Source organism: Halomicrobium sp. HArcel3, assembly GCF_058933135.1.
The window spans coordinates 110,838-167,198 of sequence record NZ_JBZYDN010000009.1; the positions used below are offsets into that span (position 1 = coordinate 110,838).

The 56,361-nt window shown below is 67.7% G+C and carries 50 protein-coding genes (1 of these 50 cut by a window edge); 31 read left to right on the plus strand and 19 right to left on the minus strand.

Features of this window, described 5'->3' with window-relative positions; genetic code table 11:
- The 6 genes from AC5FRV_RS18420 to twy1 all read right to left on the minus strand — a co-directional run.
- Positions 1–276, minus strand: partial view of a branched-chain amino acid transaminase gene (locus AC5FRV_RS18420; RefSeq protein ID WP_493562549.1) — the start only. 663 nt of this gene lie to the left of the window's left edge; the window shows 276 of its 939 coding nt (coding positions 1–276); its start codon is at positions 274–276; the stop codon falls past the left edge of the window.
- A gap of 297 nt (positions 277–573) precedes the next feature.
- A complete protein-coding gene (locus tag AC5FRV_RS18425) occupies positions 574–2,025 on the minus strand; it encodes an aryl-sulfate sulfotransferase (RefSeq protein ID WP_493562550.1) in 1,452 nt (483 codons plus the stop codon).
- Between the two features lie 65 nt (positions 2,026–2,090).
- On the minus strand, positions 2,091–2,759 hold the full coding sequence (gene ribB / locus AC5FRV_RS18430; RefSeq protein ID WP_493562551.1) for a 3,4-dihydroxy-2-butanone-4-phosphate synthase: 669 nt from the start codon (positions 2,757–2,759) through the stop codon (positions 2,091–2,093).
- Positions 2,743–3,441 carry a DUF120 domain-containing protein gene (locus AC5FRV_RS18435; RefSeq protein WP_493562552.1) on the minus strand — a complete coding sequence of 233 codons (699 nt, stop codon included), beginning with the start codon at positions 3,439–3,441 and terminating at the stop codon, positions 2,743–2,745. The genes ribB and AC5FRV_RS18435 overlap by 17 nt, the downstream gene beginning before the upstream one ends.
- 629 nt (positions 3,442–4,070) lie before the next feature.
- Positions 4,071–5,294, minus strand: a complete 1,224-nt coding sequence (locus AC5FRV_RS18440) for a hypothetical protein (protein ID WP_493562553.1) — start codon at positions 5,292–5,294, stop codon at positions 4,071–4,073.
- 213 nt (positions 5,295–5,507) lie between these two features.
- Positions 5,508–6,488: a 4-demethylwyosine synthase TYW1 gene (gene twy1, locus AC5FRV_RS18445; RefSeq protein WP_493562554.1), complete on the minus strand. Its 981-nt coding sequence runs from the start codon at positions 6,486–6,488 to the stop codon at positions 5,508–5,510.
- Between the two features lie 243 nt (positions 6,489–6,731).
- Here twy1 and AC5FRV_RS18450 point away from each other — a divergent pair, with 243 nt between their 5' ends.
- The 4 genes from AC5FRV_RS18450 (at position 6,732) to AC5FRV_RS18465 (ending at position 13,958) form a co-directional block, all read left to right on the plus strand.
- The gene (locus AC5FRV_RS18450; RefSeq protein WP_493562555.1) at positions 6,732–7,643 is read left to right on the plus strand and encodes an NAD+ synthase; all 912 of its coding nucleotides are present in this window, start codon (positions 6,732–6,734) and stop codon (positions 7,641–7,643) included.
- Between the two features lie 57 nt (positions 7,644–7,700).
- Positions 7,701–9,743 carry a heme-binding protein gene (locus AC5FRV_RS18455; protein ID WP_493562556.1) on the plus strand — a complete coding sequence of 681 codons (2,043 nt, stop codon included), beginning with the start codon at positions 7,701–7,703 and terminating at the stop codon, positions 9,741–9,743.
- A gap of 282 nt (positions 9,744–10,025) precedes the next feature.
- A complete protein-coding gene (locus tag AC5FRV_RS18460; protein ID WP_493562557.1) occupies positions 10,026–12,842 on the plus strand; it encodes a G8 domain-containing protein in 2,817 nt (938 codons plus the stop codon).
- Between the two features lie 69 nt (positions 12,843–12,911).
- Positions 12,912–13,958: a CNNM domain-containing protein gene (locus tag AC5FRV_RS18465; protein ID WP_493562558.1), complete on the plus strand. Its 1,047-nt coding sequence runs from the start codon at positions 12,912–12,914 to the stop codon at positions 13,956–13,958.
- Between the two features lie 17 nt (positions 13,959–13,975).
- Here AC5FRV_RS18465 and sufU read toward each other — a convergent pair whose 3' ends face one another.
- Positions 13,976–14,398 carry a Fe-S cluster assembly sulfur transfer protein SufU gene (gene sufU, locus AC5FRV_RS18470; RefSeq protein WP_493562559.1) on the minus strand — a complete coding sequence of 141 codons (423 nt, stop codon included), beginning with the start codon at positions 14,396–14,398 and terminating at the stop codon, positions 13,976–13,978.
- 369 nt (positions 14,399–14,767) lie between these two features.
- On the opposite strand from sufU, the gene AC5FRV_RS18475 reads away from it, so the two are divergent.
- Positions 14,768–16,030, plus strand: a complete 1,263-nt coding sequence (locus tag AC5FRV_RS18475) for a hypothetical protein (protein WP_493562560.1) — start codon at positions 14,768–14,770, stop codon at positions 16,028–16,030.
- A 231-nt stretch (positions 16,031–16,261) separates the two neighbouring features.
- A complete protein-coding gene (locus AC5FRV_RS18480; RefSeq protein WP_493562561.1) occupies positions 16,262–17,533 on the plus strand; it encodes a hypothetical protein in 1,272 nt (423 codons plus the stop codon).
- 140 nt (positions 17,534–17,673) lie between these two features.
- Here AC5FRV_RS18480 and AC5FRV_RS18485 read toward each other — a convergent pair whose 3' ends face one another.
- On the minus strand, positions 17,674–18,915 hold the full coding sequence (locus AC5FRV_RS18485) for an aminotransferase class V-fold PLP-dependent enzyme (RefSeq protein ID WP_493562562.1): 1,242 nt from the start codon (positions 18,913–18,915) through the stop codon (positions 17,674–17,676).
- Positions 18,916–19,108: 193 nt separating this feature from the next.
- Between AC5FRV_RS18485 and AC5FRV_RS18490 the strand changes: the two genes are divergently transcribed.
- Entirely contained in the window at positions 19,109–19,627 is a 519-nt protein-coding gene (locus AC5FRV_RS18490) for a carbohydrate-binding protein (RefSeq protein ID WP_493562563.1), read from the plus strand.
- On the opposite strand, the gene AC5FRV_RS18495 is transcribed toward AC5FRV_RS18490, so the two are convergent.
- From AC5FRV_RS18495 to AC5FRV_RS18510, 4 genes are all read right to left on the minus strand, one after another.
- On the minus strand, positions 19,614–20,183 hold the full coding sequence (locus tag AC5FRV_RS18495; RefSeq protein WP_493562564.1) for a hypothetical protein: 570 nt from the start codon (positions 20,181–20,183) through the stop codon (positions 19,614–19,616). The two genes, AC5FRV_RS18490 and AC5FRV_RS18495, sit on opposite strands and share 14 nt — an antisense overlap.
- Positions 20,184–20,216: 33 nt before the next feature.
- Positions 20,217–20,507 (minus strand): DUF424 domain-containing protein, encoded by a 291-nt coding sequence (locus AC5FRV_RS18500; RefSeq protein ID WP_493562565.1) that lies wholly within the window; start codon positions 20,505–20,507, stop codon positions 20,217–20,219.
- 23 nt (positions 20,508–20,530) lie between these two features.
- Positions 20,531–21,310, minus strand: a complete 780-nt coding sequence (locus AC5FRV_RS18505; RefSeq protein WP_493562566.1) for a tetratricopeptide repeat protein — start codon at positions 21,308–21,310, stop codon at positions 20,531–20,533.
- Positions 21,311–21,460: 150 nt separating this feature from the next.
- Complete coding sequence (locus AC5FRV_RS18510) at positions 21,461–21,589, minus strand: hypothetical protein (RefSeq protein WP_493562567.1); 129 nt, start codon at positions 21,587–21,589, stop codon at positions 21,461–21,463.
- Positions 21,590–21,742: 153 nt separating this feature from the next.
- Between AC5FRV_RS18510 and thpR the strand changes: the two genes are divergently transcribed.
- Positions 21,743–22,300, plus strand: coding sequence for an RNA 2',3'-cyclic phosphodiesterase (gene thpR, locus AC5FRV_RS18515; protein ID WP_493562568.1), 558 nt, complete (start codon positions 21,743–21,745; stop codon positions 22,298–22,300).
- A gap of 11 nt (positions 22,301–22,311) precedes the next feature.
- Here thpR and AC5FRV_RS18520 read toward each other — a convergent pair whose 3' ends face one another.
- Positions 22,312–22,587: a DUF7999 family protein gene (locus AC5FRV_RS18520; protein ID WP_493562569.1), complete on the minus strand. Its 276-nt coding sequence runs from the start codon at positions 22,585–22,587 to the stop codon at positions 22,312–22,314.
- Positions 22,588–22,739: 152 nt separating this feature from the next.
- On the opposite strand from AC5FRV_RS18520, the gene AC5FRV_RS18525 reads away from it, so the two are divergent.
- Complete coding sequence (locus AC5FRV_RS18525; protein ID WP_493562570.1) at positions 22,740–23,543, plus strand: ZIP family metal transporter; 804 nt, start codon at positions 22,740–22,742, stop codon at positions 23,541–23,543.
- A 9-nt stretch (positions 23,544–23,552) separates the two neighbouring features.
- Here the strand turns inward: AC5FRV_RS18525 and AC5FRV_RS18530 are convergent, their stop codons facing one another.
- Positions 23,553–24,071, minus strand: coding sequence for a hypothetical protein (locus tag AC5FRV_RS18530; protein ID WP_493562571.1), 519 nt, complete (start codon positions 24,069–24,071; stop codon positions 23,553–23,555).
- A 174-nt stretch (positions 24,072–24,245) separates the two neighbouring features.
- Here AC5FRV_RS18530 and AC5FRV_RS18535 point away from each other — a divergent pair, with 174 nt between their 5' ends.
- The 8 genes from AC5FRV_RS18535 (at position 24,246) to AC5FRV_RS18570 (ending at position 30,963) form a co-directional block, all read left to right on the plus strand.
- Entirely contained in the window at positions 24,246–24,398 is a 153-nt protein-coding gene (locus AC5FRV_RS18535; protein ID WP_089813783.1) for a 50S ribosomal protein L39e, read from the plus strand.
- A complete protein-coding gene (locus AC5FRV_RS18540; RefSeq protein ID WP_493562572.1) occupies positions 24,398–24,676 on the plus strand; it encodes a 50S ribosomal protein L31e in 279 nt (92 codons plus the stop codon). Before AC5FRV_RS18535 ends, AC5FRV_RS18540 begins: the two co-directional genes overlap by 1 nt.
- A gap of 4 nt (positions 24,677–24,680) precedes the next feature.
- Positions 24,681–25,346 (plus strand): translation initiation factor IF-6, encoded by a 666-nt coding sequence (locus tag AC5FRV_RS18545; protein WP_493562573.1) that lies wholly within the window; start codon positions 24,681–24,683, stop codon positions 25,344–25,346.
- A 134-nt stretch (positions 25,347–25,480) separates the two neighbouring features.
- Positions 25,481–25,654 (plus strand): 50S ribosomal protein L18Ae, encoded by a 174-nt coding sequence (gene rpl18a, locus AC5FRV_RS18550; protein WP_493562574.1) that lies wholly within the window; start codon positions 25,481–25,483, stop codon positions 25,652–25,654.
- Positions 25,651–26,121, plus strand: coding sequence for a prefoldin subunit alpha (gene pfdA, locus AC5FRV_RS18555; protein ID WP_493562575.1), 471 nt, complete (start codon positions 25,651–25,653; stop codon positions 26,119–26,121). Before rpl18a ends, pfdA begins: the two co-directional genes overlap by 4 nt.
- A gap of 7 nt (positions 26,122–26,128) precedes the next feature.
- Entirely contained in the window at positions 26,129–27,304 is a 1,176-nt protein-coding gene (gene ftsY, locus AC5FRV_RS18560; RefSeq protein WP_493562576.1) for a signal recognition particle-docking protein FtsY, read from the plus strand.
- A gap of 310 nt (positions 27,305–27,614) precedes the next feature.
- Complete coding sequence (locus AC5FRV_RS18565; protein ID WP_493562577.1) at positions 27,615–29,393, plus strand: nitrite/sulfite reductase; 1,779 nt, start codon at positions 27,615–27,617, stop codon at positions 29,391–29,393.
- Positions 29,386–30,963 (plus strand): Coenzyme F420 hydrogenase/dehydrogenase, beta subunit C-terminal domain, encoded by a 1,578-nt coding sequence (locus AC5FRV_RS18570; RefSeq protein ID WP_493562578.1) that lies wholly within the window; start codon positions 29,386–29,388, stop codon positions 30,961–30,963. The genes AC5FRV_RS18565 and AC5FRV_RS18570 overlap by 8 nt, the downstream gene beginning before the upstream one ends.
- Before the next feature lie 46 nt (positions 30,964–31,009).
- On the opposite strand, the gene AC5FRV_RS18575 is transcribed toward AC5FRV_RS18570, so the two are convergent.
- Positions 31,010–31,576, minus strand: a complete 567-nt coding sequence (locus AC5FRV_RS18575) for a DUF8173 domain-containing protein (RefSeq protein WP_493562579.1) — start codon at positions 31,574–31,576, stop codon at positions 31,010–31,012.
- 449 nt (positions 31,577–32,025) lie between these two features.
- Positions 32,026–32,676, minus strand: coding sequence for a bifunctional 4-hydroxy-2-oxoglutarate aldolase/2-dehydro-3-deoxy-phosphogluconate aldolase (locus AC5FRV_RS18580; RefSeq protein ID WP_493562580.1), 651 nt, complete (start codon positions 32,674–32,676; stop codon positions 32,026–32,028).
- A gap of 183 nt (positions 32,677–32,859) precedes the next feature.
- Between AC5FRV_RS18580 and AC5FRV_RS18585 the strand changes: the two genes are divergently transcribed.
- Positions 32,860–34,731: a S9 family peptidase gene (locus tag AC5FRV_RS18585; protein WP_493562581.1), complete on the plus strand. Its 1,872-nt coding sequence runs from the start codon at positions 32,860–32,862 to the stop codon at positions 34,729–34,731.
- Between the two features lie 31 nt (positions 34,732–34,762).
- On the opposite strand, the gene AC5FRV_RS18590 is transcribed toward AC5FRV_RS18585, so the two are convergent.
- A complete protein-coding gene (locus tag AC5FRV_RS18590; protein ID WP_493562582.1) occupies positions 34,763–35,140 on the minus strand; it encodes a cupin domain-containing protein in 378 nt (125 codons plus the stop codon).
- Between the two features lie 62 nt (positions 35,141–35,202).
- Positions 35,203–36,126, minus strand: a complete 924-nt coding sequence (locus AC5FRV_RS18595) for a DUF8054 domain-containing protein (protein WP_493562583.1) — start codon at positions 36,124–36,126, stop codon at positions 35,203–35,205.
- Between the two features lie 186 nt (positions 36,127–36,312).
- Between AC5FRV_RS18595 and AC5FRV_RS18600 the strand changes: the two genes are divergently transcribed.
- The 6 genes from AC5FRV_RS18600 to AC5FRV_RS18625 all read left to right on the plus strand — a co-directional run bounded on the left by AC5FRV_RS18600 (position 36,313) and on the right by AC5FRV_RS18625 (position 48,417).
- A complete protein-coding gene (locus tag AC5FRV_RS18600; protein WP_493562584.1) occupies positions 36,313–37,722 on the plus strand; it encodes a signal recognition particle protein Srp54 in 1,410 nt (469 codons plus the stop codon).
- A gap of 103 nt (positions 37,723–37,825) precedes the next feature.
- Positions 37,826–38,617 carry a helix-turn-helix transcriptional regulator gene (locus tag AC5FRV_RS18605; RefSeq protein WP_493562585.1) on the plus strand — a complete coding sequence of 264 codons (792 nt, stop codon included), beginning with the start codon at positions 37,826–37,828 and terminating at the stop codon, positions 38,615–38,617.
- 260 nt (positions 38,618–38,877) lie between these two features.
- Positions 38,878–39,645 (plus strand): hypothetical protein, encoded by a 768-nt coding sequence (locus AC5FRV_RS18610; protein ID WP_493562586.1) that lies wholly within the window; start codon positions 38,878–38,880, stop codon positions 39,643–39,645.
- A 224-nt stretch (positions 39,646–39,869) separates the two neighbouring features.
- Positions 39,870–47,216 carry an Ig-like domain-containing protein gene (locus AC5FRV_RS18615; RefSeq protein WP_493562587.1) on the plus strand — a complete coding sequence of 2,449 codons (7,347 nt, stop codon included), beginning with the start codon at positions 39,870–39,872 and terminating at the stop codon, positions 47,214–47,216.
- A gap of 54 nt (positions 47,217–47,270) precedes the next feature.
- On the plus strand, positions 47,271–47,849 hold the full coding sequence (locus tag AC5FRV_RS18620; RefSeq protein ID WP_493562588.1) for a magnesium transporter: 579 nt from the start codon (positions 47,271–47,273) through the stop codon (positions 47,847–47,849).
- A 1-nt stretch (position 47,850) separates the two neighbouring features.
- Positions 47,851–48,417 carry a magnesium transporter gene (locus AC5FRV_RS18625; RefSeq protein ID WP_493562589.1) on the plus strand — a complete coding sequence of 189 codons (567 nt, stop codon included), beginning with the start codon at positions 47,851–47,853 and terminating at the stop codon, positions 48,415–48,417.
- Positions 48,418–48,459: 42 nt separating this feature from the next.
- On the opposite strand, the gene AC5FRV_RS18630 is transcribed toward AC5FRV_RS18625, so the two are convergent.
- A complete protein-coding gene (locus AC5FRV_RS18630; RefSeq protein WP_493562590.1) occupies positions 48,460–49,296 on the minus strand; it encodes a proline dehydrogenase family protein in 837 nt (278 codons plus the stop codon).
- A 99-nt stretch (positions 49,297–49,395) separates the two neighbouring features.
- Here AC5FRV_RS18630 and AC5FRV_RS18635 point away from each other — a divergent pair, with 99 nt between their 5' ends.
- From AC5FRV_RS18635 to recJ, 7 genes are all read left to right on the plus strand, one after another.
- Positions 49,396–50,232, plus strand: coding sequence for an alpha/beta fold hydrolase (locus tag AC5FRV_RS18635; protein WP_493562591.1), 837 nt, complete (start codon positions 49,396–49,398; stop codon positions 50,230–50,232).
- Positions 50,233–50,315: 83 nt separating this feature from the next.
- Positions 50,316–50,864 (plus strand): CDP-2,3-bis-(O-geranylgeranyl)-sn-glycerol synthase, encoded by a 549-nt coding sequence (locus AC5FRV_RS18640; RefSeq protein WP_493562592.1) that lies wholly within the window; start codon positions 50,316–50,318, stop codon positions 50,862–50,864.
- Between the two features lie 110 nt (positions 50,865–50,974).
- On the plus strand, positions 50,975–52,156 hold the full coding sequence (gene hemC, locus AC5FRV_RS18645; protein WP_493562593.1) for a hydroxymethylbilane synthase: 1,182 nt from the start codon (positions 50,975–50,977) through the stop codon (positions 52,154–52,156).
- A complete protein-coding gene (cobA, locus tag AC5FRV_RS18650) occupies positions 52,153–52,938 on the plus strand; it encodes a uroporphyrinogen-III C-methyltransferase (RefSeq protein ID WP_493562594.1) in 786 nt (261 codons plus the stop codon). Before hemC ends, cobA begins: the two co-directional genes overlap by 4 nt.
- Positions 52,931–53,677 (plus strand): uroporphyrinogen-III synthase, encoded by a 747-nt coding sequence (locus tag AC5FRV_RS18655; protein ID WP_493562595.1) that lies wholly within the window; start codon positions 52,931–52,933, stop codon positions 53,675–53,677. Before cobA ends, AC5FRV_RS18655 begins: the two co-directional genes overlap by 8 nt.
- A 200-nt stretch (positions 53,678–53,877) precedes the next feature.
- Complete coding sequence (locus AC5FRV_RS18660; protein ID WP_493562596.1) at positions 53,878–54,429, plus strand: hypothetical protein; 552 nt, start codon at positions 53,878–53,880, stop codon at positions 54,427–54,429.
- Between the two features lie 86 nt (positions 54,430–54,515).
- Entirely contained in the window at positions 54,516–55,994 is a 1,479-nt protein-coding gene (recJ, locus tag AC5FRV_RS18665; RefSeq protein ID WP_493562597.1) for a RecJ family nuclease, read from the plus strand.
- Positions 55,995–56,361: the final 367 nt, after the last annotated feature.

Below are 56,361 nucleotides of genomic sequence, written 5' to 3' on the forward strand. Positions count from 1 at the left end.
GATGAGTTCGAGCGTCGCCTCCGAGAGCTCCTCCTGTTCGAAGGGGATCTCGATGTCGTACACCTTCGCCGAGTCGTAGAGGCGCTGGAGGTGTTCCTCCCAGCGGAAGATGGCCGGGCCGTTGGCCGTGTCGTAACACCGGACGCCCTCGAAGACGCCCGTGCCGTAGTGGAGGCCGTGGGTGAGGACGTGCGTCGTCGCGTCCTCGAAGTCGACGAACTCCCCGTCCTGCCAGACGGTGTCGACGCCCTCGAACATCTCCGGGCGGTCGGTCACGCCGTCCACCCCCGGAACCCGTGGGTCGTCGTCCCGCGATGCTGTTCCCGGCGAGCCGTCCTGCCACCGTCGTCGGAATGCATATCCTGCCCATTGGACGGCACCGTTAAGAGTGTTGACGGTCCGCGCGTCGACGTGACACACCACCGAAATGCGTTTCCGGACCGTCGCTGGGCCGGCCTGCTCACGGTTCGCTTCGCTCACCGTTCGCAAAACGCTGGCCCCTTCCTTCGGTCGGCGCCAGCCTGCTCGCGTGTCGCTCACTCCGCTCGCTCCCGCTCGCCCATACCTCGGCGCTCACTCCGTTCGCGCCGAGCGGAGCGACGTCACCCGGCGGTAGACCCGCTGTCGGTTGTAGACCAGCTCGGCCAGCAGCCAGCCGACCGACAGGACGAGCGCGCCCACGAGCGCGACGAACCCCCAGGGCGCCATCCAGACGGGCTTGACCCACTGGGAGACCCCCTCCCAAGTCTCGGCGAACTCGTCGAAGGCGGCCTCGCCGGGCCAGCCCGCGGTCGTCTGCTGAATCCAGACGGGGAAGCTCGTCCCCTCGGTGCCGCTGCTACCGGTCCCGACCGTCGCGTTGTTCGGCTCGGCGTTCTGGAGCGGGAAACTCCCGTTGACGCCCTGGTCGCGCATCGTCGGGCCGTTCGATTCGGGACCGTACTTGACCCGCTCGGCGTCGTAGGGGCCCCACGGCGTGTTCACCTCCCAGACGATCTCACCGCTGGGAGTCACCTCGACGACCCGGTGGTTGAGCGAGTCGGTGATCAGCGTGTTGCCGTTCGGGAGGCGGTCGGCGTCGCGCGGCCAGCTCATGTTCTGGTCGCCCAGCTCCCAGACGAGGTTCCAGTGACACTCATCTGGCGGCGTGCCGGCGCCGAGTCCCGGGTCGGCGTCGCCGCAGTCGCGCTCGTACTCGACGATGCGGTCGTTGTCGCTGTCGGCGACGAGCATCGTCGGCGTCCCGTCATCCGACTCCAGGTAGTCCGGGTTGTGTTGCTCGTTGAGGATCGAGTGGTTGTCGTCCTCGCCGAGTCGCATCTCGATCTCCTTGGTCGAGCGGTTGACGACGATGGCCTGGTCGAAGTTCCGCGGCGAGACGAGGTAGCGTCCCTCCTCGATCTTGTCGACGTCGTTGACGTGGCTCCAGTCGGCGTTCATCCCGCCGTCCGTCGACTCGGGGTAGTGGTTCTTGAAGTACCACTCCCAGACGACCTCGTCGCTGGTGAGGTTGTAGACGAACAGCCGGTCGTTGCTGACCTCCCCGTTCCCGCCGCCGTTGCGCATGTTCGCGACGAGGAGTTCGTGCTCGTTCAACATCGCCACGTCGTGGGTGTCCTCGGCGTCGAACTCCTGTTCCCAGACGCGCTCGCCGGTCTCGGGGTTCAGTTCGTAGGCGAGCGTCGTGCCCGGGAGCGTGGACGTGACGAGCAGGTTGCCGTCGTCCAGCGGGTCGACGTCGTAGAACCAGGAGGTCCCCGTGTCGGTCCCGTTGGCCAGTTCAGTGATCCCGCCGGTCTCGTTGACGCGCAGCAGGCGTGCGGGCTTCTTCTCGCTCCCTTCGCCCTGGAAGTGGAATCCCTGGACGGCGACTGCAGTCGTGCCGTCTGCCGGGTCCTTGATCGTCCCGGCGCCGAGCTGGGGCGGTTCGTACGCCAGTGTCAGACCGGCACAGGCGACGAGGAGAACGGCGACGACGACCGCGGCGGTCCCACGGAGAACCGTGTGACGAGGATACGAATCCATAGTGGAGGGTAGTGAGGGAGGGTTCGGATCCGAAAAATAAAGGCTTTCCCGTCTCGGTCGGTCGGTTACGCGAACCGCTCGGCGATAGCGGCTCCCTCGACGTACACCAGGCCGTGACGGTCGGCGTAGGCCCGGGCGGCCGCCGGGGGGAGCTCGGCACCGCTCTCGTCGTCGAGCATCTCGCAGACGACGACGGCGGGGGGCAGGTCGGCCGCGGCAGCGAGCGCGATGCCGAGTTCGGTGTGACCCTGACGCTCGGCCAGCGACGACGCGGCCCGGAGCAGGTGGACGTGGCCGGGCGCGCGGAACGTGGCGGCGAACGCCTCGGCGTCGGGATCTTCGCTCGCGGCAGCCAGCTCGGTGATCGTCAGCGCCCGCTCGGCGTCGGTGATCCCCGTCTCGGTGTCGCGGTGGTTGACCGTCAGCGAGAACGACGAGCGGTCGTCGTAGGAGAGCTGGTGGTCGTCGGTCAGCGGGTGGTCGACGGCCGCCTGGACGAACGGCAGGTCGAAGGTATCGCTGACGGCGTCGGAGAGGGCGACGCAGACGAGTCCACCGGCGTCGTTGCGCAGCCGGGCGACGGCGTCGGCGGTGACGCTCCCGGCGGGGTACACCAGATCGGTCTCGCCCTCGCGGTCGGCGGCGTCGTGGACCAGCACCGGCTCGCCCCGCCGAAACGCCTCGACGGCGTCGTCGACCGATTCCGCACTACTCACGTCACTGCTCGTCGACATGGACAGTCACCTCGTCGCCGTCGGCCAGGTCGAGAACCTCGCGGAGTTTCTCCGGCGCGATGACCTCGAGCTGGTCCTCGCCGTGGTGGGTGCGCTCGGGGGCGATGACGTGGGCCGGTTCGTACTCGCCGTCGCCGCCGACGACGCTGGCGGGGTAGCAGTAGGCCGGGCCGTAGGTACGCTCCTCGTCCTCCCATCCCTCGATAGTGATGGGGTCGAACGCGCTCATTCGGGCGCGCTTGCGAACGCTCTCGTCGAGAAGGTCCACGTTGAGCGTCCCGGCGAAGGGTTCGTAGCCCAGTTTCTCGACGAACTGCTCCATGTATCCCGGGAGGGTGATGTAGTGGCGTCCCTCGCCCATCCCGGAGGTGACGATGCCGCCCAGGTCGACGCCGACGCCGCGGTCGAAGATGCGCTGATAGTCGGCGTACTCCCGCTGGAGGGCGGCCTCGCCGACCTCGGTGATCGCGATCCGCTGGCCGTCGCTGACGATGTCGCGCTCGATCAGATCCGCTTCCTCCAGGCGCTGTAGCCGGCGCGAGGCGGTCTGGTTCGAGGCCTCGAGCCGGTCGGCGATGTCCGCACACGACGCCTTCTCCTGGCCTTCGAGCGCGCCGTCGAGGGCCAGCAGCTTCAGCGTCGCGAGTTCGTCGTAGCCGACGGCCCGCGATGTGGTTGCCATTGTCCGAGAGTCGGTCCCGCTTCTGATAAGCATAACGGATGTGGCACGCGTAACGCCTTTGGAGCGGGTTCCCGGGAGCGGTCGTCCCGGTCGAGATCGATCTCACTGACGGGGGCGGCGTCGAGGCGTGGTGGACGAAGCGACCGGCAGGGGCGCGCTGCGCTTCGTCGCGAACGTCGACCGCCCCGACTGCGTCGCCGAGCGCCTCGACTCGCTGTGGGCGGCGATTGCCGCGTCGTCACCACCCGAACGCCGCCTCGCCGCCTGGACCAGAGTTTCGCTTCGTCGACTGGGTGAACGACTGGGTCGACGAGGAATACCTGCCCGACGAGCGGTTCAACCGCATCACGTTGGGGCGATCCAAACTGGACCGGACGGGCTCGCTCTCGGCGAAACTCGACAGGCGGCCGGCAGTCGTTCGGGACCTCGTGGCGGCGGGCGACCACAGGCCGAGACGTTCCTGGCCGACGTTCGGGCAGATCGGCGCGGATCACAGTCGTTCCGACCAGTTCACGATTCGTAGGCTGGACGGCGAGCCAGCTTTCGGTCGCTGCGAGGGCGCTAGCGTCGGGCGGGTTCGAGTTGCGTCACACCGACTGGCGGTCGCAAGCACGCCCGCCCGGGCCGAGTTACGTCTTGCCCCACTCCCACTGACTGCGCTCGACGGCCGCTTCGAGTCGGGCGATGTCTTCCGCGAGGTCGTCGGGATCGGCGTCAGGCACGTGGTCGGCGAGGGCCTGTGCACGCTCGAGTGCCGACTTCGCGCGTTCGAATTCGTCCCCGTCGCCGTCGTCTGCCACCTCCTCCAGCCGTTCGGCCTCGGTCTGGAGGGCTTCGTACAACTCGACAGTGACTGCCCGGGCGCGCTCGGCCACGTTGGCCTCGTCGAAGGCCTCGACCGAATCCGCGACCGAACTGGCGGCCTCGAATCGCTGGCGGGCTTCCTCGAATCGGTCTACGGCCGCGAGTGGGTCGGCGTCCCGGGCCGCTTCCCTGGCAGTCGCCGCGTCGGCGAGGAACGCCTCGGCCCGTTCTTCGAGATCCGCCTCGACGCCGTCCAGGGCGGCGTGGACGTCCTCGTCGTCCACCGACGACCGGGTCGCGGCCAGTGTCTCACACGCGTCCCGGAGGTGGCCACACGTCGCCTCGTCGTCGTCGGTCACCGCCGCCGCGTCGATGGCGTCTTCGACGTCCTGCACGCGGGAGTCGGTCTGCAACGCCTCGAACTCTGCAGCGACCCCATCGATAGCCGCGTTCATCACATCCTCCGGCGCCTCGTACTCCGATGCTGGTATTTCTCGGGCCCGTTCGAGTTCGGACCGCACGGTCTCCGCGGCGGCCGCCGTGTCGGCACCAGCGGTTCGCCGCCGTTCGAACGTCTCCATCGCGTCCCGGACCGAGTCCAGGGCCGCGTCGAGGGCCGCCCAACTCGAACCGAGGCGCTCGACGTAGGAGACGAACCGGTCGGGCGCCCCGTCCGTCGGCGAGAACTCGATTGTCTGGTTCTGGCTCTCCACGACCACCGACGAACTCAGGAGCGAGTCGCGATACTCGGCCCCGGTCACGTCCGCGAGATCGATGACGACGTCGGGTTCGCCGGCGTTCTCCTGGCCACCGACGAACACGAGGACGCGCCGGCTCGTGGCCATCGCGACGACGTCGTGGCCGGGTCCGGCATCGATTGTTATCGTCCGACTGTTCTCCGTATGCGTGAGCTCTTTCGTGGTGACGAGCACGTGCCGGACGTCCTCGTCGTCGAGCACGCCCGACAGCGACTTCGTGGCTTTGTCGTACCGCGTCGGTACTCCCCCGGCACCCGCACGTTCAGCGGCGGCGATTACCTCATCAAACATGGTTCCCTCAATTTCCTAACTACACGGACCGCCTGGCTTGCACTCGGTCCCCCGTGACTACGCTGATGTGTTCCACCGACAATATAATAGTATTTGATTATAAAACGACAGGTTCGTTCACCGCGCTCCTTCCTGGGCCAAGAACGTGACGCCCCGACGCCTGCCTGGCGCGGCCTCACCGACGGCTGCCGTCGCAATGCCTCGTGGTCGTGCTCAGTAACTCACCACGGGGTCCCGCTCCCAGAACTCGCTCGACTTCTCCAGTTTGGGAACCCAGGTCTGCTCGTCGCGGGCGAGCACGGCGACGTTGGACGCCTCGACTTCCTTGATCGTGTCGTGGTCGGGCAGGAACTCGCCGACGTCCTTCGTGAACTGGAGCACCTCCTCGTGCTCGGGCATCGACTCGCGGTCCAGCCGCCCTCTGGAGTGGCCGACGTGCATGTACGCCTTCATCTCGACGAAGTCGGCGTCGGCGCGATCGCACATCGCCGCGTACCACGCCGGATAGTGCATGTTGTGACCCTTTACGAGCGTGGTGCGGATGACGGTCCGGGTGTCGTCCTTCTCGGCGAGGACGTCCAGTGTGTCGATCAGCGACTCCCAGGCGCCGCCCTCGACGGCTTTGACGGTGTCGTCGAACGTCTTCCGGTCGGGGGCGTCGACGGAGACGTACAGTTGCGTGGGGTCACAGCGCTCCAGCACGTCGGGGTTCGTGCCGTTGGAGACGAGGAACGTCGTGATGTCGCGGTCGTGGAACTCCTCGATGAGTTCCGGGAGGTAGGGGTAGAGCGAGGGTTCGCCGTCGAGCGAGATGGCGACGTGACGGGGTTCCATGGCCTCCTCGAAGCGTTCCCGCGGAACCTTCTCGTTGCCGCCGAACCCCGAGAGGAGTTTCTTCTGGAGTTCGAGGGAGGCGTCGGCCACCGCGGCGGGGTCGTCCCACTCGACGTCGCCGAGTTCGTAGGCGTGGCCGGCGTGGTCGCGCCAGCAGAAGACACAGCGCTCGTTGCACTTGACGACGGGCGTCATCTGGATGCATCTATGGGACTCGATTCCGTAGAAAATGTACTTGTAACACTTGCCCTCCCCGCGCAGGGCGTTGGCCGTCCAGCCACAGGTCTGGGCGGCGGTGTGGTTCTCGCTGTGGTAGTCGGGGTCCGACACCTGCTTCGGACCGCCCTCGGAATCGCTCATTGGAGAGGGCAACGGCGCCGGCGCTGAAACATCCTTTCCTCGGGGACGGCTTCGCCCGCCTTCGACGCGGCCCCGCCCATCGAGATGACCGCTGTGGCGCCCCCCAGCGATCGCGCCGTGGCGCCATCCCTCGAGGCCGTCCCAAGACGACCGCCTCGATGAGCCATCGTGACATACTGATTGTTTTAGGAACACGGCTAAGTACCACCCATTCGTATCGAAATTCAGGTGAAAGACAGACGTATGATTTCAACTATAGAAGAAAGTGCCCAGTATGATCGATCAGATGCGTCGTCGGCGTTCATCACTGGCGACGGGGAACTCGACGCGCTCCGGACAGCCGTCGTGGCCGACGTCGAGCAGGCGGTCGACGAGGCGGGGGCCAACGGCGTCGTCGTGGGTCTCAGCGGCGGCATCGACTCCACGCTGACGGCGTTCCTGGCCGCGGAAGCCCTCGGGAGCGACCGCGTCCTCGGAGTCACGCTTCCGAGCCGGAAAGGCCACCGGCCCGACGCCACCGACGCGAAGACCATCGCCGACGGCATCGGCATCGAGTTCGCGGAGATACCGCTGTGGCAGTCCGTCGAGACCGTCGAGTCGGCGATAGCCGACGGGACCGGCGTCGAGGGTGACACGGTCGTCGGCGGCAACCTCGTCGCGCGCCTCCGGATGGCCGCGCTCTACTACGTCGCGAACGCCCGGTCCCGGCTCGTCGTCGGGACGGCCAACCGGTCGGAGCTACTGACGGGCTACTTCACGAAGTACGGGGACGGCGCCGCGGACCTGTACCCGATGGGCGACCTCTACAAGACCGAGGTCCGAGCGCTCGCCCAGCACGTCGGTCTCCCGCGGCGCATCGTCGCCAAGGAGTCGACCGCCGGGTTCTGGAGCGGCCAGACCGACGAGTCCGAACTCGGCGCGCCCTACGAGATCATCGACGCGCTGTTCGTCCGGGTCGTCGACGAGGAAGCGAGCGTCGACGAGGCCGCCGAGGAACTCGACGTCGACCGCGCGATGGCCGAGGAGCTACTCGCCCGTTACGTCGACACGCAGCACAAGCGCACGACGCCGCCGATACACGCGGTCGGCGGCCGGCGGTCGGCGTCGCGCCCGATTCCGGGCCGGGTCACCGACGCCATCGCCGACGCTGACTGATCGAGCGCACGGGCGGACATGGGAAGTTTCCTTACCGTCCGCACGCAACCTCCGGACATGACGAGAGAGCCCCCACAGACCGAGGAGGGGTGGTACGCGCTCCACGACCTGCGACGCATCGACTGGGACGCCTGGCGGGAGGCGTCCGCCCGCGACCAGGAACGCGCCCTGGTCGACGGCATCGACTTCCTGGAGTACTACGAGGGCGTGGAGGACGCCGAGGAGGGCCAGACGGCCGTCTACACCATCCAGGGCCACAAGGCCGACCTCATGGTCGTCCACCTGCGACCGACGATGGCCGACGTCGACGCCGCCGAGCGCCAGTTCGAGCAGACCGAGTTCGCCCGCTACACCGACCGCGCGACGTCGTACGTCTCCGTGACCGAAGCCTCGGGGTACACCGACAAGGCCAAGGAGTACTTCGACGGCGAAGTCGACGACGACTCCGGCCTGGCGAAGTACATCCGGTCGCGGCTCCACCCTGACATCCCCGACGACGAGTTCGTCTGCTTCTACCCGATGAACAAGCGCCGCGACCCGGGGCAGAACTGGTACGACATGCCGTTCGACGAGCGCGCCGAGCACATCGAGCGCCACGGCGATATCGGCCGAAGCTACGGCGGGAAGGTCTCGCAGATGATCGCCGGCTCCGTCGGCTTCGACGACTGGGAGTGGGGGATCACGCTGTGGGCCGACGACATGACCGACGTCAAGGACCTGCTGACCGAGATGCGCTTCGACCCCTCGACGTCGAAGTTCGCCGAATTCGGCTCCTTCTACGTCGGCCGCCGCTTCCGGCCGGGCGATCTCCCCGCCGTCATGGCGGGCGAACGCGTCCCGACGGGCGAGGGGGAGTCAGCCGCGAGCGGTGAGCGGGTCGCCCACGCCAGCGCTGGGAACAGTTCGCCGACCGGCGACGGCGACCGGCCGACGGCGACGACCGCCCGGACGGCCGGCGACGCAGGCGACACGGGTGGTGCCCATCCCGGAAGCGCCGGCGAGGGCGACCACCCGCACGCCGGGGACGCGGCCAGCGACGATGGCGGCAGCGCCGCGGAATCCACGGACGACGAGAGGTCGGCGGACGAGGATTCCTCGTCCGGCGGCCCGCCGATGGACGTCGACAGCGAGTTCGCCGAGGTCGACGATCTCGGGCAGCGTCTCGGCTCCCTCGGCGTCCGAGAAGGTGAGGACTACGACGCCGGTGACTACGGTCTACTGTTCCACTCCGAGGCCGACGCCGAGGAACTGGCCGAAGAGGTCGAGGGGCTGCGCTCGAACTTCGACCACTACGACCGCCACGTTCTGACGAGCGTCCGCGCCCATGGCGGCCAGGCCGCCGTCGTGAGCGTCTGGACGGCGAAGGAGGCCGCCGAGACGGCCGCCGGCTTCCTCGGCGACCTCCCGGGCATCGACGAATGCTACGGTGGCAGCCTCGGCGAGGGTGGCGCGGCCGGGGATGCCGACGCGACCGACGAGTCGGCAGCTGGTGACGCTGACGAGGACACCGACGAGGAGGACTCCATCCGCGAGGAACTGTCCGATCTCGACATCTACGCCGGGAAGCCCCACGGCGAGGACGTCTACGCGCTGGTGCTGTACTCGGAGACCGACCCCGTCGAACTCGCCGCCGAAGTCGACGGCCTGCGCGAGCACTTCGTCCGCTACGACAGCCACGTCAAGACGGCGGTGTACAGGGACGCGCCCGCGGAGACCGTCGCCGTCGTCAGCCTCTGGAAGACGCGGGACGCCGCCGACACCGCCAGCGAGCACCTGGCGGACCTCCCCGGCGTCGTCGGCCGCCCGGAGCACGAGGACGGCTTCGGGACGATGGGGATGTTCTACACCGTCAAGCCCGAGCACCGCGAGGAGTTCGTCGAGACGTTCGGCGAGGTCGGCGGGATGCTCGCGGAGATGGACGGCCACCGGGAGACGGCCCTGCTGGCCAACCGCGAGGACGAGAACGACATGTTCATCGCCAGCCAGTGGGACGCGAAGGAGGACGCGATGGCGTTCTTCCGCTCTGACGCCTTCGCAGACACCGTCGAATGGGGCCGGGACGTGCTAGCTGACCGGCCGCGGCACGTCTTCCTGGCCTGAGTCTGCGGACACGAGCGAAGCGAGTGTCCGTTTTTTTCGCCCACGTTTTTGCGCGAGCGGTGCGCGGAGCGCACCCGACGCGGAAAAAGGTGGAGTCGGGGCCGGGACGTGCTAGCTGACCGGCCGCGGCACGTCTTCCTGGCCTAAGTCAGCGGCCCGTTCTTTCCCGATAACTCGTGCGCCGAACCGTCACGAACTCCTGTTCAAGCAGGGCTTGCGCCACCGATCGACGCCGAAAGGTACCCCACGGTTAAGTCCCCCCTCGTGTTTGTCACGAGCAGTATGACCGGGGACGAAAGGGGGCTGCTGGACGGCAGTCGTCGCTCGCTGCTGAAGGGACTCGCGCTCGGCGCCGTGGGGACGGCGGGCGCGAGCGTCGGGTGGCCGCACGTCGCGCCGCACGTTCGAGGAACGGAGACGGAGGAACGCAGCCCGCAACAGGCGATGAACGCGCTCGTCGCGAACGAAGACGTGACCCACGTCGCGTCGGGTGGTCGCTGGGCAGACGCGAGTACCTGGGAGGAGGGGGAGATTCCCGACCACCGCGCCAGGGTGCACGTTCCGGCCGAGACGACCGTGACGCTCGACCACGAGGACGACACTGAGCTGATGACGGTGCGGGTCGACGGGACGCTCAGGACGGACCCCGAGTCGACGGCGCGACTGCGCCTCGACACGCTCGTCGTCACGGGGAGCGGGACGCTCGAACTCGGGACGCCCGACGCGCCGGACGTGGCGGGGACGACGATTCGGTTCCGCGACGACGGCCCTATCGACGAGTCGTGGGACCCGACGCGCGTGAGCCGCGGCCTGCTGACGATGGCGGGCGCGACGGTCACCGCCCACGGCGCCGAGAAGGCGGGATTCCGCCCGACGAAGACCGGACCGCAGGCCGGCGACGAGTCCCTGACGTTCGCCGAGGCGCCGACGGGCTGGCAGGCCGGCGACTCCCTCGTCGTCGCGGGGATGAACCCGGCGAGCAACGAAGACGAAGCGGTGACCGTCGCCGGCGTCGACGGGGCGACGGTGGCACTCGAATCCGCGCTGGAGTACGACCACCGCCCGCCGGCCGAGGACCTCTCGGCGTACGTCGCGAACCTCGACCGGACCGTCCGCCTGGCGTCCGAGAACGACCAGGCCAAGCGCCGCGGGCACGTCATGCTGACGTCCCGTGACGTCGACCTGGCCAACGTCGGGTTCTACGACCTCGGACGGACGGAGAAGGCCCGGCCCTTCACCGACCCGCTGAACGGCAAACCGCCGGAAGACGTCCCGCCGAACCCCCAGGCCCGCTACGCCTGCCACTTCCACCGGACGGGAATCGACACGACCGCGGAGCCCCGTCGGGTTCGGGGCTGCGTCGTCCACGGGAGTCCCGGGTGGGGGTACGTCAACCACAACAGCTACGTCGAAATCGAGGACAGCGTCTCCTACGACGTGTTCGGCGCCGGCTTCGTCGCCGAGGTCGGCAACGAGGTCGGTTCCTTCCGGAACAACTTCGCGTTGCGTTCGACGGGCTCGGGCGGCTTGCCGGACAACCGCCAGTTCCACGAGGACGACGAGGGGTCCATCGACGACTTCGGCCACGGCGGTTACGGCTTCTGGCTACAGGGCCCCGGCGTGGCAGTCGAGGACAACGTCGCCGCCGGCCACCGCCACCACGGCTTCGTCTACTGGACCCGCGCCAAACCCGACCACGAGGTCGATCCCGAGCGGATCGACGGCGTCACCGACGAGATACCCACCTTCCCCGTCGAGAACCTCGACGGCCAGGCCTACCTCGAACAGTCCGACGAGCTCGCGGACGGCCGGGTGCCCTCCGGGAACGTCAAACTGCGGTCGTTCAGCGGCAACACCGTCTTCGCCTCCGGCGGCGGGCTGGACATGTCCCGCCACCGCTTCGGCGACGACCCGCCCGAAGAGGGCGACCACGCCAGCGTCATCGAGGGATTCACGGCGTTCAACATCGGTGCGTTCGAGCCGGAGTGGGGCGGTATCAGACCACCGCGTAGCGCCGGGTCGCAAGGCGGCAACAACGGCATCTCGATCCGGTACAGCCGCCACGTCTCCATCGAGGACGTCCGCCTCGTCGGCGGCCGGGGCGACTCGCGCGGCATCGGGATCAACCACAACCACGCGCCCAGCGACGTGCGCGTCGAGGGTGGGGAAATCGAGGGCTGGAAGGTCGGCGTCCGCTCGTTCCCCCGCGGCGAGGCACCCATCCGCGACGTCGACTTCGACAACGAGGTGGACGTCCAGCTGACCGGCGGCGGGACGGACCACCGCTGGTCGGTCCAGTCCGTCCCCATCGAGGGCGCGTCGTTCGCCGACGGCGGTCGGGCATCGGTGTACATGGGCACCGAACTCGACGAGGACCTCTACGGGCTATTCTCGCCGGAGAGCGTCGCCTCCCTGAACGGGGAGTCCCTGTACTTCGAGTCCCAGCGGCCCGACTTCGTCCCGCTCCCGACGCGGGCCGACGTGAGCGACGTCGACGAGGACGCGCTCTCGGACCTGACTGACGTCAAGCCCGGACAGCTCGTCGGCGAGACCAACGCCGACCTCTGGGGCGAGTTCGGCCTCAGCGTCGAAGGCGAGGTCGTTCCCGACGACGCGGGGCGCGTGGCCGGCGTCGAGGGTGGATACCTCGGCGGTGCCAGTGGGTCAGGCGGCGGCTCGCCGGGGGGCCAGTCACCGCCCGGCCCCCTGAAGAGCGTGACGACGGCGACGGGGTCACTCGTCGAGTGGGGCCGACTCAGTCAGGGGAAGCCGCTGTACGTCTACGACGACCCGGAGTTCCTGGCCATTCCAGGCAAGTACGCCAACCTGCCGTACCTCCGGTTCGAGGGCGAGGACGCTCACGAGGAGCGACGGTCGTTCACCTACCTCCGGTTCGACGCGCCGATGACGCTCTGGGTCGCACTCGACGACGAAGTCAGTCCGGGCTGGCTCTCGCGCTGGCAGAAGACCGGCGACACCCTCGGGACGAGCGACGACACCCGCGCCGTCTACCGAACCGAGGTCGACGCCGGGACGACGATTCTCGGGGACTCGGGAGAGAGCCACCGGATGTACACCGTCTTCTACCGGAACCGCTAACGGACTGCCGCGTCGAGGCTCCTCGCCAAAGCACAGGGCGTTTACCGCTCGCGTCTGAAACCAACCCACATGAACGCGGTGGAGATCTGGATCCGCCTGCTCGCCGGGGTCGGACTGATCCTCGCGAACGGCTTCTTCGTGGCCATCGAGTTCGCCCTGACCAGAGTCCGCCAGTACCCGGAGTCGGAGTTCGACGAACCGGGGCTCCGCCGGGCCTGGGAGATGACCCAAGAACTGGAGATATACCTCACCAGCTGTCAGGTGGGGATCACGGCGTCGAGCATCGCCGTCGGTATCGTCGCCGAACCGGCGCTCGCGGCGATCTTCGAACCGGTCTTCGCGAACACCGGCCTCGCGTCCGTCGGCGCGGGCGCTATCCTGGCGTTCGTGATCATCAACCTCGTCCACCTCACTCACGGCGAGCAGACGCCGACCTACCTCGGCGTCGAACGCACCAAGTTCGTCTGCCGGTACGGCGCGACCCCGCTGTACTGGTTCGCCTGGAGCATCCGGCCGGTGATGCGCATCGGCGACACCGTCGCCAAGTGGACGCTCGGCCTGTTCGGCATCGAGATGACCGGCGCGTGGCTCGAGACTGAGGAGGAGATAATCGAGACCAGAGCCGATCTGCGCAACCGGCTCGGGTCGCTGCTCGAGCGCGGCGACCTCTCCGAAGAACGACACGACGAAGTGATCAGCGCGCTCGAAGTCGGCGAGGTCCCCGTCCGAGATATCATGGTGGATGTCGACGACGTCGTCTTCCTCTCGACGAACGCCGACCCCGAGGAGAACTTCGACCGCATGGCGGGCACACCGCACGTTCGCTTCCCGCTGCTAGCCGACGACGACCCCGAACAGTTCGAGGGCATCGTCTACGCGCCCTCGATCGTCGACAACGTCGACGCCCTCCGCTCGGGGGAACAGTCCTTCGCCGACGTCGCCGCGCCGCCGATGACCGTCGCCGCCGACACGACCGTCAGCGACGCCGTCGACCAGTTCCAGACCGAGAGCCAGGAGCTCGCACTCGTGATGACGGAGGGTGAAGTGGTCGGCCTGGTCACCGCGACCGACGCCTTCGAGGCGGTGATGGGCGAACTGGAAGATCCGCTCGACTGAAAACTGGAAACGACCCGCTACTCCTCGGTGACCGTCTTGTCGAGTTCAGCTTCGCCGAAGTAGATCTCCGCCCCGTCCTGGGCCACTTTCTCCGCCAGCACGGCGCACTTGATCCGCATCGGCGAGATGTCGACGCCGAGCATGTCGACGACGTCGTCCCGGTCCATCTCCTGGAGTTCCTCGATCGTCGTCCCCTGTAGCTTCTCCGAGAGCATGGAGGCCGACGCCTGCGAGATGGCGCAGCCGTCGCCGCGGAAGGCGACGTGTTCGATCGTCTCCTCCGATTCGTCGAGGACGACGTCCATCTCGATGGTGTCACCGCACATCGGATTCTCGCCGACGTGGGTGAACGTGGGGTCCTCGATCTCCCCGTGGTTGCGGGGATTCTTGTAGTGGTCGAGGATCTGCTGTCGGTACATGTCAGAGCCGCCAATACCCATATTGGACGTATTTGGCGAGTGGGCGGCAAAAGGGTTCCGGGGCGGACGATGCGAGCGAAGCGAGCATCGTCGAACGAGCGAGCGGGAGCGAACGCAGTGAGCGACACGCGAGCCGGTCGGGGCCGAGCGAAGCGAGGGCCCGACGAACGAGCGAACGGCGAACGGAGTGAGCCGTGAGCAGGGCTGCGCGCGACGAGTCGAGTGGCCACCGACAGCGCCCCATCTCGACGAACGTCGAGTACCGCCACCGCACTAGCAGTTATTTCCGCTATACAGCTAGCGTCAATTATACTGCCGTGGCAAACTTGATAGTAAATACCCAACAAAGCTTATTAGCTCCCGACTATGTGAGGAACTAACGGAGTCGGGATGCTCAACAGTATTCAGAGTCTATCTAACCCGTCGGGCACGTCGGCCGCCGGGAGCGACGCCACTGCCGCTCTCGATCCGCTCCTGCAGGACGGTGAGACGGTGCGGTACGTCCTGACGAGTTCGAAGGGAATCGAGCAGACCCAGGACGGGCGGACGACGACCGTTCAGCCGGGCTCGAGCCACGACGCCTACGCCATCGTCACTGACTTCCGGGTGCTCTTTCTCGTCGGGAGCGATGCCGAGGAGCCCTCTATCGACATCGAGTTCGACCTGCCGATGGTCGCGAGTTCGAAGGCACGCAACAGCCTGCTGAGTTCGAGTCTCGTGGTCGCCTCCGAGGAAAAGACGACGGTCAAGTTCACCCCCTCTGGTGGCCCGGACGTCGAGGAGGTGGCCGAGTACATCGACCGCCTCAGCGACTGCTGGGCGGACTTCCACCGCGCCATCGCCGCCACGCGCGAGGCCATCGACGCGTTCGAGGCCACGCTCACGGCCGGCGAAGACGCCCAGGAGGAACTCACGACCGCCCAGTCGCGGCTCTCGAACGCCCATCACCACGCTACGCGCAACGAGGACGGGCCTGTCGAGGCCATGCTGGAGATACTCGAACCCGTCGAGGACGAACTCGACCAGCTCCAGGTCGAGGCCCGTCTCGACCGGGTGGACGATTTGCTCGCCGACGCCGAGGCGGAAGACGCGTTCGACGACGCCGTCGCCGCGCTCGTCGAGGCCCGCGACCGCCTCGAAGAGGCCCGCGGGGCGCTCGACGAGGAGGCCCTCGCGGGTGAAGGTGCCGCGGAATCCATCGACGAGCGGACGGCGGCCATCGACGACTACGCGACGTCCCTGCTCGCCGACGCCGAGGACGCCTGTCACCAGGCGCTCGACGCGGCCGACGCCGACGCCGCGGCGAAGGCCTGGGAGACCGCACTGGCGCGGTACCGGACGGTCCGCGACGCCGACTGGGACGAACTCGGCGGGGTGGACGAGGACGCGCTGGACTTCCAGATCGCCTGGGTCGTCGGCAACCGCATCGACGCCCTGTGTGCCCGCGGCGCGGAACTGGAGACCGAAGGTGACGACCTCGACGACAGCGGCGACGACGCGACCGAACGGTTCGAGGCGGCGAAGGACGCAGTGGAGACGGCCCAGACCCTCGCCGACGAGCATCCACACACCGACGCAGACCGCTTCGACGAGCGGCTCGAGGACCTCCAGGAGAAGGTCGAGGTCAGCGAGTGGCAGTGGGGCGACGCCTGAGGGCGACGGTCCACAGTCGGTGAGACGGTCCGCACTGTTTTTCGACGCCGGGACGACACGACGTCGCCGTCGAGCCATCGACTGATATCCCGAACCGGTAGGTCTCGGTACGCTTCGGCGGTACGACGGCCGTTAATGTCACGTTAAGCGCGACAGCCCCGGAAGTAGTTTTCTCCCGATCCAAGGTTATAATTATTCGTGACGCCGTAAATTGTCAACGGGGGTTGGCTGATGTTCAATCGAGTAAGCAAACTATCCAAGCAAGCGTTCGTCGCTGACGCGTCACAGACGCGGGGGGACCTCGATGTCGGGTCATTCGAGTCGTCGCTCGCCGACGCCGAAGCGGTGCAGTACGTCCTCGCCAGCGCGGCGGGCATCGAACAGACGACGGCGGATCGCACGACGACCATCGAACCCGGCCCGGACACCGCCGCTTACGCGGTGGTGTCCAACCGGCGCGTCTACTTTCTGCTCGGCGACGACCTCGCCGAACCGGAGTTGACAGTGGACATGGAGCAGATTTCGAACGTAGAGCTGCGGAACGCCCTGCTCTCCACCACACTCGTCTTCTCGACGACGACGGGCACCGTCCGGTTCGTTCCGGCCGACACCGAGACGGCAGAGGTCGTCGTCTCCTACGTCTCACGCGTCGGCAAGGCCTGGGCAGACCTGTTCGAGGCCCTGGAGAAGGCCCACCGGTCGCTCGCGAGCGTCGAATCGGCCATCAAGGCCGGCGAGGACCCGGAGAGCGCCATCCAGCAGACGCGGACACGGCTCTCGAACGCCCACCACTGTGCGACCCACCACGACGACGCGCCGACGGAACTGATGCGGGACCAGATCCAGCCGGTCGAGGACAGGCTCGAGCAGCTCCGCTACGGCTCCCGACTCGATCGGGCGGACGGACTCATCGACGACGCCCGGCGCGCCCAGCGATCCGGGGCGTTCGAGGACGGCGTGGCCGCCGTCGTCGAGGCGACGGCCGTCATCCGCGACGTCGCGTCGGTCCTGCACGACGTCGACGCACCCGGGCTCAGTGACCGGCTGACGTCACAGGCGAACACGCTCGACACCATCGCCCAGGCGCTCCTGAACGAGGCCGAGCGTGCCTGTCACCGTGCCCTCCAGGCCGCAGACGACGCAGCGGCCATCGCTGCTTGGCAGGAGGCGCTCGACCGCTACCGCGAGGCCGCCGCAGCCGGCTGGGACGGCCCCGCGGGGGCGAGCCAGGAGGCCCTGCGTTTCCAGCTGGCCTGGGTCGTCGGCAACCTCGTCGACGCGCTCGTCTCCCGCGCCGACGAGCGGGAGGCCGCCGCCGAGGAGTTCGGCGGGACCGGGTCGGACGCCATCGGACGCTACGAGGAGGCCTGCCGGAATCTTGAGCGCGCCCGCGACCTGGCCGAGGACCATCCGGAACTCGCTGCGGCCCCGCTCGAAGACCGGATCGGCACGCTCGAAGTGAAAATCGAACGCGCCGAGTGGCAGTGGGGCTCAGCCGACTGAGCCGGACGCCGTGACCCACATCGGTCCCGTCGCCGTGGCCGAGCGACGCGTCGACCCGAGCGACGGCGACGGACGCCAGCCCCCGTTTTGTCTCGTCCGGTTCGTCGTGACCAGTGCCGCTCGTGGTCGCCAGTAATCGACTACGCGAATAGCTGCCGCGCCTCGTCCATCGCCTCGATCAGCACGTCGATTTCTTCTCTCGTATTGTAGATGTAGAACGACGCGCGGGCGGAGGCGGCGACGCCCAGTTTGTCGTGGAGGGGCTGCGTGCAGTGGTCGCCGGCGCGGATGGCGACGCCGGAGTCGTTGACGATAGAGGCCAGGTCGTGGGCGTGGACGCTCTCGAGGTTGAACGCGACGAGGCCCGAGCGGTCGTCGCCCGGCGGTCCGTAAATCTCGATATCGTCGAACTCGCTCAGGCGGTCGTAGGCGTACTCGGCCATCGCCTCCTCGTGGCGGCGGACCCGGTCCATGCCGATCTCTTCGAGGTAGTCGACGGCGGCGGCGAGCGCGATGCCCTCGCTGATAGAGGGGGTGCCGGCCTCGAACTTCCAGGGGAGTTCGTTCCAGGTCGAGTCCTCGTAGGTGACCTTCGTGATCATGTCGCCGCCGTAGAGGTACGGCTCCATCGCCTCGAGCACCTCCTCTTTCCCGTACAGCGCGCCGCTACCGGTCGGACCGCACATCTTGTGGCCCGAGAAGGCCAGGAAGTCACAGTCGATCTCCTTCACGTCGACGGGGCGGGTGGGCACCGACTGGGCGCCGTCGACGAACGACAGCGCGTCGTGATCGTGGGCGATGTCGGTGATCTCCGCGACGGGGTTCACGGTACCGAGCGTGTTGGAGACGTGGACGACGCTGACCATCTCGGTGTCGTCGGTGATCAGTTCGCGCGCGGCGTCCATATCCAGGCGCCCCTGGTCGGTGATGGGGATGTACTTCACGTCGGCGCCGGTCTTCTTGCCGATCTGCTGCCAGGTCACCAGCGACGCGTGGTGTTCCATCTCGGTCAGGGCGATCTCGTCGCCGGGACCGAGTTCGTTCAGGCCCCAGGCGTAGGCGACGAGGTTCTCGGCTTCCGTCGTGTTCTTGGTGAAGACGACCTCCTCGCGGCCGTCGGCGCCGACGAAGTCGGCGACGGTGTCGTGGGCTTCCTCGTAGGCGATAGAAGCCTCCTGACTCAACTGGTGGATGCCGCGGTGGACGTTGGCGTTGTAGTTGTAGTAGTAGTCGACGATGGTGTCGACGACCTGCTTCGGCGTCTGGCTCGTCGCCCCGTTGTCGAGGTAGACCAGGGGCTCGCCGCCCACCTCCCGGTCGAGGACGGGAAAGTCCTCGCGGATGGCCGCGACGTCGAGAACGTCGGACTCGGATTGGCTCATTGTATAACTAGTTTTTCTGGATGGCCAACTTTCCTTCGATCCGACCGTCCGTCTCGGCGAGTACGACCGACCCCGACGGGGTGAAAACATGTCATCGAGTCGTGCGGAATCGGGCGCTGGGCGCGATTTAACAGTGATATATTTCGTTGAACGATCGGAATGATTAATTCGTGGTGGGGACGCGTAGGGAACCATGGGGGCTGACGGATCGAGGGGTCAGGAGGTCGTATCGAGTACAGAGCGACAGGCGATACAGTACGATCGCACGAAGACGGACCGGAGCCGGGCGTCGGTCAACGACCGGCCGGGACAGGACCGGCACGAACTGCCGGCGACGATACCCGTCGGCGAGTATCACGCGTACTTCCACCGGAACAGACACCGGGCCAACGAGCGACCGCTCCGGCGCGTCGGCGGGCGGGACCTGGACTGGCTGTCGACCGACCAGTGGCTCGCCTACGAGGTGGACGTCCCCGAGGCCGGGAGCTACGACCTGTCGCTGCGGGTCGCCGCCGAGAGCGCCTTCGGCGGCGGCGACGTCGGCGTCGTCCTGAACGACGACCCGCTCGCGCGACTGGCGTTCGACCCGACGGGGGGCTGGTACAGCTGGGAGGAGATCGGCGAGGAGATAGAGCTACCTGCGGGGGAACACACCATCAGACTGGTCGTCTTCGACGGCGGGTGGAAGCTCGAAGCACTCACGATCGAGTGACGTCGGGGGCGTCACCGTCACTTTCTACGTCGGCATCCACTACGCCGCCAGCGTCCGCCCTGCCGTCCGTATCCGCCGTGCCGTCCGCATCGGTCGCGCCATCCGCCTGCTCCGTGCGCCGGACGTACTCGGCGTGGCGGCGCTGGTACTCTTCGAGGCGGTAGTTGTCCCACGCCAGGTCCGAGAGGAGGTGGGCGTAGAGGACGACGGCGGTGAAAACGGCGAACGACTGGTCCCAGAGCCACAGCGCGGCGACCAGTCCGCCGGCGATGACGACGTGGCTGAACAGCCGCTGGATCGCCCAGAGGTCGTCGTTCGCGAAGATACCCGACGGGTCGGTGAGCGGGAGCAGCGGATTTCGGAGGACGCGGGCGAGCGCCGACCAGTCGCCGCTCACCAGGCGTGCGACGAGGAAGTGGTCGAAGTCGATGCCGACGCCGACGGCGAGGGCCCACCCGATTGCGGCCCACCACGGGACGACGTCCGGGAGCGAGAGGGCCCAGACGCCGACGACGCCGACGGCCAGCGAGATCAGGGCGTGGTCGCGTGAGTACATCTGCCCGGAGAATGCAGCGGCGCGACCGTAAAGTCACATCCAGAGGAGCTGTGCGTGGCGGGTCCCGTCGAGGTCGAGGACGTTCTCCTCCTCCACGAAGCCGTGTTCGACGGCGAGAGCGACGCTGTCGGTGCCGACGAGGTTGGCGACGCTGCACCGCGCGAGGCTGTCGACGACGGTCTGTTCGTCGGCCTCCTCGCCGTCGTAGAACGCCTCGTCGACGGTGAGGGAGACCTTCCCGTTCTCGAAAGTCTCGCCCAGGACGTCGGCGTCGCAGACGGAGACGAGCAGCCCCTCGTCCGTCTCGCGTTCGTTGAGTAGCATCGATCAGCGACCTCCAGGGACGATCACTCGACCAGTTCCTCCTCGGCTCGTTCGCGCATCTCTTCTGCCTCCTCGGCGATCTCCTGGGCGCGGTCGTACTCGCCGACTTCCTCGAGGGCGCGGGCCTTCTCGCCGAGGATCTCGGCGTTGCGAAAGCCCAGGCGAATGGCGTTGTCGAACGCCTCGACGGCGTCCTCCGCGAGGCCACGCTCCAGGAGGAAGAAGCCGCGGTTGTACCAGGCTTCGGCGAAGCGCGGGTCCCGCTCGACGGCGCGCTCGGCGTGCTCCAGGGCCTGCTCGGTCTGGCCGGATTCCCAGAGAGCGTAGGCCAGGTTCGTCTCCGCAGTGGCTGTGTGTTCGCTGCTCGGGGCGCCCTGGCTCGCTCGCTCGGGGTCGCGTTCGGCGTCCTCCTCCTCGGCGATGGCGATGGCCTCCCGGTAGGCGCCGATGGCGGCGTCCCACTCCTCCATCTCGGCGTGGGCCGCGCCCTTGTTCGTCCAGGCCTCCTGTTCGATGGAGAGTCGCTCGGCGAACATCGCGGCCCGCTCGAACGTCTCGGCCGCCTGTTCGTACCGGTTGATCTGGACGTATGAGACGCCGACGCCGAGCAGTTCCTCGGCGTCGACTTCCCCCTTCGAGAGGTTGCGCTCGTCGAGCATGTCCGTGACGACCCGGGAGTCGACCGGGTCCACCTTGTCGGGGTCGACGGACAGCTCCGGCGGGTCCAGGTCGAAGGGGTCGTACGGATCCCCGAAGCCCTGCCCCTCGGAGAACTCGTGGTCGTCGCGCTCTCGGTCAGTCATAGCCTCCGTTTGGCGAGGCGGAGTGTTAAGGGCTACGTCCCGCAGATATGATGTCCGTCGCGGTCGCCCGCAACGATCGGTCGCTCAACTGCCTGAAGAATCGTTCCGCGGTTCGGTCACGCTACTCGAAACAGGGACGGAAGCGCCCCGTCAGTCGGCGCCGTGTCGGGGGACGTGCCCGCAGTCGGTGCACTCCCACGTGCCGACGCGTCGGGCGACCGCGCTCCCGCAGTCGGGACAGGTGTACGTCTCGGTCGTGGTCTGCTGTTGGGTTGCCATTACCGGAGCGAAATCGGTGCGCGACCAAGAGGGTTGTTCTAATATTGCCATTACTGTACTAGCGACATATAATCGCATGGTAGCGGGTATCGACCGGCCCGGGATCTGCCGACTGGCGCGGGATTTTCCCCGGCGGCGCACGCACCCCATGGTATGAGCAAGCGACTGTTCGTCAGCGTCGACCTGGACGGCCTCGCCGAGGAGGTTGCCGCAGTCCAGGAGCTGTTCGCAGATGCGAGCGGACTCAGCTTCACAGACCCCGAGCAGGCCCACGTCACCCTGAAGTTCCTCGGCGACACCGACGGGGGGCGCGTCGACGACCTGGTGAGAGAACTAGAGGTCGCCGTCGCGGACAGCGGCGTCGAGCCCTTCGAGGCGGCGTTCGGCGGCCTCGGCGTCTTCCCATCACTCGACTACATCAGCGTCGTCTGGTTCGGTACCCGAGCGGGTAGCGAGCAGCTCACCGCGCTCCACGAGGCCATCGAAGAACGCACCGTCGCGATGGGGTTCGAACCGGAGGACCACGAGTTCACCCCGCACGTCACGCTCGCGCGGCTGCAACACGCTGGCGGCAAGGAACTCGTCCAGGACGTCGTACAGAACCGCGATCCTGCCGTCGGCACGCTCTCAGTCGACGAGATGCGACTCACCGAGAGCGTGCTCACCGAAGACGGCTCCGAGTACTCGACGGTCGCTTCGATTCCGCTCTGAGGAGCGCCGTGTCAGTTCAGCTCTGCGAACGGAACTGCCGGGCTCCCCGGGAGTACGCGGGTGACCATCCAGTCCAGTCCCGCCGGGTCGACCGGAGCGAGGTCGAGGCGGACGGTACTGCCGACGTCGCGGGCGGCGAGTTTGTCCCTGAGCAGTGGGTCCGCGTAGTCCACCACGTGGAACGCCGTGTCGGTGACCGTCTCGATGACCGTGAGGCCACCGTCGTCGTCGACCGGATCCGCGACCCTGAACGTCCGTCGGCTGCTGATCTGTTTCGTCGTGGCCATGTGAGCGAGGTGTCTGGAAAGCTGTATAAATTTTCCGTGGAAGGTGTGTAAGTAGCATAATGGCATACTAGGACAGGGGCCGCCCTGGTTTAGGACCGCCAAAACAATCAGTTTCGTGATAGTTATGTAGGCGGGCCGGACTACCGTCCAGTATGCCGCTGGTCGAGAATCTGGTGCTCGTGTTCGTGGCGGGGCTGATTACGGCGCTAGCCACCGGGCTCGGAGCGCTCCCATTCTTCGTGGTCGACGACTTCTCAGACAGGTGGAACGTCGCCCTCTGGGGACTCGCCTCGGGAATCATGGTCGCGGCGTCGGTGTTCGGCCTGCTCCGGGAGGGGCTCGCCTACGGGTCGCCGGTCCTGCTCGTCCCCGGGATGGCCGCGGGCGTCGCACTCGTGGTCGGCGGCCACCGCCTCGTCGACGGGATCGAACACAGCCCGAAACAGTACGAGGAGGCCGACTTCCGGAAACTCGTGCTCATCCTGGGCGTGCTGACCGTCCACAGCTTTCCCGAGGGCGTCGCGGTCGGCGTCTCCTTCGGCGAACTCGGGCTGGCCGGGGCCGAGACGGTCGGCGTCCTCGGCTTCGGCCTGCCCGTCCTCGCCGTATTCATGACCGTCGCCATCTCCATCCACAACGTTCCCGAGGGCGTCGCGATATCCATCCCGCTGCGGTCGCTGCACGTCAGCGAGTGGCGCATGGTGTGGTGGGCGGTGTTCTCCTCACTCCCGCAGCCCATCGGTGCCGTCATCGCGTTTTACTTCGTCTCGCTCGCCAAGGAGTTCCTGCCGCTGGGCTTCGGGTTCGCGGCGGGCGCGATGATCTATCTCGTCGCCACGGAGTTCGTCCCCGAGGCACTCGAGCACGGCGCCGACCTCCCCGGAAGGGGCCGTCGCGAACTCGTCGCGGGCGCCCTGGTCGGAGTCCTGATCATGGTCCCCCTCGCGTTCGTCTAGTTGCCTCCATCAGAAGACGCTCCGCTGTTCGACGACTTTCAGGTCGACGAACGCGGACAGGTCCTCACCGTACTCGTCGACACGGTTCTCCAGCCGGTAGTTCGAGTGGTCGACGACGAAGTAGTACGGCCCGGTCGCGTCGAGCGGTTCGCGAGCGCCAGCGTCCTTCGTCGCGGCCTCGTACACGCCCTCGGCGTCGGCCTTCGGGACCGCGGCTTTGCTGAACGAAGCGTGGCCACGTGGCGTCTCCTCGGGTTCGTCTCCGCTAACGAACGCGTCGTAGTGGTCGAACTGCGCCTCGCCGACGAAGAAGTAGACGTCGAAGGCGCGCTGTCTCGACCTGACCGTGTAGGAGACGGCGCCGCCCGGGTCCGAGACGTCCGGCACCTCCCTGACCCAGCCGTCACCCGGTTCGACGCTGATGCTCTCGGTGACGCCCACGACGACGTTGCCGCCGGTCCCGAGACAACCGCTGCCGACCGTTATCGCGCCCACGCCAGCCGTCCGCAGGAACGTCCGTCGTCTCATGTCGATACGCTCTCTGATAGCCCCGCATAACTGTTCGTGGCCTATTCCCGCGGTTGATAACGGTGGTGACGTTCTCCGCCGGTCGGCCAGTGTGGCGGGGCCCGCCCGCCTCCCGCGCCCGCCTCCGGTGAAAAGAACACACATTTATGCCCCGGCACGGAACAGACGGACACTATGAGCAAGAAGTCCAAGGCCAAGAAGCAGCGTCTGGCCAAACTCGACAACCAGAACAGCCGCGTCCCGGCGTGGGTCACCCTCAAGACCGACCGCAACGTCCAGCGCAACCCGAAGCGACGCAACTGGCGCCGTAGCAACACCGACGAATAATGAGCGCGAACGACTTCGAGGAGCGCGTCGTCACCGTCCCGCTCCGCGACGCCAAGGCCGAACCGAAACAGGAGCGTGCCGACCGCGCGATGTCGCTCGTCCGCGAGCACCTCGCCAAGCACTTCTCCGTCGACGGGGACGCCGTCCGACTCGACCCCTCGATCAACGAGGCAGTGTGGGCCCGCGGCCGCTCGAAGCCCCCGAGCAAGCTTCGCGTCCGCGCCGCCCGCTTCGACGAAGAGGGCGAGAGCGTCGTCGAAGCAGAGACCGCGGACTGATACCTTGCTCCGCGCGGTCTTCTCCGGGTCGGCGTACGTCGGTGTATTCGCTCGCGCGACCGACGACTGTCTCCTGGTTCGACCGGACGTCGAGGACGACCTCCGCGAGGACCTGGGCGACGAACTCGATGTTCCCGTCGTCCCGACGACCGTCGCCGGGTCGGGCACCGTCGGCGCCCTCGCGACCGGTAACGAGAACGGCCTGCTCGTCACCAGTCGCGTCACCGAGCGCGAACGCGACCGGATAGCCGACGCCACGGACCTGCCGGTCCACGAACTGCCGGGCCGGATCAACGCCGCCGGCAACGTCGTCTGCTGTAACGACACCGGCGCCTACGTTCACGCCGACCTCTCCCGGGAGGCCGTCCAGGCGGTGAAAGACGCCCTCGACGTCCCCGTCGAGCGCGGCACGCTGGCGACGGTCCAGACCGTCGGCACCGCCGCCGTCGCGAACAACCGGGGCGTCCTCTGTCACCCGAAGTCGACGGACGGCGAACTCGACGCCCTCGAAGACCTGCTCGGCGTGCCCGCCGACATCGGGACGGTCAACTACGGCGGCCCGCTCGTCGGCTCCGGGCTGGTCGCCAACGAGAACGGCTACGTCGTCGGCAACGATACCACCGGCCCGGAACTGGGCCGCATCGACGACGCGCTGGGCTACATCGACTAGACGCGCCGGAATCGATTTCTTCGCCGTTCGTCGTCGCTTTCGTAGCGTAGCGAGGGTCTCGTCACCACGTTCCGCGGAGCCGCGAAAGAGGCGGAGACGGAAGATACTTCCCGCTATGACTCGCACCCGCAGACATGAGTGAGTTTACTGTGACGGGTTCGTTCAAGGCCCGCGACGGTTGGCAGGACTTCGAGAAGACGATCGAGGCACCGAACGAGAACGTGGCCGAGGACCGCGCCTACGCGGAGTTCGGCTCCAAGCACGGGCTCAAGCGCACGCAGGTCGACATCAGTGAGGTGGCGGCATGAGCCTCGGTGGTGGCGGCGGCGGCCAGGCCCAGCAGCTCGCCCAGGAGATCGAACAGATCGAGCAGGAGCAGGAGGCCATCGAGAACGAGATCGAGAACCTCCGTGACGAGCAGACGGAGATCGACGAGGCCATCGAGGCTATTCGTACGCTCGACAGCGGCGACACGGTGCAGGTCCCGCTGGGCGGCGACGCCTACCTCCGCGCGGAGATTGCCGACATCGACGAGGTCATCGTCTCCCTCGGCGGCGGCTACGCCGCGGAGCGCGAGGAAGAGGGCGCCATCGACAGCCTCGAGACGAAGAAGGACACCATCGACGAGCGCATCGAGGAACTGCAGTCCCAGGTCGCCGAACTCGAGAGCGAGGCAGAGCAGCTCGAACAGCAGGCCCAGCAGATGCAACAGCAGCAGATGCAGCAGATGATGCAGCAACAGCAGGCCGAGCAGGGCGAGCAGGACGACGAGTAGGGCAGCGATGTTCGACGGACTGAAAGACAAGCTGGGCAGTTTCACGTCCGACGTCGAGGAAGACGTGGACGAGGAGGCGCTCGAGGACGAAGCGGCAGACGCCGAGGCCGAAGACGACCAGCCTGCCGAACCCGAAGCGTCCGCCGAAACGAGTGCCGAGACGGCGGACGGGGAGTCGTCCGGCGACGCTTCCGACGAGGAAGAAGCCAACCAAGTTGGCGAGTCGGCAGTCGAACCCGAGGTCGAGGAAGATGCCGACGAGGAAGACGTAGACGAAGACGAGGACGACGATTCGGGCCGCGGGTTCGCCCAGCGCGCGAAGATCCTCGCGTCGGGCAAGTCCGTCATCGACGAGGAGGATCTAGAGAGTCACCTCGACGACCTCGAACTCGCCCTGCTCTCCAGTGACGTCGAGATGAGCGTCGCCGGCGAGATTCTGGATGGCGTGAAGGAGAACCTGGTCGGCGAGACCCGTCGCCGACTCTCCAGCACGGGCAACCTCGTGCGCGACGCGCTCCGGGAGGCGCTGTTCGACGTGATCAGCGTCGGCCAGTTCGACTTCGAGGAGCGCGTCACCGAGGCCGACAAGCCCGTCGTCATCATGTTCACCGGCGTCAACGGCGTCGGGAAGACGACGACCATCGCCAAGCTCTCGCAGTACCTCGAAGAGCGGGGGCTCTCGTCGGTGCTGGCCAACGGCGACACCTACCGCGCCGGCGCCAACGAACAGCTCCAGAAACACGCCGACAACCTCGACCGGACGCTCATCTCTCACGAGCAGGGCTCCGACCCGGCGGCGGTCATCTACGACGCCGTCGAGTACGCCGAGGCAAACGACGTCGACGTCGTGCTGGGCGACACCGCCGGCCGTCTGCACACCTCCGACGACCTGATGGCCCAGCTGGAGAAAATCGACCGCGTGGTCGGCCCGGACATGACCATCTTCGTCGACGAGGCGGTCGCCGGCCAGGACGCCGTCAACCGCGCTCGCGAGTTCAACGACGCTTCGGCCATCGACGGCGCCATCCTGACGAAGGCCGACGCCGACTCCCAGGGTGGTGCCGCGATTTCGGTCGCCCACGTCACGGGGAAACCCATTCTCTTCCTCGGGACCGGACAGGGCTACGACGACATCGAACGGTTCGACCCCGAGGAGGTCGTGGACCAGCTGTTCGAAGAGTAGGCTGGCGCGGCCGGAGGCCGGGCCAGCTACAGACCGAGCGGCGAACGGAGTGAGGGCAAGGTAGCGGTAATTCTTTCCAGCACCAGTGACGGCCGGGCCCACCGTCTATCGTCTAAGACCGAGGAGCCGTCCGGTACTGGCCAGTAGACTCGTATGTTCCGAGAGCCGGACCCGCAACAACCAGCAATATTCCCCTCCTCGGGGTAGGTGAGGGGCTTTTCGCCGTGACGAGTCGCTTCAATAGCGTACGTGTCAATTGAAGCTACGACATGAGTGAACGTAGTGCACCATCCTGGCGCAGGTGGTCCCCGTGAATTCGGTCGAGCGGTACAAACAGGAGAAACACCCCCTCGACGTCGTCGAGGACGTCAGGGAGTACGCGGAGGATGGGCTGACCTTCGACGAGATAGAGGAGCGCGCGGGCGACGGCGAGTGGGAGCGCCTGAAGTGGGCTGGCATGTACGCCCACGGCCGCCAGCGAGGCTACTTCATGATGCGGACGAAAGTCCCCGGCGGCTATCTCACGCCGGAGCAGGCCGAGGTCATCGGCGAAGTAGCCGAGGAGTACGCTACCGCACCGGAGGAGTACGGCGGCGAGGAACAGAACGACGTCTGGGGCGACGCCTTCCTGGACATCACGACTCGACAGGACATCCAGAAGCACTGGATCGAGGTCGAGGACGTCCCCGAGATCTGGGAGAAGTACGACGAGGTCGGCCTGACGACCATTCAGGGGTGTGGCGACTCGGCGCGCAACGTGCTAGGCTGTCCCGCCGCCGGCCTGGACGACCACGAGTGCTTCGACGCCCAGCCGGTCATCGAGGCCGTCTCGGAGTTCTTCACCGAGAACCGGGAGTACGCCAACCTTCCCCGGAAGTTCAAGATGACCATCACGGGCTGTGCGCACGACTGCGGGCAGTCCCAGATCAACGACGTCGGACTGACGCCGGCGAAACGGGAGATAGAGGGCGAGCCTCACTACGGCTTCCACGTGAAGGTCGGCGGCGGCCTCTCCGACGGTCCGCGCATGGCCTCGCCGCTGGACGTGTTCGTCCTCCCGGAACACGCCGTCGAGTTCTGCCGCGCGGTGGCCCAGACGTTCAAGGAACTGGGCGACCGGAACAATCGCGGCGTCTGCCGGATGCGCTACCTCGTCCAGCAAATGGGACCCGAGAAATTCGAGGAAGCCGTCCGCGACCGCTGCCAGGTCGACCTCCCCACGCGCGGGACGGACCTGACCGAGGGGTATCGGGGCGACCACGTCGGCGTCCACGACCAGAAGGGGGGCGACCTGAAGTACGTCGGCTTCAACGTCATCGCCGGGCGGATGGGCGGCGACGAGTTCGCGGAGGCCGCCCGAGCGGCGAAGGAGTACGGTACTGAGGACGCCTCCATCAGACTGGCGACGGACCAGAACTTCCTCGTCACCCACGTCCCGCCCGAGAACGTCGGCGACCTGCTGAACGAGCCCTTCGCCCGGAAGTACCGGCCCGACCCGGGGCCGTTCTCCCGCGGCGCCGTGGGCTGTACCGGTTCGGAGTTCTGTAACTACGGTATCATCGAGACGAAGAACCGGGTCCGCCGGTGGGCCAAGGCGCTGGACCGGCAGATAGACACGCCCGAGGACCTCGACGTCGTCCGGATGCACATGTCGGGCTGTTCGGCCTCCTGTGCCCAGCCACAGATCGCCGACATCGGCTTCCGCGGCGAGACGGTCAACGTCAACGACCCCGAAGGGACCACGAACGAGGAGGGCGACAACATCGTCGAGGGGATGGACTTCGGCCTCGGCGGGAGCCTCGGCTCGGACAACGAGTTCCTCGACTGGGTCGAGAACGCCGTCCCCGCCGGGAGCGTCATCCCGGCGCTGGAGCAGCTGTTCGACGCCTACGCCGACGAACGCGAGGAAGGGGTTCGCGCGAGCGAAGTGAGTGCGAGCTCGTCAGAGCGTAGCTCTGACGGTGAACGGTTCTACGAGTGGTGCCGCCGGGTCGACAACGACCGCCTGCGCCAGATAATGCAGCGGGCCGACGCCAACGTGGCCGGTGGCGTCGCCCTCGACGAGGAGGGAGGTGTCGCGGATGACTGAAGAGCGTGACGCGAGCGGCGACGGTCGCATGCCGGGAGTCCCGGACGGACCCGGGACCGACCACAGCGACGTGTCGGGTGCCGAAGCGCACGGACACGCCGACGGGGACCACTCACACGGGCACGCACACGACCACGGTGACGGTGAGGAAAGCTGTGGCTGCGGGAGTTCCTGCGGCTGTGGCGAGAGCGAAACCGAGTCGCGAGCCGTGCCGGATGGCGGCGCAGCAGCCGCCAACGTCGACGAGAACGGGAAACTGGGCGACGTCGAGTTCACGAAACCCGCCGAGGGCGTCAGCCAGGACGTCGAGGACGGCCGACCGGACGAAATCGTGAATCCGCCCGATGGCGCCAAGCCGGGGACGCCGTCGTACGGGATTCGCGCGGAGATGAACGACATCGAGACGCCCGCGGACAAGACCTGGTTCATGGAACTGGACGAGGCGGTCATCGACGAGGGCCGCTGTATCCAGTGTGGCACCTGCGTCGCGTCGTGTCCCTCCGACTCCATCGGCATCGGCGACGACGGGCTACCCGAACTGGTGAAGATGTGCACCGGCTGCTCGATGTGCTGGGACTTCTGTCCCCGTGGGGGCTTGCGCTACGAGCGCCAGTGGAAGATCACCGGCGGCGACGACAACGTCAAGGGCGCCGGCGACCCCATCACCGAGTTCTCCGCGAAGGTCGAGGAGGAGTGGCGCGAAGGATCTCAGGACGGCGGGCTCGTGACGAGCGTCCTGATCCACCTGCTGGAGGCCGGTGAGATCGACGGCGCCCTCGTCGCCACGGAGAGCGACGAGGAGCCCTGGAAGGCCGAGTCGTTCCTGGCGACCACGCCGGAGGAACTGATCGACAGCGCCGGGAGCATCTACAACCAGACGATGGCGCTGGGGAACCTGGGGCTGGACCAGTGGGAGCACAAGCTCCCCGACAAGGACCCCGAGGACATGTCCCTGGCGCTGGTGGGGACGCCCTGCGAGATCGAGGGGATCCGCGCCCTGCAGGACTTCGAGTGGGACTACGCCAGCCAGGAGGCCGGCGTCCGTGCCGTCGACTACACGATCGCCCTGATGTGCACGAAGAACTTCAATTACGAGCGGCTGATGGGCGATCAACTCGTAGAGAAACGGGGAATCGACCTCGACGACGTCAGCAAGATGGACGTCCTCGACGGGAAGATGATGGTGTACGACCGGTCTGGCGAACTCATCGTCGACGAGGACGTCGAAGCGTTCCACGGCGCCGCCCTGAAGGGCTGTGACGAGTGCGCCGACTTCACCGGCTACTGCGCGGACCTGACGGTGGGATCGGTCGGGTCCAGCGACGAGTACTCCTCCGTCATCGTTCGAACGGAGCAGGGCCTGGACGCCTGGGAACTGACGAAAGCGGACCTGGATTACCACGACCTGGAGGACCGCGGCGCCGTCGGCGGGCTCCAGTCCTGGGACAAGAAGAAGGCCTTCGACTCCCTAGAGCGCCCGTTCGACCCCGACGCGCCGCGCTTCATCGACTACGCCACCCACGCCGAGAACTACGGAACGGAGCTGAATCCCCACGAGGCCGGACACTGAGCCACGCCATGCCGGTCCGCGTGTCCTCGTGACGGCGGTGGAGAGGTCATCCCCGGTACTCCCGGTACAGGTCGCGACCGACGACACCGATCCCGAAGAAGCCGATCAGAGTCTGCACGAGGTTTCCCAGGACGGGGATCGCCATCGGAACCGCGAGGGCGAGCGCACCGACTCCAGCGGCCTTCCCACCGTACCGGTCTGCTCGCCCCCGGAGCGCGGCCCCGACCCAGACGATCGAGACGGCGTTGCCGACGATACTCACGACCGCGAGGACGAACAGTCCCGGGATGCTGACGATCAACCCGATGATCGTGAGCGCCACGAGAACGAGAGCGATCGGAACGACGATCGCGACGATGAGGCCCCAGCCGAACGCTTCGCCCGGGTCCCGGCGAATCTCCTCGACCATCCTCGTCGCGTAGCGGGGACCGATCAGCACGAGTCCCCCGCCGAAGACGAGGTTGACCACGAAAGCGGTACAGAACCGGATCACGAGTCGGGTCCCGAGACCGAGTTCTGCGCCGGGGTTCGGGGACTGTGCGGCCGCCAGACCGGTGAACGCGAGGAGAACGAGAGCGCTGGCACCTCGTGCGATCGGTCGGATGGAGGGCATCACGCTCGGTCTCTCCGCCCCTCCGCAAATCAGTTTCGAACGATCGAAAGCGCTATCCATCTGCTCGGATACTCGAAAGTGAGTTCCGTTTCGACGGCCGAACGCCCGAGTAGCGGCCCGTTTCGATCGCGTGACACAGACCCCGACTGTCGCTAGCGGGAGCGTCACCGCCGACGCGCGCTGGGCCCAGAATCCACGCGGCGCAGCCACTGACGGACCCCGCAGTTTGGTCGGGTAACTGCGGAGCGACGACGGATCGGCACACCCTAACTCGCGCGTACGTCCCGCCACCGCGAGCTATGCGTGACTTTCCCCACGAACACCGGCCATAACAAAGGGTGATTGCCGGCAACTATCGGGTGCCCTCAGCGTGTCGGTGCGCCCCCACGTGACCCCTCACACGTGTCCCGGGTCGCCACTCGGCGCGTTCGGTCCCGCTGGCGCGACGGTCACTTCCGCGCCGCTTCGACCGCCGCGACGAAGTCGGCGGCCCGCTCGCGGACCCCTTCCATGTCACCCTCCTCGATGGCCTCGTAGTTCACGAGTGCCGACCCCGCGCCGACCGCCATCGCGCCGGCCTCGAAGTAGTCGGCGACGTTGTCCACGGAGACGCCGCCCGTCGGCATGATCGGGACGTCGCCGAGCGGCCCCTGCAGCGCGCCGATGTGGCCCGGTCCGACCGTCGAGGCGGGGAACATCTTCAGGACGTCCGCGCCCGCGGCCATCGCCCGGTCGGCCTCCGTCGGCGTCATGACCCCCGGAACGGAGACGACGCCGGCGCGGTTGCACACCGCCAGCACCTCCTCGTTGACGTTGGGCGCGAGGACGAACTCCGCGCCGGCCTCGACGACGTTCCGGGCCGCCGCGGCGTCCATGACCGTGCCCGCACCGATCACCGCGTCGGTGTCCGCGAGTTCCCGGTCGACCGCCGCGATCATCTCGCTGCACCGCTTGGCGTCGGCGGTCAGTTCCAGCGCCGTGACGCCGCCCTCGTGAATGGCCTTCGCCACGGGGACGATGTCGTCCTCGTCGATTCCGCGAAGTACCGCGACGACGCCGCTCTCGACCAGTTTGTCCTGGACCGCCCGTTTGTTCGTCATGTCTGGTCCTCCGAACGGAGGGGCCAAAAGGATGCCAGTATCGCCGCCAGTGGTGTGCGACCGCTCGTCGTCGCCCGGCCCGGTCCGCAACCGCGCCCCCTCACTTCCCGAATCGTGCGCCTGGAGTGCTGTACGCCAGGTATCCGGAAACTACTTGTAAACTGGTAGAAAACTTCCCGGGCGATGTCCGATACCATCCCACTGGAGGAACTGGCGAGCCTCCCCAGCCTCCACCACCTGCGCGTCTCGCCCGACGGCGACCGGATCGCCTGCTTCTACGACGGCAGCGGTCGCAACGAACTCTGCCTGATCGACCCGGAGACGGGCGATCTGACCCAGGTCAGCGACGGCAACGTCCCGCGGGACGCCAAGTTCCCCATCCAGTGGTCGGCCGACGGCGAGTCGGTGTACTTCCACCGGGACCAGGGCGGCGACGAGCAGAACGACGTCTACGCATTCGACGTCGACGACGGCGAGGCTCGACCGATCGTCGAGAACGACGGCCAGACGTTCCTCGTCGACGTCGCCAGCGACGGCCGTCGATTGCTCTACACGACGGACGCCGGCGACCAGATGAACCTCTACCTGTACGACCGTGAGACCGGCGCGTCGACGCAACTGACCCGATACGACCGGCCGGTGTACGGTGGGCAGTTCTCCCCCGACGACGACCGCGTCGCGTACGTGACGAACGAACGCGACGACCTGGAGAACCGCGACGCCTACGTCGCCAGCCTGGCGCCGACAGTCGGGGACAGGTCCACCGTCGGGGACGGTTCCACCGACGGTGACACCGCCGACGGCTTCGAATCCCGCCGCCTCGACGTGAGTAGCGAAGGTCGAGAGACGTGGGTGAGCGACTGGACGCCCGACGGCGACGCGCTGTTGCTCACCGACAACGAGACGAACTTCCAGCGCTGTGGCCTGTACGACCTCGCCACCGACGAGGTGACCTGGCTGGGCGACGCCGCGGCCGACGAGACGGGTCACTTCGCCCACCCCGACGGGTACGTCTTCGCAGAACGGACGACCGAGGGGACCCAGCGACTCGTCGTCTACGACCGCGACGGCACCGAACTCGCGACGCCGTTCACCGACGGCGTCGCCTGGTCGGAGGGCGGTCGCCGGGCCGGTGTCTTCCCCGACGGGAGCGTCCTCACCGGGCAAAACACGCCGACGACGCGGGACACCTACTATCGGTACGACCCGGCCGCCGACGAGGCGACCGTCCTCAGGGAACCCGAGTACGGCGACGTCGACCCGGGCGCGTTCGTCGACGCCGAGTACGTCACCTACGAGTCGACCGACGGCACCGACGTCGGGGCCGTGCTCTACGACAGCGGCGCGCGCCCGTCGCCGGTCGTCGTCGCCGTCCACGGCGGCCCCCGGTACGACGTCAAGAAGGGGTTCGACGAGCGGACGCAGTTCCTGGTCGACCGCGGCTACTCGGTGCTGTGGCCGAACTTCCGGGGCTCGACCGGCCGCGGCCGGGAGTTCAAGAATGCCATCCACGGGGACTGGGGCGGGCAGGAGCAGGCGGACGTCGCCGCCGGCGCGCGCTGGATCGCCGAGAAGGAGTGGGTCGACGGGGACAACCTGGCCGTCTTCGGCGGGTCCTTCGGCGGCTACTCGGCGTACTGGCAACTGGTCCGGTACTCCGACCTCTGGGACGCCGGCATCGCGTCGGTCGGGATCACGGACCTCCCGGCGCTGTTCGAGGAGTCGATGGCGCACTTCAAGACGAACCTGCGCGAGCAGATGGGCGACCCGGACGAGAACGCCACCCTCTGGCGCGAGCGCAGTCCGATCACCCACGTCGAGGACATCGAGGCACCGCTCCTGATGCTCCACGGCGTCAACGACCCGCGCTGTCCGGTCTCACAGGCCCGAGGGTTCCGCGACGCGCTCGAGGAGCGCCGCGGCTGGACCGAGGGCGAGGAGTTCGAGTACCGCGAACTCGGGGGCGAGGGGCACGCCTCGACCGACGTCGACTACAAGATCCGCGTCTTCCGCGAACTCGCCGACTTCCTCGACGAGCGGTTCCCCGCAGAGTGAGTCACGGGTCGCCGGTCACCCGTGTCGACGCTCAGCCGTCTTCGCCGTCGTACGCCAGCGCCGGGTCCGTCCGCGGTGACCCGGTTCCGAGCACGACCACCTCGTCGTCGGCGTCGGCCGGATTGAACGCCCGGTGTGGGTTCCCGGGCTCGACGACGAACACCTCGTCTTCGCCGACCTCGAATTCGCCGTCCGGCGTCTCGACGTAAAGCGTCCCGGAGAGCACGTAGAAGGCCTCCTCGCGCTGCTCGTGGTAGTGGTAGGTCCGGGGTAACTGCTCGCCGGGTTCGATGGCATAACGCGCGAGGTGGAGCAGGTTCAGGTCGGCGGCGTCGGAGACGGCCCGGCGGTCGCAGGGGTAGTCCGCGAGCGAATCGAGGTCGTCCGGGTCGACGTGGTGGTAGGGCATGGTGGCGGTGGTCGCGGGACGACCGTAATACCCACTCTTCCGGCCCGCGACGGGAAAACAGCTTACTCGTGGATCGGCTCCTCGAAGAGGCGGTCCCCGGTCTCCTCGCAGGTGACGGCGACGACCTCGTAGGAGCTACAGCAGGACTCCACGGTCTCCTGGCCGAACTCGATGCCGCCCTCGGCGGTGGGACACTCCTCGAGGAAGAGCCGGAGGCCGTTCAGCAGGCTCCCCTTCTCGCGGGTCGAGAGGGCCTCCCAGTCCGGCAGCCGGCTCCGAAGCACTGCCGCGCCCGCGGCGTCGGCGATCATCGCCGCCTCGGAGGGCCACTGACCGATGCGACCGTCGCCGTCCGTCAGCACGCGGCCGTCGTCGAACTCTTCGATTTCGCTCTCCTCGACGTCGAGGTCGAACTGAGCCACCAGCCGCTCGGCAAGGTCCGTGGATTCCTCGCCGTCGAAATCCGCCATCGCGTCGTCCCACGATCGCTTGAACTCCTCGGTCAGGCACAGGTCCTCGCCGTCCTCGCACGCTTCGAGCGCCCCGGCGTTCGACAGGACGATCTCCGGGTCCAGGGCGCCCGCTTCGTCGCGTGCAGCCTCGACCACGCCGCCGTTCGTCGCGGACTCGGCGGTGCTGGTGCCGTCGCCGTTCGGGACGGCAGCAGCACCAGCGTCCCGTGGAGTCGCCTCGTCACTGTCGAGGCCGGCGCCGAGACCGCTCGGGGCCGGTCCGACCGGTTCCTTCCCGAACAGTCGGAGGACGTCGTCCGGGAGGTACCGCTTCGTGAGTGTGGGCGTCCCGGGGACGAGGTAACCACGGAGGTAGATCAGGACCACCGAGGCCACGAAGACGCCGGCGCCGGCCTTCCGGGACCGGCGGCCGGCCACCGCGGCGGCGACGACGGCGATGAGGAGGTTGACGCCCGTGCACGGCATGCAGCGATTCTCACCGGTGTACTCCGGTTGTTTCAGCTCGTCGATCATCTTGATCCAAGTATGGTAGCCAGTTATATGTGTTTTAGGCTTCACGACCGGCGGTGGTCGGTAGCCCGCATCTCGTCGACGGGGTCGCGGACTGCAGCGGGATACCGACCCGGTGGGAACCGGATCGGAACGGCTCCGGCCCGACAAAAAGGCTTTACCGCCGCCACAGCGTACCACGCGACAACAATGGTACTCGACGATCTGGGGAGTTCGCTGCGGGGGACCCTCGACAACCTCCGCGGGAAGTCCCGCATCTCCGAGGAGGACATCGAGGACATCGTCAAGGAGATTCAGCGGTCGCTCCTGCAGGCGGACGTCGACGTCTCGCTCGTCCAGGAGCTGTCGGACAACATCAAGACGCGCGCGCTCGACGAGGAGCCGCCGGGGGGAACCTCGCCCCGGGACTGGGTGCTCCGCATCGTCTACGAGGAACTCGTCGACCTGGTCGGCGAGTCCACCGAACTGCCTCTCGAAGAGCAGACGATCATGCTCGCCGGCCTCCAGGGGTCGGGGAAGACGACGACGGCGGCGAAGATGGCGTGGTGGTTCTCGAAGAAGGGTCTCCGACCCGCAGTCATCCAGACCGACACCTTCCGCCCGGGCGCCTACGACCAGGCCAAGCAGATGGCCGAGCGCGCCGAGGTGGAGTTCTACGGCGACCCCGACGAGGAGGACCCCGTCAAGATCGCTCGCGAGGGGCTGGAAGCGACCGCGGACGCCGACGTCCAGATCGTCGACACCGCCGGTCGGCACGCCCTGGAGGACGACCTGATCGACGAACTCGAACAGATCGACCGGACGGTCGAGCCGGACCACTCGCTGCTCGTGCTCGACGCCGCCATCGGCCAGGGCGCCAAGGACCAGGCCCAGAAGTTCGAGGACGCCATCGCCGAGGGCGTCGACGGCGTCGTCATCACCAAACTCGACGGGACGGCGAAAGGTGGTGGTGCGCTGGCCGCCGTCAACGAGACGGACTCCACTATCGCCTTCCTCGGGGCCGGCGAGACGGTCAAGGACATCGAGCGTTTCGAGCCCTCGGGGTTCATCTCGCGCCTGCTCGGCATGGGCGACCTCAAGCAACTCACCGAGCGCGTCGAGCGCGCGATGGAGGAGACCGGGGCCGAGGACGAGGACTGGGACCCCGAGGACATGCTGGAGGGCCAGTTCACCCTCAAGGACATGCGCAAGCAGATGGAGACGATGAACAAGATGGGGCCGCTCGACCAGGTGATGGACATGATTCCGGGTCTGGGCGGCGGGCTGATGGACCAGCTCCCCGACGACGCCATGGACGTCACCCAGGAGCGCATGCGCGACTTCGAGGTCGTCATGGACTCGATGACCGAGGAGGAACTGGAGAACCCCCGCGTCGTCGGCCAGAGTCGCACCGAACGGATCGCGAAGGGGTCGGGCAAGCCCGAGGAGCGCATCCGCGAACTGCTCCAGCAGCACAAACAGATGGAGCAGATGCTCAAGCAGTTCCAGGGCATGGGCGACGGCGACATGGAACGGATGATGCAGCAGATGCAGGGCGGTGGCGGCGGTGGCGGCGGCATGGGCGGGATGGGCGGCGGCGGCAACCCCTTCGGCGACTGAGTTCGTCGGTCGAACGGTGCGCTTTCTGCGGTCTGGACCGACCTCTCCGCCGCAACACTAATGCCCGGTTTCGCCGTTTCGACGGGTGAGGCGACTATTTCCGATGACTGACGCCGTCGACGACGTCGAATTTCTCGCCCGGTCGGAGAACCGGGTCACCGTGCTGGACTCGCTCCGGGAGGGGCCGGCGACCCGGGCGGCCCTTCAGGATCGCCTCGGAATCGATCGGGTCACCCTCGGACGGATTCTGGCGTCCTTCGAGGACCGGGAGTGGGTGGGGACCGACGGCAAGCGCTACGCCACGACGTTTCTCGGGGACCTCGTCGCCGACCGGTTCGGCGGGTTCCGGTCGTTCGTGGCGACGGCGCGGGACCTCCGCGCCCTCGTCGGGACGGTGCCGCTCGCCGAACTCGGGTTCCCGGTCGACCGGCTCGCGGACGCGACGGTGACGACGGCCGGCGAGGGCGACCCCTACGCCCCCGTTCGGCAGTTCATGGAGTGCGTGCGCGATTCGGACTCGCTGTCGGGCTACGACACGACGACGATAGCGCCCATCTACGTCGACGAGATCCGCGAGGAGATACTGGGTGGGATGACCACGGAGATCGTCTACCGCCCGCCGGTGATCGACCAGATCGTCTCGGACTACCGCGAGGCGGTCGCCGGTGCGGTCGAGAGCGGTCACCTGACGCTGTGGGTCGCCGAGGATCTCCCGTGCGGCCTCGCGATATTCGACGACCGGGTCGGCATCGGCGCCTACGACGACGAGACGGGGATGCTGGAGGTGTTCGTCGAGAGCGACGACCCCGCAATCAGGGAGTGGGCCACGGAGAGTTTCGCGACCGTCCGCGAGTCGGCGACGTCGCTGTCCGCGTGGCTCGACGGCCCGCTCTGATCGTCCACGGACCGCTCGACGTTCACGGCGTGAACGCCGTTCGTGTCATGAACAGATACTGTTATATCCGCACTCGACTTTCCGAACTACGTTAGCCGATCTACGGCCCTAATCCGGTTTAAGGCCGAGATTCGGCGGTTTCACATGAGCGAATGCACCTACCGACGTGGAGAGGTATCAACATCTAGCTACGAAACCGGCGGGGTTGCGTCGCCGGTCAGCGGGTCGACACGGACGACGTCTATCGGGGTCGGTCGGTGATGCGAGGACGCCTCCTCGTCGGAGCGGTCGCCGTCCTGATCGTCCTCGCAGGGTGTACCGGCAGCGGCCCGCCGTCGGAGGCCCCCGTCGTGTCTGCCGACGGTTCGTCCGGCGAGAGCGCGGGCGCGTCAGGGACCACCGCCGACGAAGGCGACGGAACGAACGAAGATACGGTCGCCGCCCAGTGGGAGCGATTCTCCTTCGAAGAGGGCGAGTTCTACCGCTACCGCGTGAACGACGTCCGGAACGGCGAGACCGCGACGTTGACGTGGGACATCGTCGCCGTCGACGGGAGCGAAGTGACCGCAGACGTCACGCTCGACGACGGCAACCGGTCCTACACCAGAACGGTGACGGGCGAGAACGCGACGATCCTCTGGGACCTCCGGAACGTCGACTACGAGAGCGACGACGCCGACGCCGCTATCCGGACGGTCGGCTACCTCACCCTGGGCCCCTTCAACGCGATGACGGCCTACTACGAGCACCGCGAGCTCGAAGTCGGTAACAGCTGGCGGCTTTCGGGGACCCCGGAGGCCGGTTACATGACCGCCAACGTCGAGGGCCGGAACAGCTACGCCGGCCTGGAGTGCTACGAGACCGCGATCCGGGTGCCCGACGGCGAGGAGTGGGCCGACAGCGACTCCTACGAGTTCGAGTCTTGCATCGCGCCCGACGCGAGCCTCGCGCTCCGCACGGCCTACTACGACGGCGAGACGGGCGAGATGACTGTCGAGATCGTCCTGGAGGAGTACCGGAGCGGGTGAGCCAGCGGCGAGAGAGACCGCACTGGCGGCTGGTGGCCGTCGGTGCGTGCGAGAACAGTCCGCGGCGTCCAACCGGACGCTCGCGAACCGAGCGCGGTGTGTAACAGAATTCAGATGAACGAACGAGCGGCACACAGGTGGGTGGCATCGAGGAGAACGAATGCGACTGCGGACCGGTTGTTGGCTAACCGGCAGACCGGAACGGACGAAGAGCCGGTGATGGCATGACGCCGGGACGGCCCGTCCGCGTGCTTGCGATGACGATGCTGCTGGTCGTCGCGTCGTTCGCGCCGGTCGTTCAGCCGGTCGGCGTCGCGAGCGCGGCCAACGCGGGTTCCGGGTCGACGAATCTCGTCACCGACTGCCAGACGATCAGTACACCCGGTCACTACACGCTCGCGAACGACGTCAGCACGTCGGATTCGAGCAACTGTGTCCAGATCGACACCGACGACGTCACGTTCGACGGCAACGGCCACGTGATCACGTACGTCGGCAGCGGGAACGGTCCGTCGGCGGTCAGCGTCAGCGGCGGTTCGAACGTCGTCGTCCGGAACGTCACGACCCGGTACTTCTCGACCGGCGTCCGGCTCTACGGCGCCGACGACGGCGAGGTTACCCGCGTCACCGTCGAGCCCGAGAGCAGTTCGAACGACCCGGGCGCCAACGCGAACGGCATCGCCCTGTACGCCGGTTCGGACAACAACCTGATCCGGAACAACGCGATCGACAAGCCCGGACAGTGGGGCGATGCCGGTACCACCGGGAGCGGCATCTACGTCGTCGACTCCCACGACAACGTGCTGGTCGGGAACGACGTCTGGAACCCGTCGGACGTGGGTATCCAGCTGGACGGTGCGTACCGGAACAACCTGACGAACAACGTGGTCCAGGCCAACTCGTGGGACACCCAGCGAACCGTCCGTAACGGGATCCGCCTCGATTCGGACAGTAACGGGACGACCCTCCATGGCAACTATGTGTACGGACAGAGCTCTTCCTCGACGCAGGCCCTGCAGGACGGCATCTACGTCGCCTCAGACGACAACGTGCTGACGAGCAACTACGTCCAGAGCGCCTACTGGTCGGGCGTCGTCGTCTACGGAGACGGGAACGAACTGGACGGCAACACCGCGACGGGCAACGTCGAGCACGGGTTCGAGATACGGAGCACGGACGTCGTGCTGACGAACAACCTCGCCACCAGTAACCGCTACTCGGGCCTCTCCCTCGACGGAACTACGTCGGGAACGGTCCTGAACAACATGGCATCCGGCAACAGCGACTGGGACGTCGAACTCGTCGCCACAGCGGGTCTGGACGCGGAGAACACCGCGCTGTCGTCCGGCGGACCGGGCGTCACGCTCCGCGGTGCGAGCGCCACGATCAAGGGCGTTATCGCCAGACCGACCCCGGACGGCATGGACCACGTCGGCCAGTTCTTCGAGGTCTCCGGGGACCCGACGGTCGACGTCTCCTACACCGACGCGGCGGCCGCTGGCGTGGCGGAGGAGAACCTCTCGCTGTGGCACTATGACGGGAGTTCCTGGTCGCACTCGGGCGGGAGCGTCGACACCGCCGCGAACGTCGTCTCCGGGTCGGTGACGTCCGGCATCTACGCGCCCCTCGCGAACGACACGCAAGTTCCGACCATCTCGAACTTCGACGCTACGAGTCCGACCAACGGCGAACTCCGGGTGTCGTTCGACGCGGACGAACCACTCGACGCGATCGCGGTGACCCTCGCCAACGAGTCTGGCACGGTCACGACGCTCGACGCGGCCGACTTCACCGAATCGGGCGACAGCTCCTTCACGTACGAGAACACCTCGACGCTCTCCCCTGGCTCCTACGACGTGACCCTGGAGACCGCCGCCGACGCGGCTGGCAACGACGGCGCGAACGGAGAAATGGCGAGTGCGACCGTGTCCGGCGTATTCGAGATCACCGCGTTCGATGCGGTGGACGCCGGGGACGGCGACCGCATCGTCACGGACGGCGACGTGGTGGCGCTCAGCGCGACCGTCACCGGACAGAACGTCACTTCGGTCACGACGGACGCCAGTTCGTTCGGCGGTGGGCACGTCACGTACAGTGACCCCGACGGGGACGGCATCTACGAGGGGACGTTCACGGTCGACAGGCCGTACAACCTCGAGTATCTTCGGGGACTCTCGGTCACGGCCACTGACGACCTGGGCCGGACCGCGACAGCGACCACGACGCTCGACCTCGACACGACGGTGTACGTCGACGACGTGGTCGTCACCGACCTGGCGGACGGCGACGGGTCAGTCGGGCACGGTGACAGCGTTCGCGTCTCGGTCGATGTGACAGACTTCTCGGACCTCACCGTTGTGGGCGGGACGGACGTGCTGGGCGTCCCCAACGTGACCCTCGCCGACCAGGGGAACGGGTGGTACAACGCGACGGTCACCGTCGACGCGGCGACGGCAGATCCCGACGGTCTCGTGTACGTCTGGGCCAACGCGACCGACGCGGCCGGTAACTCGCACGAGCGCCGGTCCAACTACATGTTCATCGACACGGGCGACCTCGATCCGCCGACGGTCACCGACCCGACGGCGACGAACCTCGACGGGCCCGACGACGACGTCGATGATGGCGACCAGATCGCGCTCTCAGTGAACGCGACCGACGGCCTCGGCGTCGACGAGGTCACCGCCGACGCGTCGGCGTTCGGTGCCGGTACGGTCACCCTCACTGACGGCGACGGCGACGGCGTGTACGAGGGGACGTTCACCGTTGACACGGCCACGGCGTCGCCTGACGGTGCCTACGGGGTCGAAATCACCGCGTACAACGTGCGGAATCGGCGTTCGATCGAGACCACGAACGAACTGACGCTGGACACGCCCCGCGATCTGACGGCGCCGACCATCTCGTCGCCATCGTTCACCGAACCACTCGACGACGGATGGGTCACCGGCGGCGATAGCGTCGCCGTCCGGGCCACCGTTACCGACGCGAAGAGCGGGGTCGACACTGTGACCGCGGACGCGTCGTCCTTCGGCGCGGGCACAGTCTCGCTCGCGGACCACGATGGTGACGACGTCTACGAGGGCTCCTTCACCGTCGACGGCGCGAACGCCGCGTCCGATGGCTGGTGGAAGCTGACGGTCGAAGCGACCGACGCGGACGGCAACGCCGACGACGAGTACGTCTATATCTCCATCGACCGGTCGATAGCGAGCGACGCGACCGCGCCGACCATCAACGAGTTCGACGTGTACTCGAACGAGGGCCGCATCCTCGTGCAGGTCAACGCCAGCGAATCGCTCTCCGATCTGGACGTGACGGTCCGAAACGAGTCCGGCGCGACCGTCGCGACCCTCGGCGACGCCGTCGACGGCGGGAACTACGGCAGCTACTACGAGTACTTCCTCAGTCACACGCCCGCGGCAGATGGGGACTACGACGTCACGCTGGAACGGGCCGTCGACCGTGCCGGTAACGACGGCGCTGCGGGCGAGAGCAAGACGGTGACGGTCGGCGGCGGGATAGTCAAACCGCCCGTTTCGGAGCCTGCGACCGGTATCACCGTCTCCGGCCAGCTACGCGAGGCCGGCGGAGCGCCCGCGGCGGGCGACTACGTCGTGCTGGTCAACGCGACCGACACCGACCAGTCGATGTCGGTCCCGACCGATTCCAGCGGAAACTTCTCGGCGACAGTCCCGAAGGGACCGACGTACGTCGTCGTCTACGTCCAGCAGAACGGCTCGGGCGGGCCGGGTCCGGTCGACGGATCGCCCGACGTCGCGTCCCTGGGTACGGTCGACGACAACGCCACCATCGACCGCACGCTCCCGAGCGCGGCCCCGCTCACGGTCACCGTAGTCCGGGGCGACACTGGCGGGCCGGTCGCCAACGCAACGGTCGGAATCGCCCCCGACACGACCGATCTACTCGGCATCTTCGAGGGACCGACCGACAGCGCAGGTCACCTGAACTTCGGGGCCAGCGATCGCGACGCGATAGAGGTCGCGGGCACTGTTCACCTCCGCGCGACGCCGCCGGCCGGCACGAACCTGACCGCGAACCGGACCGCGTTCGACGTCGACGGACCGACGGACGTGACCGTCGTCCTCGGGGCACCGACGGCGTCAAACCGGGCGCCGGTCGCGGTGGCTGACTCCTATTCGGTGGACGAAGGCGAGACGCTGTCGGTGGACGCCCCTGGTCTGCTCGCGAACGACCTCGACCCCAACGGTGACTCGCTCCGCGCGACGCAGTTCGGCCAACCCGACAACGGGACCGTCTCGCTGACGTCGGACGGCTCCTTCGAGTACGTCCCCGACCCGGGCTTCACGGGGACGGACGCGTTCACCTACCTGATCCGCGACGAACACGACGAGGACTCCGCATACGCCAGCGTCACTATCGCGGTGTTCGAGGACCCGAACCGCGCACCGACTGCCGTCGACGACCACTACACGACCGACGCGGGAGTCACTCTCACGGTGAGCGCACCAGGCCTGCTCGCCAACGACTACGACCCGGACGGCGATTCACTCCGGACGGTCGGCTTCAGCCAACCGGACAACGGGACCGCCTCGCTGAACACCGCCGGCGAGCTAGAGTACGTTCCCGATCCGGGATTCACCGGGACGGATTCGTTCACATACCTGATCGAGGACGACTCGGGGACCGAATCCGGGTACGCGACGGTCACCGTCGACGTGGCGCCGGATCCCAACCGAGCACCGACTGCCGTCGACGACCACTACACGACCGACGCGGGAGTCACTCTCACGGTGAGCGCACCAGGCCTGCTCGCCAACGACTACGACCCGGACGGCGATTCGCTCCGTACGGTCGGCTTCAGCCAACCCGACAACGGGACCGCCTCGCTGAACACCGCCGGCGAGCTAGAGTACGTCCCCGACTCCGGATTCACCGGCACGGACGCGTTCAGCTACCTGATCGAGGACGACTCCGGAACCGGATCCGGGTACGCGACCGTCACTATCGACGTCACTGGATCGAATCGCGCACCGACGGCCGTCGACGACCAGTACTCGACGCTCCGTGAGACGAATCTGACGGTGAGCGCGCCGGGGCTGCTCGCCAACGACTACGACCCGGACGGCGACACGCTCCGGACGGTCGGCTTCAGCCAACCCGACAACGGGACCGCCTCGCTGAACACCGCCGGTGAGCTAGAGTACGTCCCCGACCCTGGATTCGCTGGGACGGACACGTTCAGCTACCTGATCGAGGACGACTCGGGAACCGGATCCGGGTACGCGACGGTCTCGGTGACCGTCGTGGATCCGACGGGGACAGCGCCGGTCGCGGTCGACGACAGCTACACGACAGTCGAGGGAGTGAACCTCTCCGTGGCTGGGCCCGGAGTTCTCGCGAACGACCTCGACCCCAACGGTGACTCGGTCGACGCGGTCAACTTCGGCACCCCGGGTAACGGGACCGTCTCGCTGACGTCGGACGGCTCCTTCGAGTACGTCCCCGACACGGGGTTCACGGGGACGGACACGTTCAGCTATCGCATCCAGGACGCGAACAGCGAGTACTCCGGGTACGCCACTGTCTCTATCGATGTACAGGAGGACCCGAACCGCACGCCGGTCGCCGTTCCGGACTACTACACCACGGTCGAGGGCGTCAACCTGACGGTGAGCGCACCAGGCCTGCTCGCCAACGACTACGACCCGGACGGCGATTCGCTCCGGACGGTCGGCTTCAGCCAACCCGACAACGGGACCGCCTCGCTGAACACCGCCGGCGAGCTAGAGTACGTCCCCGACCCCGGATTCGCCGGCACGGACACGTTCAGCTACCTGATCGAGGACGACTCGGGGACCGAATCCGGGTACGCGACGGTCACCGTCGAGGTGTTCGAGGATCCGAACCGCGCGCCGGTCGCCGCACCGGATTACTACACCACGGACGCGGGAGTCACTCTCACGGTGAGCGCACCAGGCCTGCTCGCCAACGACTACGACCCGGACGGCGATTCGCTCCGGACGGTCGGCTTCAGTCAGCCAGACAACGGGACCGCCTCGCTGAACACCGCCGGCGAGCTAGAGTACGTCCCTGACCCCGGATTCGCTGGGACGGACACGTTCAGCTACCTGATCGAGGACGACTCGGGAACCGGATCCGGGTACGCGACCGTCACTGTCGACGTGGCGCCGGATCCCAACCGTGCACCGACTGCCGTCGACGACCACTACGCCACGCTCGAAGGCGAGAACGTTACGGTACGCGCACCGGGCCTGCTCGCCAACGACTACGACCCGGACGGCGATTCGCTTCGCACGGTCGGCTTCAGCCAACCCGACAACGGGACCGCCTCGCTGAACACCGCCGGCGAGCTAGAGTACGTCCCTGACCCCGGATTCGCTGGGACGGACACGTTCAGCTACCTGATCGAGGACGACTCCGGGTCCGGATCCGGGTACGCGACGGTCTCGGTGACTGTCGTCGACGTGACGCAACCGCGCCGGGCCGCGGTCGATACGAACGCCGTCGACTTCGGCGACGTCACGGTCGGCGGAGACGCGTCCGCGACGGTCACGGTGACGAACGTCGGTGGAACGCCGCTCACGCTTTCGGGCATCGGCCTCACCAGTTCGGGAACGACGCCGTTCCGGCTCGTCGACGGCGCCGGGACTACGGTGCTCGCGACTGGCGAGAGTCGGGAGATCACGGTCGCGTTCGAACCGAACGACACCGGGACCGCGACCGGGACGCTCCGGGTCCACACGGACGATTCGACGCGTCCGACCGTCGACGTCTCGCTCTCGGGAACTGGTGTCGCGGCCGGCGGGAACGGCGGGGGATCATCTACCGGAAGTGGCGGTTCGTCGTCCGGATCGAACGGCGCCAGCGGCTCGGCGCCCACGCCAGGACCGAGGCAGACCACCGTCGTCCAGTCCAGTTCCGGCCAGACGGACGTCGCTGTCACCAACGCCAGAAACGGAACGGCCGTCTCGGTGAACACGTCGGGCCAGACGTCCGGAAACGTCTCGCTCGACGGCCTCGATATCACGCCGCTCGTCGACGGCGACTTCACGCTGAACGTCAGCGCGAGCGAGTCGCCGCCCTCGGGCGCACCGTCGTCGACTCCGGCTGGCGAGACTCCCATCGCCTACCTGAACGTGGACCACTCCATCGCCGACGGCGACATCGGCGAGGTGACGTTCCGGTTCCGCGTCTCGAATGCCACGCTCGCCGACCGTGGTCTCGCACCGGCGGACGTCGTCGTCTACCGCTACCACGACGGCCAGTGGGGGGCGGCCACGATGAACGTCACCGCAGGGTCGGCCGACGAGTACGTCGTCGAAGCGACCGTTCCGGGGCTGTCGGTGTTCGCCGTCGGGACCGCTGCCGACGCGGCCACCGAGACGCCGACGCCGGCGGCCACCGCCACGCCACCGCCGACCACAGACGGGGTCACGCCGACCCCGGAAATCGACGACGGCGCGGCCCGGGAACCGATCGAGCAGTCCGGGGTCCCGGTCGGTGCAGTGCTCGGTGTCCTCGCGCTGGTGGGAGTGGTCGTCGCCGCCTGGTTCACTCGGCGATAGGACCACTGCGGCGTACGGGCGCTTTTTTGCCGCTCCGGGCAGTGACTCAGGACGATGACCGTCCGCGAGGTCGCCGTTGAGGCCTACCGGGAGACACTGCCCGTGCTCCTCCCCAGCGCGGTCGGCGGCCTGTTCGCGGGCGCGGTGCTGGGCGGGATGGAGGCGGAACTGGAGCAGGTAACCGGCCTCATCGTCCTCGTCCCCGCCCTCCTGGCGACCAGGGGAAACGTCTACGGCTCGCTCGGCGCCCGCCTCGGGTCGGCGCTCCACCAGGGACTCGTCGAACCCGAGTTCACCCTGAGCGACGACCGGCTCAACCGCGCCGTCGCCGCGTCGATGGCTAACGGCGTGCTCGTCAGCGCCTTCGCCGCGACGCTCGCGTTCGCGCTGCTGGTCGCGCTCGGCCGGGACGTCGCGGGTCTCGCGACGCTCGTCGCCATCGCCGTGCTCGCGGGGCTCGTCTCGGGCGTCCTCCTGGCGACCGCCGTCATCTCCGTCGTCTTCCTGGGCTACCGGCGCGGACTCAACCCGGACACGCTGGCTGGCCCGGTCGTCACGACGACGGGCGACGTCGTCGGCGTCGCGACGATGCTGTTCGCGGCCAGAGTCGTCCTCGCTGCGGGGGGTGGGTAGGATGGCCGGCGCGCGCCAGGAGTGGACCGTCCGCGGCATCATGCGGACGATGCTGCCGATACTCGCAGTCCTGACGGCGGTCGAACTGGGCAGCGGTCTCGTGCTCGACACCTTCGAGGACACCCTGCTGCGGTACCCCTCGCTGCTCGTGCTGGTGCCGGTGACGATCGGGATGGCGGGGAACCTCGGAAGCGTCCTCGCGGCGCGACTCTCGACGGCGTTCCACCTCGGTCTGCTCTCCTTCTCCCCGACGGACGACCGACTGGCCGGCAACGCCGTCGCGACCGTCTCGCTGTCGCTGACCATCTTCCCGCTCGTCGGTGCCGGCGCGTGGCTGGTCCAGGGGCTGTTCGGCGCGACGGCGCTCCCGCTCCGAACCGTCGTCCTCGTCGCGCTCCTGAGTGGGCTGACGCTGGCCGTCCTCGCCGTCGCCGTGACGGTGGTCACCACCTACGCCGCCTACCGCTTCTCGCTCGACCCCGACGAGGTGGTGATTCCGGTCGTAACGAACGTCTGCGACGTGCTCGGCGTGCTGGTCCTCTTTGGTGTGGTTCGAGTACTGGTGTGAGAACGCCAGAACGTGAGGGGCAGCGACAGCAGATCCAGCGAGTCAGCTCCCCAGCAGCGCCCGCACCGCGAACAGCGCGTTCTCCTTGCGTTCCATCACGCGCCGATAGAAGTACGACAGCCAGCGGTCGCCGTAGGGCACGTACTGCCAGACCTCACAGTCCTCGGCCAGGTCGAACTGCGCGTCGGTGCGGACGCCCATCAGCATCTGTATCTCGTAGGGCGTCCCGAACTCCTCGTGGAGCGACCGGGCCAGCGAGATCATCTCGGGGTCGTGACTCCCCACCGCGATTCCGTCGTCGAAGTTGGCGAACAGATATCGAAGGTCGTCGCGGTAGCGGGCGTCGACGTGGCCCTTCCCCTTGTACGCGACCGCCTCCGGCGGGTCGTAGGCCCCCTTGACCAGCCGTACCTTCCCCGGGAGGTCGGCCAGTCGCTCCAGGTCGTCGTGGGTGCGCCGGAGGTTGGACTGCAGGCAAACGCCGACGCCGCCGTCGTGTCTCGTCACCTCGGCCTCGAAGGCGTCCAGCGTCGCGTCCGTCGTCGTGTAGTCCTCCATGTCCAGCCAGACGAAGACGTCCCGCTCGGCGGCGTGGTCGACGACCCGCGAGAGGTTCTCCCGGAAGACGTCCTCGCTCACGGTCAATCCGAGCTGGGAGGGCTTGGCCGAGATACGCGCGTTCAGGTCCATCTGGACGAAATCGTCGACGAGCCGCTGGTACGCGTCGGCGTCCGCGTCGGCCGGACCACGCGTCTGGTAGTGTTCGCCGAGGTGGTTCAGGATAGCCCCCACTTCCCGGTCGTTCAGCGTCGCCGCGTGGTCCAGCGCCTCGGCGGCCGTCTCGCCGGCGACGAACCGGCGCGCGAGCGGGGGAATCACGTTCGGTTGTTAGTGGTGGCCCGACTAAATGGATGGGGCGGCCGGTCCCACCGCGTCGGCCCCCGAAACGATAACACGAATCCCGCGCGTTTCGGCGGTATGGCGCGAGCCGATGCGGACCGGTACTGGGGCCCTCCGAGCGTGCTCGACCGATCAGGATCCCGGATCCACTACTGGGTCGCGGGGCCCGAGGACGCGCCGCTCGTGGCGTTCACTCACGGCGCGACGATGGACCACCGGATGTTCGACCTCCAGCGCGATCCCGTGGTCGAGGCGGGCTACCGGGTGCTCGCGTGGGACGTGCGCGGCCACGGCCGCTCCAAACCGATCGGGGCGGATTTCACCATCCCATCGGTCGCCGAGGACCTCCTCGCGATCGTCGATCGGCTCGGCTACGAGACGGCGACGTTCGTCGGACAATCCTTCGGCGGGTTCGTCTCACAGGAGGCCGCGTTCCGGTACCCTGAGCGAGTGACGGCGCTGGCCATGATCGGTGCGACGAACCTCACCGACCCACCGGGGACGCTCGAACGCCTCGCCCTCCGACTCACTCCGTTTCTCTTCAGGGTCTGGCCCGACTCACACCTGCGGAAGGTCGTCGCGAAAAACACGGCGGCGACGGACGCAGTGAGGCGGTACGCCTACAGCGCGACGTGCCAGCTCTCGAAACGCGAGTTCCTCACCGTCATGGGGGCCGTCGCCACGGGGCTCCACGCCGAACCGGGCTACCGCGTCGGGAAGCCGCTGTTACTCACGCACGGCGACGACGACAGGGCCGGGACGGTCGCGCGGGACGTGCCGCTGTGGGCCGAGACGGAGCCCGACGCCCGGTACGAGGTGATCCCGGACGCCGGTCACAACGCCAACCAGGACAACCCCGGGTACTTCAACGAGGTGCTGCTCTCGTTTCTCCGCGACGAAGTTCCGCGCGAGTGACGACGGCGCGTCCGGGGCCCGGGCGCGTCCAGTGACGCTGGCGACCGGGAAACGTTAAGGGGGAGCGAAGAAACGCCCGGACAATGAGCATTCTCGCGACCGTCGCCACTGCGCTCTGGGCGATGCTGCCGGCCTACGTCCCGAACAACGCGGCCGTCCTGGCGGGCGGCGGCCGGCCCATCGACGGCGGCCGGACCTGGAACGGCAAGCGCGTCCTCGGCGACGGGAAGACCTGGCGCGGGACGCTCGCGGGCACCGTCGCCGGCACCCTCCTCGCGCTCGTGCTCAACGCCGTCAACGGGGCCGCGAACGACGCCCTGGGCATCGCGTCGCTCCCCGAATTTCCGATCCTCGCCGCGGTGGGCCTCGCCCTCGGTGCGATGGTCGGGGACATCGGCGCCTCCTTCCTGAAGCGCCGGACCGGCCGCGAGCGTGGCGCCGCGTTCCCGGGTCTGGACCAGCTCGACTTCGTCGTGGGCGCGCTCTTGCTCGCCGCCGTCGCCGACTTCGGGTGGTTCACCGAGACGTTCACCGTCCCCGTGCTGGTCGTCATCCTCGTCGCGACGCCGCTGCTCCACGTGGTGACGAACACCATCGCCTACTGGCTCGGGTTCAAGGACGAGCCGTGGTAAGCCGGGACAGCCCGTGGTGACACTGACCGCTGACCAATCCGGCCCGCGCCCAGTGGTCGGCGCGCGCCCGAAGTAGCAGACTTTTCACCGCTGACCGTGGAGTCACAGCTATGACTACGCGAGGGACGCTGCGGCTGGCGACGCGGGGGTCGGACCTGGCGCTTCGCCAGGCCGCCGCCGTCCGGGAGGCGCTCGAAGACCGCCGCTACGACGTCGAGATCGTCGAGGTGGAGACGACCGGCGACCAGCTCCGCGACGAGCTGATCCACCGCCTGGGTAAGACCGGCGCGTTCGTCCGCAGCCTGGACGAGCAGGTCCTCGACGGCTCCGTCGACGCCGCCGTCCACTCGATGAAGGACGTCCCCACCGAACAGCCCGACTCGCTCGTCGTCGGGGCCGTTCCCCAGCGCGCCGATCCGTCGGACGTACTGGTCACCCCCGACGGCGCGACGCTCTCGGAACTCCCAGAGGGCGCCACGGTCGGCACGTCGAGCCTGCGCCGGAAGGCCGAACTCCTGGCAGAGCGACCCGACCTGGACGTCCAGCCGCTCCGTGGCAACGTCGACACGAGGGTCGAGAAGTTGCTCGCCCCCTCGCTGCAGGCCGAACACGAGGAACGCAGCGAGGAGGAGAAAGAACGCAAGGAGCGACTGGAGGACGACGAGTACGTCTTCCCCTACGACCAGGACGTGGAGGAGTGGTTCGACGGGCTCCGGGAGATCGAACGTCAGGCACTGGGCCGGGACGTCGACACCGAGTTCGACGCCATCGTCCTCGCACGGGCGGGACTCGAACGCTCGGGGCTGCTGTACAACGTCGAGGCGACGCCGCTGTCGACCGAGACGTTCGTCCCCGCACCGGGCCAGGGCGCGCTGGCGGTCGCGACCACCGACGGAGAGTTCGCCGAGGAGATGAACGAAGTACTGAATCATCCGCGTTCCCGCGCGGAGACGACCGTCGAGCGGATCGTCCTCGAGGAACTTGGCGGCGGCTGCGTCGCGCCGCTGGGCATCCACGCCGTCCTGCAGGGGCGGTCAATTCGCACGCGCGTCCGGGTGCTCTCACAGGATGGCACCGAGGAGGTGAGCGCGACGCGGGACGTCCCCGTCGACCGCCACGTCGACGGTGCGAAGTCCTTCGCCGCTGATCTCGCGGACCAGGGCGCCAAAGAGCTGATCGCGGCGGCGAAGAAAGAACTCGACGACGGCGGCGAGGCGGACGAGGACGCCGCCTCCGCCGTCGAGACCGACGACGAAGAAATCGTCGAGGAGGGGGGAGCGGTCGACGAATGACCGGGACCGTCTATCTCGTCGGCTCGGGCCCCGGCGACCCAGAACTGCTGACCGTCAAGGCGAAGCGACTGATCGACGAGGCCGACGTCGTCCTCCACGACAAGCTTCCCGGCCCGGAGATCCTGGAGGCTATCCCCGAGGAGAAGCGTGAGGACGTGGGCAAACGCGCAGACGGCGAGTGGACGCCACAGGAGTACACCAACCGGCGCATGGTGGAACTCGCCGAGGCGGGCGACGACGTCGTCCGGCTCAAGGGCGGCGACCCGACCGTCTTCGGCCGCGGCGGCGAGGAGATGACCCACCTCGCCGAGAACGATATCCCCTTCGAGGTCGTGCCGGGCATCACCAGCGCCGTCGCCGGCCCGGAAGTCGCCGGCATCCCGGTGACCCACCGCGGCCACGCCTCCTCCGTCTCGTTCGTCACGGGCCACGAGGACCCGACGAAGGACGAATCGGCCATCGACTGGGGCGCGCTGGCCGACACGGGCGGCACCATCGTCGTCCTGATGGGCGTCGGCAAGCTCCCGGACTACACCGCCGCCCTCCGGGAGAGCGGGATGGACCCCGAGACGCCGGTCGCGCTGGTCGAGCGCGCGACCCGTCCCGAACAGCGCGTCGCCGTCGGCACGCTCGATACGATCGTCGACGTGCGCGACGAGGAGGGGATCGAACCGCCCGCAATCACCGTGATCGGCGACGTCGCCGGCGAACGCGAGCGTGTGAAAGCGTTCCTGCGGAACGAGCGACTCGACGACGGACTGGAGGCCACCGACGATGCGTGAGGAACCCCGCCTCCGCGTCGCCGTCTTCCGGCCCGACGACGAGCGCCTGGACGACGCGGTCGAACTGCTCGAATCGCTCGGGGCCGACCCCGTCTCCGACCCGATGCTCGCCGTCGAACCGACGGGAAACTCCCCGCAGGAGGGCGCAGATTACGTGATTCTCACGAGCAAGACGGGGGTCGAGCTAGCGGCCGAAGCCGGCTGGGAGCCGGGCGACTCGACCGTCTGCGCTATCGGTGCCGCAACCGCCGAAGCGCTGCGCGAGGCGGGCTATGCCGTCGACCTGGTTCCGGAGGAGTACACGTCGTCGGGGCTGGTCGCGGCGCTCGAAGACGAAGTCGACGGGGCCAGCGTCGAGGTCGCCCGTTCCGACCACGGCTCGTCCGTCCTGACGGACGGACTCGCGGACGCGGACGTCCACGAGACCGTCCTCTATCGGCTCGTCCGGCCAGCGGGAGCCGGCGACTCGGTCGAACTCGCGGCCGACGGCGACCTCGACGCCGCGCTCTTTACCTCCTCGCTCACTGTCGAGCACTTCCTCGACGCCGCGGACGAGCGGGGGGTTCGCGACGATGCCATCGCCGGATTGAACGACGCCGTCGTCGGTGCGATCGGCGACCCGACGCGGACAACTGCCCAGGGCCACGGTATCGACGTCGACGTCGTGCCGGAGACGGCCGACTTCGAGCAACTTGCCTGTGCCGTCGTCGAGGACGCCGCGCCGACGCATCGGGAGTGACCGGGTCCGAACGACGAGCGGACCGCCCGGCTTCTCGCGGCTTAATCCGATATTAACGCCGGCTCGGGCCGGTGAATCCACGGTTCGAACCCGCCCTGCCAGTCCAGGACCACGACAGGTGACAGTCACTGAACTGTTCGGAGGGAGTGCTTAGCGACTGGATAAATAACACCGGTTGCGACGTACCAGTCCAACGATAGATGAATGCGAGACTGTTCGCAGTGTGTGGCATCGCCGCGCTCCTCGTCGTCGGCGCGGGTGGCGCCGTCGCGAGTGGGTTCGGATCCGGCCCTGGTCCGGGCTTCGGCCCCGACAACGCGCCAGGCAGCGGCGCGGATCCGGGAGAGACGCCGGCTTCGCCACCGGATAACGGTGGTGGAGACGACGGGACCGAGACCACCACCGACGAACCGGCGTTCACGGTCGTCGCCGACAACACGGAGAAGTGCGGACGAACCTGTCGCGACGTGACGTCGACGGTCACCAACCGCCAGAACGCGACGGCGGCGGACGTCACCGTCTCGACGCAGATCTACGCCGGCAAGGAAGGGAACGGCAAGCAAGTCTGGCAGGGGTCAGCCGACGTCGGCACCCTGGCCGGCGGCGAGTCTCACTCCGAGACCAAGCGGATCACGCTCGGTTGGAGCGACGCCATCGCGGTCAAGGGCGCTGGCGGCTGGGTGACCATCGAGACGACGGTGGAATCGGACGACGAGACGGTCACGATCACCGAACGACGCGACGTCGCTTGAGCGGGGTTGACCGTCGGCACACGGCCGGCGATCCACCGTGTAGAGTCCGATAGTTTATACGCGAGCGGGCACCACCCTCGCTCAGCATGGGACCGGTACCCGACCTGGACGACCGCGCCGTTGCGTGCGCGAATCGACTCCAGCGTGCCGGTGAGGTACTGCTCGCGTCCCACATCGACGCCGACGGGCTGACGAGCGCCGCCGTCGCGTCGTCGGCGCTTCAACGCGCAGGCATCGAGTTCGAGACGGTCTTCGAGAAGCAACTCGACGCGGAGGCCATCGCGGGCATCGCCGCCACCGACTACGACACCGTGCTGTTCACCGACTTCGGCTCCGGGCAACTGGACGTCATCAGCGACCACGCGGCGGCGGGGGATTTCACGCCCGTCGTCGCCGACCACCACCAGCCGGCGAACCCCGAGGACTGCCACCCCGACGCCGTAGTGACGACCGACGGGTACGCCGACACCGAGTTCCACCTCAACCCGCTGCTGGAGGGGATCAACGGCGCCTCGGAGCTGTCGGGCGCTGGCGCGGCCTACGTTCTCGCCCGTGCGCTCGCCGAGAGCGGCGACGCCGACGAGGCGGACGTCACCGACGGCAACCGCGACCTGGCCGGCCTCGCCGTCGTCGGCGCCGTCGGCGACATGCAGGCCGTCGGTGGGGAACTGGTCGGCGCGAACGCGGGCATCGTCGCCGAAGGCGTCGAGGCGGGCGTCCTCGACGAGGGCACGGACCTCACGCTCTACGGTAAACAGACGCGTCCGCTCCCGAAGTTGCTGGAGTACGCGACGGAAGTCCCGATTCCCGGCGTCTCCAACGACCAGGCCGGTGCGATCCGGTTTCTCGACGGCCTGGGACTCGACCTCAAGACGACTGGCGACTGGCGGACCTGGGCGGACCTGACCGACGACGAGCGCCAGACCGTCGCCAGCGCGCTCGTCAAGCGGGCCGTCGAGCGGGGCGTCCCCGCCGGCAAGATCGACTCGCTCGTCGGGACCACCTACACGCTCGCCGACGAACCCGTCGGCACCGAGTTGCGGGACGCCAGCGAGTTCTCCACGCTGCTGAACGCCACCGCCCGCTACGAGCGGGCCGACGTCGGCCTCGCGGTGTGCCTGGGCAACCGCGACGGCGCGCTGGACCGGGCCCAGACGCTGCTTTCGAACCACCGACGCAACCTCTCGGAGGGTCTGACGCTGGTCCAGGAACGCGGCGTCACCCACGAGGAGCACGTCCAGTGGTTCGACGCCGGCGAGGCCATCCGCGAGACCATCGTCGGCATCGTCGCCGGGATGGCGCTCGGCACCGACGGCGTCGACTCCGACAAACCGATCCTCGCGTTCGCCCGGAAGTCCGAGGAGGAGACGAAGGTGTCCTCCCGTGGCACCGGCCCGCTCGTCGGCCGCGGCCTCGACCTCTCGGCCGTGATGGGCGAGGCCTCCCGGTCCGTCGGCGGCGACGGCGGTGGGCACGACATCGCCGCCGGTGCGACCGTCCCGGCGGGGAAAGAACAGGAGTTCGTCGAGGCCGCCGACGCCATCGTCGCCGAACAGTTGAGTTGATCTGGTTTTCGACATATTTCGGTACGTAGCGGGTACTGCAGCTATTTCACACGCCCATCGTATTGCCCTCACCAACGGTCTGTGCTTGTGTGAAGTGCTCGGATGTTTTGATGGGATAGCGCTGGAAGAAAGGATACCGCTAACACCCAGAAAGCCCTCAACGTGCTCCGGTCCCGGGGCTCGCTACGCTCCTCGGCTTCGCCTGCGGTGCTTGCTTCGCCCGGGTTCCCGGAGCCCGCCTCGCCCTTTCAGTCTGCTCTGTAGGATCGCTAGACGGCAGGGCCGCGACTACGCTATATCGGTAGAATGCGAAGAGACGGGTGAATGTGTTCCGAGATCCGTCTCTTCACTCGTGAATCGGTGGCCA

What these genes read in the sequence shown, in the direction of transcription:
- AC5FRV_RS18425 (WP_493562550.1), bottom strand. Translation starts at nt 2,025, where the DNA reads ATGGATTCGTATCCTCGTCACACGGTTCTCCGTGGGACCGCCGCGGTC.
- ribB (WP_493562551.1), bottom strand. Translation starts at nt 2,759, where the DNA reads ATGTCGACGAGCAGTGACGTGAGTAGTGCGGAATCGGTCGACGACGCC.
- AC5FRV_RS18435 (WP_493562552.1), bottom strand. Translation starts at nt 3,441, where the DNA reads ATGGCAACCACATCGCGGGCCGTCGGCTACGACGAACTCGCGACGCTG.
- AC5FRV_RS18440 (WP_493562553.1), bottom strand. Translation starts at nt 5,294, where the DNA reads ATGTTTGATGAGGTAATCGCCGCCGCTGAACGTGCGGGTGCCGGGGGA.
- twy1 (WP_493562554.1), bottom strand. Translation starts at nt 6,488, where the DNA reads ATGAGCGATTCCGAGGGCGGTCCGAAGCAGGTGTCGGACCCCGACTAC.
- AC5FRV_RS18450 (WP_493562555.1), top strand. Translation starts at nt 6,732, where the DNA reads ATGATTTCAACTATAGAAGAAAGTGCCCAGTATGATCGATCAGATGCG.
- AC5FRV_RS18455 (WP_493562556.1), top strand. Translation starts at nt 7,701, where the DNA reads ATGACGAGAGAGCCCCCACAGACCGAGGAGGGGTGGTACGCGCTCCAC.
- AC5FRV_RS18460 (WP_493562557.1), top strand. Translation starts at nt 10,026, where the DNA reads ATGACCGGGGACGAAAGGGGGCTGCTGGACGGCAGTCGTCGCTCGCTG.
- AC5FRV_RS18465 (WP_493562558.1), top strand. Translation starts at nt 12,912, where the DNA reads ATGAACGCGGTGGAGATCTGGATCCGCCTGCTCGCCGGGGTCGGACTG.
- sufU (WP_493562559.1), bottom strand. Translation starts at nt 14,398, where the DNA reads ATGGGTATTGGCGGCTCTGACATGTACCGACAGCAGATCCTCGACCAC.
- AC5FRV_RS18475 (WP_493562560.1), top strand. Translation starts at nt 14,768, where the DNA reads ATGCTCAACAGTATTCAGAGTCTATCTAACCCGTCGGGCACGTCGGCC.
- AC5FRV_RS18480 (WP_493562561.1), top strand. Translation starts at nt 16,262, where the DNA reads ATGTTCAATCGAGTAAGCAAACTATCCAAGCAAGCGTTCGTCGCTGAC.
- AC5FRV_RS18485 (WP_493562562.1), bottom strand. Translation starts at nt 18,915, where the DNA reads ATGAGCCAATCCGAGTCCGACGTTCTCGACGTCGCGGCCATCCGCGAG.
- AC5FRV_RS18490 (WP_493562563.1), top strand. Translation starts at nt 19,109, where the DNA reads ATGGGGGCTGACGGATCGAGGGGTCAGGAGGTCGTATCGAGTACAGAG.
- AC5FRV_RS18495 (WP_493562564.1), bottom strand. Translation starts at nt 20,183, where the DNA reads ATGTACTCACGCGACCACGCCCTGATCTCGCTGGCCGTCGGCGTCGTC.
- AC5FRV_RS18500 (WP_493562565.1), bottom strand. Translation starts at nt 20,507, where the DNA reads ATGCTACTCAACGAACGCGAGACGGACGAGGGGCTGCTCGTCTCCGTC.
- AC5FRV_RS18505 (WP_493562566.1), bottom strand. Translation starts at nt 21,310, where the DNA reads ATGACTGACCGAGAGCGCGACGACCACGAGTTCTCCGAGGGGCAGGGC.
- AC5FRV_RS18510 (WP_493562567.1), bottom strand. Translation starts at nt 21,589, where the DNA reads ATGGCAACCCAACAGCAGACCACGACCGAGACGTACACCTGTCCCGAC.
- thpR (WP_493562568.1), top strand. Translation starts at nt 21,743, where the DNA reads ATGAGCAAGCGACTGTTCGTCAGCGTCGACCTGGACGGCCTCGCCGAG.
- AC5FRV_RS18520 (WP_493562569.1), bottom strand. Translation starts at nt 22,587, where the DNA reads ATGGCCACGACGAAACAGATCAGCAGCCGACGGACGTTCAGGGTCGCG.
- AC5FRV_RS18525 (WP_493562570.1), top strand. Translation starts at nt 22,740, where the DNA reads ATGCCGCTGGTCGAGAATCTGGTGCTCGTGTTCGTGGCGGGGCTGATT.
- AC5FRV_RS18530 (WP_493562571.1), bottom strand. Translation starts at nt 24,071, where the DNA reads ATGAGACGACGGACGTTCCTGCGGACGGCTGGCGTGGGCGCGATAACG.
- AC5FRV_RS18535 (WP_089813783.1), top strand. Translation starts at nt 24,246, where the DNA reads ATGAGCAAGAAGTCCAAGGCCAAGAAGCAGCGTCTGGCCAAACTCGAC.
- AC5FRV_RS18540 (WP_493562572.1), top strand. Translation starts at nt 24,398, where the DNA reads ATGAGCGCGAACGACTTCGAGGAGCGCGTCGTCACCGTCCCGCTCCGC.
- rpl18a (WP_493562574.1), top strand. Translation starts at nt 25,481, where the DNA reads ATGAGTGAGTTTACTGTGACGGGTTCGTTCAAGGCCCGCGACGGTTGG.
- pfdA (WP_493562575.1), top strand. Translation starts at nt 25,651, where the DNA reads ATGAGCCTCGGTGGTGGCGGCGGCGGCCAGGCCCAGCAGCTCGCCCAG.
- ftsY (WP_493562576.1), top strand. Translation starts at nt 26,129, where the DNA reads ATGTTCGACGGACTGAAAGACAAGCTGGGCAGTTTCACGTCCGACGTC.
- AC5FRV_RS18570 (WP_493562578.1), top strand. Translation starts at nt 29,386, where the DNA reads ATGACTGAAGAGCGTGACGCGAGCGGCGACGGTCGCATGCCGGGAGTC.
- AC5FRV_RS18575 (WP_493562579.1), bottom strand. Translation starts at nt 31,576, where the DNA reads ATGCCCTCCATCCGACCGATCGCACGAGGTGCCAGCGCTCTCGTTCTC.
- AC5FRV_RS18580 (WP_493562580.1), bottom strand. Translation starts at nt 32,676, where the DNA reads ATGACGAACAAACGGGCGGTCCAGGACAAACTGGTCGAGAGCGGCGTC.
- AC5FRV_RS18585 (WP_493562581.1), top strand. Translation starts at nt 32,860, where the DNA reads ATGTCCGATACCATCCCACTGGAGGAACTGGCGAGCCTCCCCAGCCTC.
- AC5FRV_RS18590 (WP_493562582.1), bottom strand. Translation starts at nt 35,140, where the DNA reads ATGCCCTACCACCACGTCGACCCGGACGACCTCGATTCGCTCGCGGAC.
- AC5FRV_RS18595 (WP_493562583.1), bottom strand. Translation starts at nt 36,126, where the DNA reads ATGATCGACGAGCTGAAACAACCGGAGTACACCGGTGAGAATCGCTGC.
- AC5FRV_RS18600 (WP_493562584.1), top strand. Translation starts at nt 36,313, where the DNA reads ATGGTACTCGACGATCTGGGGAGTTCGCTGCGGGGGACCCTCGACAAC.
- AC5FRV_RS18605 (WP_493562585.1), top strand. Translation starts at nt 37,826, where the DNA reads ATGACTGACGCCGTCGACGACGTCGAATTTCTCGCCCGGTCGGAGAAC.
- AC5FRV_RS18610 (WP_493562586.1), top strand. Translation starts at nt 38,878, where the DNA reads ATGCGAGGACGCCTCCTCGTCGGAGCGGTCGCCGTCCTGATCGTCCTC.
- AC5FRV_RS18615 (WP_493562587.1), top strand. Translation starts at nt 39,870, where the DNA reads ATGACGCCGGGACGGCCCGTCCGCGTGCTTGCGATGACGATGCTGCTG.
- AC5FRV_RS18620 (WP_493562588.1), top strand. Translation starts at nt 47,271, where the DNA reads ATGACCGTCCGCGAGGTCGCCGTTGAGGCCTACCGGGAGACACTGCCC.
- AC5FRV_RS18625 (WP_493562589.1), top strand. Translation starts at nt 47,851, where the DNA reads ATGGCCGGCGCGCGCCAGGAGTGGACCGTCCGCGGCATCATGCGGACG.
- AC5FRV_RS18635 (WP_493562591.1), top strand. Translation starts at nt 49,396, where the DNA reads ATGGCGCGAGCCGATGCGGACCGGTACTGGGGCCCTCCGAGCGTGCTC.
- AC5FRV_RS18640 (WP_493562592.1), top strand. Translation starts at nt 50,316, where the DNA reads ATGAGCATTCTCGCGACCGTCGCCACTGCGCTCTGGGCGATGCTGCCG.
- hemC (WP_493562593.1), top strand. Translation starts at nt 50,975, where the DNA reads ATGACTACGCGAGGGACGCTGCGGCTGGCGACGCGGGGGTCGGACCTG.
- cobA (WP_493562594.1), top strand. Translation starts at nt 52,153, where the DNA reads ATGACCGGGACCGTCTATCTCGTCGGCTCGGGCCCCGGCGACCCAGAA.
- AC5FRV_RS18655 (WP_493562595.1), top strand. Translation starts at nt 52,931, where the DNA reads ATGCGTGAGGAACCCCGCCTCCGCGTCGCCGTCTTCCGGCCCGACGAC.
- AC5FRV_RS18660 (WP_493562596.1), top strand. Translation starts at nt 53,878, where the DNA reads ATGAATGCGAGACTGTTCGCAGTGTGTGGCATCGCCGCGCTCCTCGTC.
- recJ (WP_493562597.1), top strand. Translation starts at nt 54,516, where the DNA reads ATGGGACCGGTACCCGACCTGGACGACCGCGCCGTTGCGTGCGCGAAT.